Annotated in this window: 57 protein-coding genes and 1 pseudogene; 28 read left to right on the top strand and 30 right to left on the bottom strand. The window is 58.7% G+C overall.

Annotation, left to right across the window (positions count from 1 at the left end; all coding sequences use genetic code 11):
• Nucleotides 1-77 precede the first annotated feature (77 nt).
• Genes DU29_RS0118135 through DU29_RS0118120 form a run of 4 tightly spaced genes read left to right on the top strand, consistent with a single transcriptional unit; the run spans nt 78 to nt 5,346 of the window.
• A complete protein-coding gene (locus DU29_RS0118135) occupies nt 78-1,253 on the top strand; it encodes a glycosyltransferase family 1 protein (RefSeq protein WP_028622948.1) in 1,176 nt (391 codons plus the stop codon).
• Nucleotides 1,241-2,422, top strand: coding sequence for a UDP-galactopyranose mutase (glf, locus tag DU29_RS0118130; RefSeq protein WP_028622947.1), 1,182 nt, complete (start codon nt 1,241-1,243; stop codon nt 2,420-2,422). Before DU29_RS0118135 ends, glf begins: the two co-directional genes overlap by 13 nt.
• A 25-nt stretch (nt 2,423-2,447) precedes the next feature.
• The gene (locus DU29_RS0118125) at nt 2,448-3,587 is read left to right on the top strand and encodes a beta-glucosidase (protein WP_028622946.1); all 1,140 of its coding nucleotides are present in this window, start codon (nt 2,448-2,450) and stop codon (nt 3,585-3,587) included.
• Nucleotides 3,577-5,346, top strand: coding sequence for an ABC transporter ATP-binding protein (locus DU29_RS0118120; RefSeq protein WP_028622945.1), 1,770 nt, complete (start codon nt 3,577-3,579; stop codon nt 5,344-5,346). Before DU29_RS0118125 ends, DU29_RS0118120 begins: the two co-directional genes overlap by 11 nt.
• Before the next feature lie 6 nt (nt 5,347-5,352).
• On the opposite strand, the gene DU29_RS1000000132855 is transcribed toward DU29_RS0118120, so the two are convergent.
• A complete protein-coding gene (locus tag DU29_RS1000000132855) occupies nt 5,353-5,520 on the bottom strand; it encodes a hypothetical protein (RefSeq protein WP_161781298.1) in 168 nt (55 codons plus the stop codon).
• Between the two features lie 178 nt (nt 5,521-5,698).
• Nucleotides 5,699-5,974, bottom strand: a pseudogene (locus DU29_RS0118105) (hypothetical protein); the annotation flags it as partial.
• Nucleotides 5,975-6,189: 215 nt separating this feature from the next.
• On the opposite strand from DU29_RS0118105, the gene DU29_RS0118100 reads away from it, so the two are divergent.
• Nucleotides 6,190-7,734, top strand: a complete 1,545-nt coding sequence (locus DU29_RS0118100; RefSeq protein WP_028622943.1) for a phospholipase effector Tle1 domain-containing protein — start codon at nt 6,190-6,192, stop codon at nt 7,732-7,734.
• Entirely contained in the window at nt 7,734-8,393 is a 660-nt protein-coding gene (locus DU29_RS0118095) for a DUF2931 family protein (RefSeq protein ID WP_028622942.1), read from the top strand. The genes DU29_RS0118100 and DU29_RS0118095 overlap by 1 nt, the downstream gene beginning before the upstream one ends.
• Before the next feature lie 21 nt (nt 8,394-8,414).
• Here the strand turns inward: DU29_RS0118095 and DU29_RS0118090 are convergent, their stop codons facing one another.
• The gene (locus DU29_RS0118090) at nt 8,415-9,107 is read right to left on the bottom strand and encodes an RES family NAD+ phosphorylase (RefSeq protein WP_028622941.1); all 693 of its coding nucleotides are present in this window, start codon (nt 9,105-9,107) and stop codon (nt 8,415-8,417) included.
• Complete coding sequence (locus tag DU29_RS0118085; RefSeq protein ID WP_028622940.1) at nt 9,101-9,505, bottom strand: hypothetical protein; 405 nt, start codon at nt 9,503-9,505, stop codon at nt 9,101-9,103. The genes DU29_RS0118090 and DU29_RS0118085 overlap by 7 nt, the downstream gene beginning before the upstream one ends.
• Before the next feature lie 157 nt (nt 9,506-9,662).
• Here DU29_RS0118085 and DU29_RS0118080 point away from each other — a divergent pair, with 157 nt between their 5' ends.
• Entirely contained in the window at nt 9,663-10,055 is a 393-nt protein-coding gene (locus tag DU29_RS0118080) for a GFA family protein (protein WP_028622939.1), read from the top strand.
• 78 nt (nt 10,056-10,133) lie between these two features.
• A complete protein-coding gene (locus tag DU29_RS0118075; protein WP_028622938.1) occupies nt 10,134-10,613 on the top strand; it encodes a VOC family protein in 480 nt (159 codons plus the stop codon).
• A 58-nt stretch (nt 10,614-10,671) separates the two neighbouring features.
• Here the strand turns inward: DU29_RS0118075 and DU29_RS0118070 are convergent, their stop codons facing one another.
• Nucleotides 10,672-11,517: a hypothetical protein gene (locus tag DU29_RS0118070; protein WP_028622937.1), complete on the bottom strand. Its 846-nt coding sequence runs from the start codon at nt 11,515-11,517 to the stop codon at nt 10,672-10,674.
• Nucleotides 11,518-11,779: 262 nt separating this feature from the next.
• Here DU29_RS0118070 and DU29_RS0118065 point away from each other — a divergent pair, with 262 nt between their 5' ends.
• On the top strand, nt 11,780-12,241 hold the full coding sequence (locus DU29_RS0118065; protein WP_028622936.1) for a hypothetical protein: 462 nt from the start codon (nt 11,780-11,782) through the stop codon (nt 12,239-12,241).
• Nucleotides 12,242-12,247: 6 nt separating this feature from the next.
• On the opposite strand, the gene DU29_RS0118060 is transcribed toward DU29_RS0118065, so the two are convergent.
• Complete coding sequence (locus DU29_RS0118060; RefSeq protein ID WP_033050677.1) at nt 12,248-13,153, bottom strand: polyprenyl synthetase family protein; 906 nt, start codon at nt 13,151-13,153, stop codon at nt 12,248-12,250.
• A 206-nt stretch (nt 13,154-13,359) separates the two neighbouring features.
• Between DU29_RS0118060 and fni the strand changes: the two genes are divergently transcribed.
• Genes fni through DU29_RS0118035 form a run of 5 tightly spaced genes read left to right on the top strand, consistent with a single transcriptional unit; the run spans nt 13,360 to nt 19,322 of the window.
• On the top strand, nt 13,360-14,415 hold the full coding sequence (fni, locus tag DU29_RS0118055) for a type 2 isopentenyl-diphosphate Delta-isomerase (RefSeq protein WP_028622934.1): 1,056 nt from the start codon (nt 13,360-13,362) through the stop codon (nt 14,413-14,415).
• A complete protein-coding gene (locus tag DU29_RS0118050; RefSeq protein WP_028622933.1) occupies nt 14,412-15,686 on the top strand; it encodes a glycosyltransferase in 1,275 nt (424 codons plus the stop codon). The genes fni and DU29_RS0118050 overlap by 4 nt, the downstream gene beginning before the upstream one ends.
• Nucleotides 15,683-16,849, top strand: a complete 1,167-nt coding sequence (crtY, locus tag DU29_RS0118045) for a lycopene beta-cyclase CrtY (RefSeq protein ID WP_028622932.1) — start codon at nt 15,683-15,685, stop codon at nt 16,847-16,849. The genes DU29_RS0118050 and crtY overlap by 4 nt, the downstream gene beginning before the upstream one ends.
• A complete protein-coding gene (locus DU29_RS0118040; protein ID WP_028622931.1) occupies nt 16,846-18,336 on the top strand; it encodes a phytoene desaturase in 1,491 nt (496 codons plus the stop codon). Before crtY ends, DU29_RS0118040 begins: the two co-directional genes overlap by 4 nt.
• Nucleotides 18,333-19,322 (top strand): phytoene/squalene synthase family protein, encoded by a 990-nt coding sequence (locus DU29_RS0118035; protein ID WP_028622930.1) that lies wholly within the window; start codon nt 18,333-18,335, stop codon nt 19,320-19,322. The genes DU29_RS0118040 and DU29_RS0118035 overlap by 4 nt, the downstream gene beginning before the upstream one ends.
• On the opposite strand, the gene DU29_RS1000000131640 is transcribed toward DU29_RS0118035, so the two are convergent.
• On the bottom strand, nt 19,204-19,740 hold the full coding sequence (locus tag DU29_RS1000000131640) for a sterol desaturase family protein (RefSeq protein ID WP_028622929.1): 537 nt from the start codon (nt 19,738-19,740) through the stop codon (nt 19,204-19,206). The two genes, DU29_RS0118035 and DU29_RS1000000131640, sit on opposite strands and share 119 nt — an antisense overlap.
• Nucleotides 19,741-19,871: 131 nt before the next feature.
• On the opposite strand from DU29_RS1000000131640, the gene DU29_RS0118025 reads away from it, so the two are divergent.
• A complete protein-coding gene (locus DU29_RS0118025) occupies nt 19,872-20,138 on the top strand; it encodes a ParD-like family protein (RefSeq protein WP_028622928.1) in 267 nt (88 codons plus the stop codon).
• Nucleotides 20,135-20,941: a type I methionyl aminopeptidase gene (gene map / locus DU29_RS0118020; RefSeq protein WP_028622927.1), complete on the top strand. Its 807-nt coding sequence runs from the start codon at nt 20,135-20,137 to the stop codon at nt 20,939-20,941. Before DU29_RS0118025 ends, map begins: the two co-directional genes overlap by 4 nt.
• Before the next feature lie 66 nt (nt 20,942-21,007).
• Here map and DU29_RS0118015 read toward each other — a convergent pair whose 3' ends face one another.
• Nucleotides 21,008-22,345 carry an MFS transporter gene (locus tag DU29_RS0118015; RefSeq protein ID WP_028622926.1) on the bottom strand — a complete coding sequence of 446 codons (1,338 nt, stop codon included), beginning with the start codon at nt 22,343-22,345 and terminating at the stop codon, nt 21,008-21,010.
• Between the two features lie 258 nt (nt 22,346-22,603).
• On the opposite strand from DU29_RS0118015, the gene DU29_RS0118010 reads away from it, so the two are divergent.
• Nucleotides 22,604-23,905, top strand: coding sequence for an Nramp family divalent metal transporter (locus tag DU29_RS0118010; protein ID WP_028622925.1), 1,302 nt, complete (start codon nt 22,604-22,606; stop codon nt 23,903-23,905).
• A 174-nt stretch (nt 23,906-24,079) separates the two neighbouring features.
• Here DU29_RS0118010 and DU29_RS0118005 read toward each other — a convergent pair whose 3' ends face one another.
• From DU29_RS0118005 to DU29_RS0117975, 6 genes are all read right to left on the bottom strand, one after another.
• A complete protein-coding gene (locus DU29_RS0118005) occupies nt 24,080-26,530 on the bottom strand; it encodes a TonB-dependent siderophore receptor (RefSeq protein WP_028622924.1) in 2,451 nt (816 codons plus the stop codon).
• 90 nt (nt 26,531-26,620) lie between these two features.
• A complete protein-coding gene (locus DU29_RS0118000) occupies nt 26,621-27,544 on the bottom strand; it encodes a FecR family protein (RefSeq protein ID WP_028622923.1) in 924 nt (307 codons plus the stop codon).
• The gene (locus DU29_RS0117995; RefSeq protein ID WP_033050675.1) at nt 27,541-28,050 is read right to left on the bottom strand and encodes an RNA polymerase sigma factor; all 510 of its coding nucleotides are present in this window, start codon (nt 28,048-28,050) and stop codon (nt 27,541-27,543) included. The genes DU29_RS0118000 and DU29_RS0117995 overlap by 4 nt, the downstream gene beginning before the upstream one ends.
• Nucleotides 28,051-28,523: 473 nt before the next feature.
• Nucleotides 28,524-28,886 carry a hypothetical protein gene (locus tag DU29_RS01000000130175; RefSeq protein ID WP_050483134.1) on the bottom strand — a complete coding sequence of 121 codons (363 nt, stop codon included), beginning with the start codon at nt 28,884-28,886 and terminating at the stop codon, nt 28,524-28,526.
• 286 nt (nt 28,887-29,172) lie between these two features.
• Nucleotides 29,173-30,216: an LLM class flavin-dependent oxidoreductase gene (locus DU29_RS0117980; protein WP_028622921.1), complete on the bottom strand. Its 1,044-nt coding sequence runs from the start codon at nt 30,214-30,216 to the stop codon at nt 29,173-29,175.
• A gap of 105 nt (nt 30,217-30,321) precedes the next feature.
• Nucleotides 30,322-30,807, bottom strand: a complete 486-nt coding sequence (locus DU29_RS0117975; protein ID WP_028622920.1) for a flavin reductase family protein — start codon at nt 30,805-30,807, stop codon at nt 30,322-30,324.
• 318 nt (nt 30,808-31,125) lie between these two features.
• Here DU29_RS0117975 and DU29_RS0117970 point away from each other — a divergent pair, with 318 nt between their 5' ends.
• Nucleotides 31,126-32,532: a purine-cytosine permease family protein gene (locus DU29_RS0117970; protein ID WP_028622919.1), complete on the top strand. Its 1,407-nt coding sequence runs from the start codon at nt 31,126-31,128 to the stop codon at nt 32,530-32,532.
• A gap of 52 nt (nt 32,533-32,584) precedes the next feature.
• Here the strand turns inward: DU29_RS0117970 and srmL are convergent, their stop codons facing one another.
• Nucleotides 32,585-33,496, bottom strand: coding sequence for a PheS-related mystery ligase SrmL (srmL, locus tag DU29_RS1000000131635; RefSeq protein WP_236645626.1), 912 nt, complete (start codon nt 33,494-33,496; stop codon nt 32,585-32,587).
• A 516-nt stretch (nt 33,497-34,012) separates the two neighbouring features.
• Here srmL and DU29_RS1000000132470 point away from each other — a divergent pair.
• Nucleotides 34,013-34,282: a hypothetical protein gene (locus DU29_RS1000000132470; RefSeq protein WP_152635563.1), complete on the top strand. Its 270-nt coding sequence runs from the start codon at nt 34,013-34,015 to the stop codon at nt 34,280-34,282.
• Nucleotides 34,283-34,377: 95 nt separating this feature from the next.
• On the opposite strand, the gene DU29_RS0117955 is transcribed toward DU29_RS1000000132470, so the two are convergent.
• The 5 genes from DU29_RS0117955 to ribBA form a co-directional block, all read right to left on the bottom strand.
• Nucleotides 34,378-35,532, bottom strand: coding sequence for an ABC transporter ATP-binding protein (locus DU29_RS0117955; protein WP_028622916.1), 1,155 nt, complete (start codon nt 35,530-35,532; stop codon nt 34,378-34,380).
• Nucleotides 35,533-35,548: 16 nt separating this feature from the next.
• Nucleotides 35,549-36,358 carry an ABC transporter permease gene (locus DU29_RS0117950; protein WP_028622915.1) on the bottom strand — a complete coding sequence of 270 codons (810 nt, stop codon included), beginning with the start codon at nt 36,356-36,358 and terminating at the stop codon, nt 35,549-35,551.
• A 6-nt stretch (nt 36,359-36,364) separates the two neighbouring features.
• On the bottom strand, nt 36,365-37,309 hold the full coding sequence (locus DU29_RS0117945; RefSeq protein ID WP_028622914.1) for an ABC transporter permease: 945 nt from the start codon (nt 37,307-37,309) through the stop codon (nt 36,365-36,367).
• Complete coding sequence (locus DU29_RS0117940; RefSeq protein WP_028622913.1) at nt 37,306-38,331, bottom strand: ABC transporter substrate-binding protein; 1,026 nt, start codon at nt 38,329-38,331, stop codon at nt 37,306-37,308. The genes DU29_RS0117945 and DU29_RS0117940 overlap by 4 nt, the downstream gene beginning before the upstream one ends.
• A gap of 317 nt (nt 38,332-38,648) precedes the next feature.
• A complete protein-coding gene (gene ribBA / locus DU29_RS0117935) occupies nt 38,649-39,761 on the bottom strand; it encodes a bifunctional 3,4-dihydroxy-2-butanone-4-phosphate synthase/GTP cyclohydrolase II (protein ID WP_028622912.1) in 1,113 nt (370 codons plus the stop codon).
• A 71-nt stretch (nt 39,762-39,832) separates the two neighbouring features.
• Here ribBA and DU29_RS0117930 point away from each other — a divergent pair, with 71 nt between their 5' ends.
• Nucleotides 39,833-40,129: a DUF1330 domain-containing protein gene (locus DU29_RS0117930; protein ID WP_028622911.1), complete on the top strand. Its 297-nt coding sequence runs from the start codon at nt 39,833-39,835 to the stop codon at nt 40,127-40,129.
• A gap of 144 nt (nt 40,130-40,273) precedes the next feature.
• Here DU29_RS0117930 and DU29_RS0117925 read toward each other — a convergent pair whose 3' ends face one another.
• The 8 genes from DU29_RS0117925 to DU29_RS0117890 all read right to left on the bottom strand — a co-directional run bounded on the left by DU29_RS0117925 (nt 40,274) and on the right by DU29_RS0117890 (nt 47,114).
• Entirely contained in the window at nt 40,274-40,837 is a 564-nt protein-coding gene (locus DU29_RS0117925; RefSeq protein ID WP_028622910.1) for an NUDIX hydrolase, read from the bottom strand.
• Nucleotides 40,838-40,839: 2 nt separating this feature from the next.
• Nucleotides 40,840-41,592: a GntR family transcriptional regulator gene (locus tag DU29_RS0117920; RefSeq protein ID WP_028622909.1), complete on the bottom strand. Its 753-nt coding sequence runs from the start codon at nt 41,590-41,592 to the stop codon at nt 40,840-40,842.
• Nucleotides 41,593-41,677: 85 nt separating this feature from the next.
• Nucleotides 41,678-42,067: a carboxymuconolactone decarboxylase family protein gene (locus DU29_RS0117915; protein ID WP_028622908.1), complete on the bottom strand. Its 390-nt coding sequence runs from the start codon at nt 42,065-42,067 to the stop codon at nt 41,678-41,680.
• Nucleotides 42,064-43,539, bottom strand: coding sequence for an NAD-dependent succinate-semialdehyde dehydrogenase (locus tag DU29_RS0117910; protein WP_028622907.1), 1,476 nt, complete (start codon nt 43,537-43,539; stop codon nt 42,064-42,066). The genes DU29_RS0117915 and DU29_RS0117910 overlap by 4 nt, the downstream gene beginning before the upstream one ends.
• A gap of 132 nt (nt 43,540-43,671) precedes the next feature.
• Nucleotides 43,672-44,157, bottom strand: a complete 486-nt coding sequence (locus DU29_RS0117905; protein WP_028622906.1) for a flavin reductase family protein — start codon at nt 44,155-44,157, stop codon at nt 43,672-43,674.
• Between the two features lie 12 nt (nt 44,158-44,169).
• Nucleotides 44,170-45,651, bottom strand: a complete 1,482-nt coding sequence (locus tag DU29_RS0117900; protein WP_028622905.1) for an aldehyde dehydrogenase — start codon at nt 45,649-45,651, stop codon at nt 44,170-44,172.
• Nucleotides 45,648-46,481 (bottom strand): alpha/beta fold hydrolase, encoded by an 834-nt coding sequence (locus DU29_RS0117895; RefSeq protein ID WP_028622904.1) that lies wholly within the window; start codon nt 46,479-46,481, stop codon nt 45,648-45,650. The genes DU29_RS0117900 and DU29_RS0117895 overlap by 4 nt, the downstream gene beginning before the upstream one ends.
• A gap of 42 nt (nt 46,482-46,523) precedes the next feature.
• Complete coding sequence (locus tag DU29_RS0117890) at nt 46,524-47,114, bottom strand: amino acid synthesis family protein (protein WP_028622903.1); 591 nt, start codon at nt 47,112-47,114, stop codon at nt 46,524-46,526.
• Between the two features lie 245 nt (nt 47,115-47,359).
• On the opposite strand from DU29_RS0117890, the gene DU29_RS0117885 reads away from it, so the two are divergent.
• From DU29_RS0117885 to DU29_RS0117870, 4 genes are all read left to right on the top strand, one after another.
• Nucleotides 47,360-48,082: a haloacid dehalogenase type II gene (locus DU29_RS0117885; protein WP_028622902.1), complete on the top strand. Its 723-nt coding sequence runs from the start codon at nt 47,360-47,362 to the stop codon at nt 48,080-48,082.
• A gap of 90 nt (nt 48,083-48,172) precedes the next feature.
• Nucleotides 48,173-48,652, top strand: a complete 480-nt coding sequence (locus tag DU29_RS0117880; protein WP_028622901.1) for a DUF6130 family protein — start codon at nt 48,173-48,175, stop codon at nt 48,650-48,652.
• Nucleotides 48,653-48,887: 235 nt separating this feature from the next.
• Complete coding sequence (locus tag DU29_RS0117875; RefSeq protein WP_028622900.1) at nt 48,888-49,151, top strand: DUF2790 domain-containing protein; 264 nt, start codon at nt 48,888-48,890, stop codon at nt 49,149-49,151.
• A gap of 260 nt (nt 49,152-49,411) precedes the next feature.
• On the top strand, nt 49,412-50,188 hold the full coding sequence (locus DU29_RS0117870) for an OBAP family protein (protein WP_050483133.1): 777 nt from the start codon (nt 49,412-49,414) through the stop codon (nt 50,186-50,188).
• A gap of 219 nt (nt 50,189-50,407) precedes the next feature.
• On the opposite strand, the gene DU29_RS1000000133015 is transcribed toward DU29_RS0117870, so the two are convergent.
• Complete coding sequence (locus DU29_RS1000000133015) at nt 50,408-50,566, bottom strand: hypothetical protein (protein WP_152635561.1); 159 nt, start codon at nt 50,564-50,566, stop codon at nt 50,408-50,410.
• A gap of 299 nt (nt 50,567-50,865) precedes the next feature.
• Here DU29_RS1000000133015 and DU29_RS0117860 point away from each other — a divergent pair, with 299 nt between their 5' ends.
• The 4 genes from DU29_RS0117860 (at nt 50,866) to DU29_RS0117845 (ending at nt 54,925) form a co-directional block, all read left to right on the top strand.
• Nucleotides 50,866-51,915 (top strand): fumarylacetoacetate hydrolase family protein, encoded by a 1,050-nt coding sequence (locus tag DU29_RS0117860; RefSeq protein ID WP_161781297.1) that lies wholly within the window; start codon nt 50,866-50,868, stop codon nt 51,913-51,915.
• Between the two features lie 104 nt (nt 51,916-52,019).
• The gene (locus DU29_RS0117855; protein ID WP_081832509.1) at nt 52,020-52,832 is read left to right on the top strand and encodes a MipA/OmpV family protein; all 813 of its coding nucleotides are present in this window, start codon (nt 52,020-52,022) and stop codon (nt 52,830-52,832) included.
• Between the two features lie 93 nt (nt 52,833-52,925).
• Nucleotides 52,926-53,624 (top strand): response regulator transcription factor, encoded by a 699-nt coding sequence (locus DU29_RS0117850; RefSeq protein ID WP_028622895.1) that lies wholly within the window; start codon nt 52,926-52,928, stop codon nt 53,622-53,624.
• A 92-nt stretch (nt 53,625-53,716) separates the two neighbouring features.
• A complete protein-coding gene (locus tag DU29_RS0117845; protein ID WP_201770524.1) occupies nt 53,717-54,925 on the top strand; it encodes a sensor histidine kinase in 1,209 nt (402 codons plus the stop codon).
• A gap of 40 nt (nt 54,926-54,965) precedes the next feature.
• Here DU29_RS0117845 and DU29_RS01000000130170 read toward each other — a convergent pair.
• On the bottom strand, nt 54,966-55,815 hold an 850-nt coding region (locus tag DU29_RS01000000130170), incomplete at its 5' end, for an MFS transporter (RefSeq protein ID WP_050483132.1).

Genomic DNA, 55,815 nt, shown 5'->3' with positions numbered 1-55,815 from the left:
TCGCATGGGTTAGCGTCGAAGTCAGGTGGTTACTCTGCTTCGAATTTTGTTTTGGCAATGACCGAAAGGAAATTTTTATGAATCTTCTTGAGCAACCTGACTCGCAACTGACACCGACTTCCCTGTCCACCGATCCGCACCTCGCGCTGTCTTTGCGTCCTGTACTGTTGTGCCTGTCGCACTTGCGCTGGGGTTTTGTTTATCAGCGCCCGCAACATGTGATGTCGCGCCTGGCCAAAGACTACGATGTGCTGTTTTTTGAAGAGCCGATTCACGATGCCAACGACAGCGCCTGGCTTGAACAGTCGCAACCGGCCGAGGGTGTGACTGTCCTCGTGCCGCACATTCGCGGCGGCCTCGATCCGCAGCAAATCAACGCTACCCAGCGGCAATTGCTCGACGACTACCTGGCAGTCCAGGCGCCGTCGCAATTGTTGTTGTGGTACCTGACGCCGATGAGTCTGGATTTCACCTCGCACCTCGAAGGGCAGGTCACCATTTTCGACTGCATGGATGAACTGTCCGCCTTCAAAGGCGCGCCCCGGGAACTGGTGGAGAAAGAGCGGCAGTTGATGAATCGGGCCGACGTGGTATTCACCGGTGGTTACAGCCTTTGGGAAGCCAAGCGCAAACTTCACGCAAACGCGCATGCCGTGCCCAGCAGTGTTGACCTCAAGCATTTCAGTACGGCGCGTCAGTCCCTTTTAGAACCGGCCGATCAAGCCGATATTGCCCACCCACGGCTCGGCTTTTTTGGCGTCATCGACGAGCGCTTCGACGTCGCATTGGTGGACGAACTGGCCCGCCAGCGGCCGCAATGGCAAATCGTATTAATCGGTCCGGTGGTCAAGATCGACCCGGCGATGCTGCCGCGTTATCCCAATATTCATTATCTGGGCAGCAAGGATTATTCGCAGTTGCCGGCGTACCTGGCCGGTTGGGATGTTGCGCTGATGCCGTTCGCCCTGAACGAATCGACTCGCTTCATCAGCCCCACCAAAACACCGGAATACCTCGCAGGCGGATGCGCCGTGGTCTCCACACCCATCACTGATGTCGTGCGCACTTACGGCGACAGCGGCGTGGTAAAAATCGCCGCGTCGGCGACTGAATTCATCGCTGCCATCGAGAGCATTCTGACCGATGACAGCGACACCGCAGCGTTCACCCAACGCATCGACACCGTCCTCGACGGCATGTCATGGGACAAGACCTGCGCCGTGATGAAGGAGCAGATCGAATGCCTGAGATAACCCTGCAATCTGCCATCGACGGCTCCGCTGCGAAACGCTACGACTACCTGATCGTGGGTGCCGGATTTGCCGGCAGCGTTCTGGCTGAGCGTCTGGCGGGTGGCCTCGGTAAACGAGTCCTGCTGATTGATCGGCGCGAGCACATTGGTGGCAACGCCTATGACCATTTCGATGAGGCCGGCGTCATGGTTCATCGATACGGTCCGCACATCTTCCACACCAATGCCGAGCGGATCGTTCAGTACCTATCGAAATTTACCGAATGGCGCCCGTATGAACATCGTGTGCTGGCGCAGGTGTCTGAGCACCTGGTGCCCATCCCCATCAACCTGACAACACTCAACACGTTGTATGGCTTGAACATGACCGAGCCACAAGCCGCCGAATTTCTGGCCAGCCGTGCGCAACCGGTGGAGAGCATTCGTACCTCGGAAGATGTGGTGATCAACCAGGTCGGTCGGGAACTCTATGAAATGTTTTTCCGTGGTTACACGCGCAAACAATGGGGCCTCGATCCGTCGGACCTCGACAAATCGGTGACCTCGCGCGTGCCGACCCGCACTAACAGTGACGATCGCTATTTCGGTGACACCTTTCAAATGATGCCGCTGGACGGCTACACGCGCATGTTCGAACGCATGCTCGAACACCCGAACATCGACATCCTGCTGAGCACCGACTTCATCGGTGTGCGCGATCAGGTCAGCTACGACCACCTCGTCTACAGCGGTCCGGTCGATGAGTATTACGATTATTGCTTCGGCAAGCTGCCATACCGCTCGTTGAAATTTCAGCACGAAACGCTCAATCAGGCGCAGTTTCAGCCGGTGTCGGTGGTCAACTATCCCGACGAAGCGGTGCCCTATACGCGCATCACCGAATACAAACACCTGACCGGGCAAACCCACCCGCTGACCAGCATCAGTTACGAATATCCCTGTGCGGACGGCGATCCCTATTACCCAGTGCCGCGTCCGGAGAATGCCGAGTTGTACAAGCGCTACAAGGCGCTGGCCGACACCACGCCGAACGTGACTTTTCTCGGTCGGCTGGGGACCTACAAGTACTACAACATGGATCAGGTAGTCGGCCAGGCGTTGGCACTTTATCAACGCATCGCTGAAGCAGCCACCGAGGCGAATGTGCCGGCCGATGGAGTGGAGTCATGATCGCCGCCGAGCCGGCCCGGGCCTCATGACGGCGCCCGGGACGTTCAACAGTTTTCTGTTGGGCGGCTACGAATGCTCCTCCCATCGCCGCAACGACGGGCGGCGGCTGGACCTTTCAACGTCTACCGGCCATGCGCGGTGGGTGCAGAGTGACTATCGGCAACTGGCGGCGACCGGCATTCGCAGTGTCCGCGATGGTTTGCGCTGGCACTTGATCGAGACGCGTCCGGGGCATTACGACTGGAGCAGTTTCCTGCCGATGCTTCGAGCGGCGCAGGCGTGCGATCTGCAGGTGATCTGGGACCTGTGTCACTACGGTTACCCCGATGACCTGGACATCTGGCGCCCGGCGTTCGTCGAACGTTTTGCGAAGTTCTGTGGGGCGGTTGCGCGACTGGTCAGGGAGGAGGGTATTGAGGTGCCGTTCTATTCGCCGCTGAACGAAATTTCGTTCTGGAGTTGGGCGGGCGGGGCAGTCGGGTATTTCAATCCATCGGCACAAGGACGCGGCCTGGAGCTCAAGCATCAACTGGTGCGTGCGAGCATCGCCGCCATCGAAGCGATCCGCGAACAGGCGCCGACCGCACGGTTTGTGCAGTGTGAACCGTTGATCAACGTGATTGCCGGTTCGCACCGTATCGATCAGGTGAACGCTGCCGAGGATTATCGCCAGTCACAGTTCGATGCCTGGGAATTGCTCACCGGCAGGCAGTGGCCGGGTCTGGGCGGGCAGGAGTCTTATCTGGACATCATCGGGATCAATTACTACCCGCATAACCAGTGGATTCTCAACGGCCCGAAAATCCTCCGCGATGCGCCACAATATCGACCGCTGGCGGGCATGCTCAGCGAGGTGCATCAACGCTATCGACGGCCGATGTTCATCTCGGAAACCGGTGCAGAAGGCGAAGAGCGTGTGCCGTGGCTGGCGTATGTCAGCGAGCAGGTTGAACTGGCAATACGTCGCGGTGTGCCGATTGAAGGCATTTGCTGGTACCCGATTCTCGATTACCCCGGTTGGGACAACGACCGCTATTGCCCGGCCGGCCTGTTCGGTTACGCCGATGGCGAAGGCCAACGTGCGGCCTGCCATCCGCTTGCCCTGGCGCTGCAACAACTGACGCAACGTTTCACTCCCCCCGGTGCGGACGACCATGGACCGTGAAGAGGAAGTCGAAGAACAACAGTTGCCCGATCAACCGGTAGCGTTTTTATGGCGCTATGTGCTTCGACGTCCCTGGCATTTTGGCGGGATGCTCTTTCTGGTCGTGGGCGCCGCGAGCTGCGCAGTTGCCGTGCAATACGGCATGAAATTGCTGGTGGACGTCATGACCCTGGGAGATCGGGCCAGCGCGCACATCTGGTTTCCGTTCACACTGTTTATCGGTTTGATCGTGCTGGAGAATATTTTCTGGCGGCTGGGTGGATGGCTCGGCTGTCGCACCGTAGTCGCCAGTTGCGCAGACTTGCGGGTCGACCTGTTCAGTCACTTGACCGGCCACCCCATGCGCTATTTTTCCCAGCATTTCGCCGGGGCTCTGGCCAACCGGATTTCCTCGGCTGGCGCGGCCGCCGGGTCGATTTACGGGGGGTTGGCGTGGAAGATCATTCCGCCGTGCGTGGATTTTCTCGGCGCCGTGATTGTGCTCTCCACGGTGAGCATCGGCATGGCCGGCGCATTGATCGGCTGCGTTTTTGTCGTCGGCCTGCTGATCACGTTTTTCGGGATTCGCGGGCGTAAACGGCACATCGATTTTGCCTCGCAATCGGCGCGGGTCGGCGGCGAAATTGTTGACCTGGTTTCCAATGTCTGGACGATCAAAGCGTTCTCCGCGCGCAACCGCGAACGGCAGCGGCTGGAACGCGCCATCGGCGTCGAAGCCAAGGCCCAGCGACGCAGCTGGATCTATCTGGAAAAGGCCCGCGTGCTGCACGATATTTTTCTGTCGGTGATGGCGGGCGGCATGCTCATCTGGGCAATCAGCCTGTGGCGCGAGGCCGGCATTACCGCCGGCGACGTGGTGATGATCAGCGCGCTGACCTTTCGCATCCTCCACGGCTCCCGAGACTTGGCGCTGGCGTTGGTCGACACCTCGCAGCAGCTCGGCGATATCTCTGAAACCCTGCGCATCATCGTGCAACCGCATGCCTTGTCCGACGCGCCGGAGGAGATGCAGGCAACCCGCGGCAGCATAAAATTCATCGATGTGAGCTACAGCTATCCGGATGGTCGGGAGGTATTCAAACACCTGTTTCTGGACATTCCGGCGGGGCAGACAGTGGGGGTGGTCGGCACTTCCGGCGCGGGCAAATCCACCCTGATCAATTTGCTGCAACGCCTGGATGACGTACGCAGCGGCATCATCCTGATCGATGACCGCGACATCCGTACGGTGAGCCAGAACAGTTTGCGCCGGCAAATCGCCGTGGTGCCCCAGGAGGCGGCGCTGTTCAACCGCAGCATCTTCGAAAACATCGCCTACGGTCAGCCGAAAGCCACTGAAGAGCAAGTGATGGACGCCGCGAAACAAGCCTACTGCGACGTGTTCATCCGGGCCTTGCCGCATGGTTATTCGACGCTGATCGGTGAGCGCGGGGCGATGCTTTCCGGCGGCCAGCGCCAGCGTCTCGGGCTGGCGCGGGCGTTTCTCAAGAACGCACCGATTCTGGTGCTGGACGAGGCGACTTCCGCGCTGGACTCGCAGACCGAGTCGGTGATTCGCACCGCACTGACCGCGTTGATGCACGGGCGAACGGTGCTGGCAATCGCCCACCGGTTATCGACCATCGCCAATTTCGACCGGGTGATCGTGCTGCATGAGGGGGAAATTGTTGAAGACGGTATGCCGGAAGACCTGCTCAAGCGCGATGGACCGTTCAGAGCGCTGTGGCAGGCTCAGGCGATGACGTCGCATGAGCCTTGAACGATTTTAGCGACCCGCCAGTTCGTCTTCGACCGGGCTGTCGTCATTCGGGTCGAGCGGTACGTGATCGTCGACATTGGTACCTTCATCGTGATGCCCCGGATTCTCCGGATTGGACACGGGGACCGGTTCTTCGCTGCCCGTACCACCTTGCAGGTAATTGTCGTTATTCATGATCGCTCCTGTGCGCAGCGCGGGTGCTGTGCTTACTTCTTTGAAGGCGCGGTGACGATGACGTTCGAAGGTTTTTCTGACCGGTCGTCCAGTGAGCTTTTCACATGCACATAAAAAAAGCCCGACTGTTTAGCCGGGCTTCGTTCGGTGTTGCTGCGCACGTATTCACTCATACATTGCGGCTTTCGATCAGCCGGTCGGAACCACCTTCGGCAACGCGGCGTTCGATCAGGCGATCGGAGCCACCTTCAGCAACGCGGCGTTCGATCAGGCGATCGGAACCACCTTCGGCAACGCGGCGTTCGATAAGGCGATCCGAGCCACCTTCAGCAACGCGGCGTTCGATCAGACGATCGGAGCCACCTTCGGCGACAACCGGGTGAGCAGAGGTAGCGGCGAAAGCGTTAGCTGCAAGAACCGAGAAAGCAATACTGACGAAGAGTTGGCGTTTCATGATGGTGTGCTCCGGGGTGTTATTGGTTGGTATGGATGCGATGTTACGCCGCGCAATTTTTATGAGAACTTCATTGAGTTGATGGTGACTATCAACGCCAGCAATGTCTGGATGAACCTGGCCATCCACCGATGATGGCCTGTGGCTAGGCGTTGCCTGATCGCCTGAGCAATGACACTCTCTGCGCCCGTTACCAAGGAGCAGGTGATCAAGGAATGAGTGGATACGTCCCCAACCCCCCGAAAAACTACCGATACGACGAAGCCAAGCCCGTCGACATCCACGCCGAGCGCTGGGCCGAATATGAAAAACACGGCAAGGCACCCGCCGCCGCGAAAGAAAAAATCCGCGTCGCGTTACGCATCGGCGTGTTCTTCGACGGCACGCTAAACAACGCCAACAACTCGGCCTCAGGCCTGCTGTGCGGCGCCCACCACCCCATCCGCCCCGAAGATGTCGATGCGAGCTGCAAGCCGTATATGGCGGATCCGGAGGGGAGCTATGGGAATGATGTGAGTAATGTAGCTAAATTGTTTGACCTCTATCCAGCATCGAAAGAATTGCAAGGGGACGCTTCAAATAAATTAGTTTTGCGCAGCTTGTATATCGACGGTATCGGTTCGGAAACAGGAGAGATGGATAGCCTTTCGAATGCGGCTACGGGGAGAGGTAATACCGGCGTGACGGCTAAGGTTCAGCTAGCTTTCTCAAGAATGAAAATGCTCATCAATGAATTTGTTGGGCAAAATCCGGGCGTCGAATTGGGCTCGGTAATATTTGATACTTTTGGTTTTAGTCGCGGCGCGGCTGCGGCAAGGCACTTTGCAAACGAAATCATACGATGCATGCAAGGGCCGTTGGGCGAAATAATACGCTGCAACTCCAGCGGTTTTTGGCCTGGTTTTACTGGGCAGTACAACACGGAAGTCATGGTGGGTTTTATTGGGCTGTTTGACACCGTTCCCTCGATCGCGGGCATTACTAATCTGGGAAACATACAAAGTCCGGTAGCTCCGGGTGTGAAGTTGTATCTCGATCGGAGATACTTCAATGACGTCGTACAGTTAGTTGCTCGTGACGAGAAGCGCGCAAATTTCGCACTGAGTAAAGTATCTCCAACTCACCAGGAAATTATCTTGCCCGGTGTGCATTCCGATCTTGGTGGGGGATACAGGGATGAGGTTGAAGAATGTGTTCTTGTAAGTCCGATGCAAGCATTGACTATTGCAAAAGGTGAGGATATTCGCACAACCTCCATTTATCGACATGCCCAGCGGGAGAAGGCTCAATGGATAACGGCCGGCTGGCCGGAAGAAATGCTCGAGGTCGTAACTCCGACGCCTTCAGCCTTACCGGTTGAACTCGATCGTATGGAAGTCAGGAAACTGAGAAGCTATGCAGGCCTGCAGCTCAAGCGGCGGGTGCGGGGCGAATTGTCGAGGGTGTACCTGCACTTGATGCATAAACTGGCAAGGGAGAAGGGCGTACAGTTTGACGACATTCCTGCCAGCTCTGTATATGCCGTTCCCGAGGAGCTACAACCTTTTTGTGAAAAAGTGCTTTCCGGCCACTACGAACCGACGGCGGATGAGGATCGACTACTGAAGCTGAAGTACATCCACATGTCCGCTAACTGGAGTAATCCGATCGGCGGAAGTCGCGAACGAGGTTTGACTCTCCGATATACCAACGCACCGACTAATAACGGAGTCCGCGTCCGTCATCCCCATGTATCTGACTCAAACTGGAAATTATTTTGATGCGTGTAGTAGTTATCTTGCTGGCTGCGCTGATTGCCACGGGCTGCCAAGCGACAGTAGAGTCTGGCTCGCAGGTAAACCCGAGCACTGCGCAATGGAGCCTCAGCTTCAACGAGCCGTTCTTTATGAAAGCCTGGGTGGAAGACAGTGCTGTTGAAGATATCAATGGCAAGGTGTTCCATCGCACTGGTGGCGGAAGGGCGTCGGGAGGGGAGCCGGAGAACGGCACAGAGTCTGCGCGTGGATGGGGCGAGAACGTTACTGGCAGCATTCGTGAGGTAGTGGGGGCCGATCTACCCAAGCGTATTTATGTCCGCTGGCAGTCCATCGTGGAACCTCAGACTTACCGAGCATGGGTCGATATTCCGGAAGAAGCGCGACAAATCATGCAGGCCTCAGTGACCCAACTTTGTCCATCCAGCCCCCAAAACGGACTCAATTCGCTAGCTCTGGTCTACGTTGGTCTTGCCCCCGGTGGAATTGTGGAGGTACGCGTGGCGGACGCTTGTATGAAGTCGATCAAAGTTGCCCGCGCCCAAGCAGAAATTGAACCGCTCGGCCCGGACCAAGGGAAAAGTCAGGGACAGTACGCCTACCCAGTCAGTGAAAAAGCGAAGCGCTACATAGAAAAATACGGCATCCCATACGGCAGCTGGTAATCGCTACCCAAATCCGAACCTTCACGCCTCACTTATCTCACTCACGCTAGTCAACTGACCATTCCAGACCATCTCGTAGTGCGCTGTCTGAATCACCGATAACACCACTTTAGGTGTCATCAGCGCCCAGCAGTAACCGCCCGGCATTCGCACCGAGTGATAGCGAATGCCCGGGCAGCGTGCTTTTTTGATCAGCGTTCCCAGCAGGCGGGAATAGCTGTAATCGTCGGGGTCGTAAATCGGGTCTGTGATCGCAATCGTTGCGGCGTCTCTCATGCCTTTATCCGAGAAAGAGCATGACAGCCCACGAAACACAAAGCGTTCGTAGTTGAGGCTGGGGACGTTGGACCAATAGAGGCTTTGATGATGACGAACTTCGGCGAGCGCCGTTTCCAGGGTATCGGCCAGGTACAACACGCCGAAGCTGCCGTCGCTGAAGCGTGAGCCCCCCGGGTTGACGTGGGTGAAGGGCGCTATGGCGTAAGAGCAGCCGGGAATGCCGAATGGAATCTCGCGTCGAGGAATCAGCTCGAGGCGACCCAGTTCATTTTTCAGTCTGGGGTTGGTCAATTCCTGGATTTGATACAGCACTTCGAATTCATCCGCATCAGCGACGTCGTCAAAGAGCGCGATAGGCGGAAACTTCGAGTTGACCAGTCGATAAGCCTGTATGCGCTTGCCGGCAGACTCTGACAGATCATTCAGCGCTACCACTGCGCGCCACGCAACACGTCAATGCGCCGGAAGGTTTCGTACAGGGAGACCATATCGCCCTGCGCCATGATCTCCAGTGGGCTGCGGCCATTGAAAAATTCGTTGTTGTTGACCATCGAAGGGAAGCCGTACACGTTGTCCGGATTATCGAACACCAGGCGAAGGGCGGCATGGATGTTGAGGACAAAACTGATGCGCTGCATTTGATCAGCGTCCAGAGCAACTTCCCAGTCCGGGTCGCGTTGTCGGGCGCGGGTGTACGTGCTGCGGGAGATGCGCAGGATGCGGCAGGCTTGGTCACTGGAAGCGGTCCACTTTTCCAGAATACCCACGGCTGCGCGCAAGCCGGCCACACACTGGCTTTTGGAGAAGGCTTTTTCCTGAAGAGCAACGGCCATATCAAATCTCGCTTCTGAATCTATGGATTCAAATCTAGTTGTATTGCGTCTATAGAGCAAGTTTGCGCGACCAGTGGAGATTCACTCACTTCGATCCCGGCTACTGAACAGTCTATTTTTACCGAAGACCCGGAATACGATAGAGAGGAAGACAAGCATGCAAACCATCACCGGTGGCTGCCTCTGTGGCGATGTACGTATCGAAGCGTCTGCTCAGCCATACCGTGTAGGACTATGCCACTGCCTTGATTGCCGCAAATTCCACGGAGCGCTGTTCCATGCCTCGGCGATATTTCCTGAGAATGCAGTGACGATCACCGGTGACACCCGCGACTACGCGGGAAGGCATTTCTGTCCTCGCTGCGGCTCCTCGGTATTCAACCGCAGCGTCGATGAAATCGAAATCAACCTGGGCTGCCTGGATGCCCCTGACCAATTGACCCCCACGTACGAAAGCTGGACCGTGCGTCGCGAATCCTGGCTGCCTGCGTTTCCGCTCGCCCGCAGCTACCCAGGCGATCGCGAGGGCACCGGGCGCCGTGAGGTCTAGACCGTTCAACGGCCCGAAATTCTCACCCCGCAACCGCCACTAGACTGAACGCTTCAAGTTCAGTTCTGGAGCATCACGATGATCAGCAAAAACACGATTTGTCTCTGGTACAACGGCGACGCGCTGGATGCGGCGAAGTTTTACGCGCAGACGTTTGCGGACAGTGCAGTCGGCAGGATCATGCACGCGCCCAGTGATTATCCGGCGGGCAAGCAAGGCGATGTGTTGACGGTGGAATTCACGGTGATGGGCATCCCGTGTCTCGGGCTCAACGGTGGCCCTGCGTTCACCCACAGCGAGGCGTTTTCATTTCAGGTGGCAACCGACGACCAGGCGGAGACCGACCGTTTATGGAACGCGATTGTCGGCAACGGTGGCCAGGAAAGTGCCTGCGGCTGGTGCCGGGACAAGTGGGGGCTGTCGTGGCAGATCACACCGCGCGTGCTAACCACCGCGATCAACGACCCCGATCCGGCGGTGGCGAAACGCGCGTTCGAGGCCATGATGCAGATGGGCAAGATTGATGTCGCAGCGATTGAGGCGGCGGTGAAGGGCTAACCCTGAATGCAGACCGATGCACCGGTCTGCATTCAAATGTGATCAGCGGACAACAGGATTACGAAATCAGCGATTGCAGTTTTTTCATCACCTGAACACTCGGGTCTGCATTTTTGCCTGAACTGTTCTGCTCCTGCTCAGGTTGCGTCACGACACCGGCGAGGATTTCCGCCAGATTGGGGAAATGCCCGGACTTTTTCTCGGTAGGGGCCAGGCTGGTACTTTGGTTCAGTGCGGCCTCCAGCGTCTGATGCTGAGACAGCCACTCGGGGCTGGCTTTCTCTTCCGGACTCATGTTGTTCATGAAGTCCAGCGCGGCGCTGGCGCGTGCATATGGATCATCGGCAAACGGATCTTTCCAGTTTTTCTGCTGATCGACCGGTCCGCTGTAGTAGCCGGTGGCGAGCCGCGCCTGTTGGCGCATCAAGGCCTGGGCCGAGGCTTGTTCCTGCGCAGTGAAGGTGCCGCCCTGATTGGTAGCCACGGCGTTCAGCGAGCGTCGATCCAGATCGCCCATCAGCGCATTACGGTCTTCATCGCTGTCGGTGAACGGTTTGCCGCTGGCGTTCATCAGCGCGTATTTCTCATCCATACGTTTGCGCGCATCGGTGGCCACTTCGGCGAACGTCTTGTCCTTGGAGCTGGAAACGGCACCGGGTGCGGATACGCCCAACACCAGTGCGTCGGCGTTCATTCCGGGACGAACCGGGAAGAACGGCGCGTTACCGCCAATCGAGTTGCTGTAAGCGGTCGACGTAGTGGAAAGGCTCACCGAATCATTGTTTTGCGTTTGTGCCTGATCATCCTCGACAGCGGCCTGCCGCGCACGGGTCGCGGAACGGTTGTCGACCGCAGAGGTGTAAGCGGACATCGCGGCGTTTGTGGATGTTGAAGAGATAATCATGTGTCTTCCTTGGCAAGGGCGGTTCGCAAGTGGCCGCGTACAGATGCTAAATATCGCTGACCATACGCCGAATCTGTGAAGCCTTCATTCATACAAAAGGTTCGTCCGCAGAATTGGCTACCTCCAGGAAACGTGACAACGGTCACCACGGTGCAGTCCGATATGCGGATATATTGCACTTCCCGATCAGCGCGGCAACGCGTACGGTTAGCCGCATTATTGATATCGGCCAAAACCTTCTTCCCTTGAAAAGGATCTGTCTATGCGGTTCGCAGCACTTGTGTTCAGTTTGTTTGCCTTCTCTGCCGTGGCCGATGAGGCCGCAAAACCAGTGGTGAAATGGACGCTGCTCGACCAGCATGAACAGGCGTACACCCTCAGCGATGACGCGCAGGTGCTTTTGATCGCTCGTAGCATGGCGGCGGCAAAGTTGCTGGATGCAGCGTTGAAAGACCAGCCGGCCGGTTATCTGGAAGCGCGACATGTGGTGTACGTCGCCGACATCGAGAAAATGCCATCGCTGGTGAAACTGGTGGCGGTGCCGGCAATGCGTTCGGCCAAGTACCGGATCATGCTCGATCAGGATGGGCGGGTTGCGTCGCGTTATGACGGCGACCGCGAGAGCGTGCAATGGCTGGTGCTGAACAATGGCAAAGTGACCCGCGAACAGCGCTTTACCGACGCCGCGATATTGCGTCAGAACGTCGAAAAACTGGTGCAGTGAACGTCATCACCGGCTAACAGCGGCGTTCCAGAAAATCATCTTCATGTAACTGCCGATCATCGGCGAACCGCCATAAACCTGATACAGGTGCTGTTCGGCGTTCGCCAGATGAGCGCGCAAACGCTCGGTAACACGTTGCTCACCGTACAGCGAGACGAAGGTGGATTTGCCTTTGTCCTTGTCCTGATCCTTGTTGTTGTCGACGCATTTGTCCTGTAAGTCGTCGTACAGTTGAAACGCCTGGCCCAGTTCCATGGCGAAGCTTTGCAGCAGCGGACGGATTTGCTGATCGGCGCTGCCTACCAGCCACGCCATGTCCATGATGGCGCCGAACAGCACACCGGTTTTCAGGCTGTTGGTCAGGGCAATCTGTTCGGCGTCGCGGCTTTTCTGGCCGTCGCGCAGGTCTTGAAACTGGCCCAGTACCAGGCCCTGGGTGCCCACCGCGTTAGCCATGACCCCCACCAGTTGCGTCCTGATGTCCGGCGCCAGGCCTTCAATCGCGGCAACTACGCCGAACGCCCGGCTTAATAACGCTACGGCGGTGAGTATCGCCACGTCCTGACCGAATTGCAGGTGTACGGTAGGACGACCACGGCGCAATCGTGCATCGTCCATGCAGGGCATGTCATCGAGCACCAGCGAGGCGGCATGCACCATTTCCACGGCGCAACCCAGGTCAAGCGCCTGATTGCCCTTGTGCCCCAGGCCTTCAGCTGCGAGCAACAACAGGATCGGGCGCATGCGCTTGCCCGGCGCCAAGGTGCTTTCGCGCATGGCATGGGTGATCAGATTGCTCTCGTTGCCAGCATCTGGCAGCAATTGCTGCAAGCGGCAATCGATCGCTGCCCGCAATGCGGCGAGGTGCTCGACGAAGCCGTTATCAATGCCCGAGCCTGAATTCACTGTCATCACCGCTTCCACCTTGCTGAGTACGCTGAAAAGTCTATCTGCTTCACTGCTAATGTGCTGATTATCACGGAACGAGTTACGCCTCAGGATGCCTCAAGATTCAAGTTGCCTTGTACATAACCTGTACATTAGCAGGATCTTTGTACAACACTACTCAATCAGCAGACCGCGTCCGGACTAAATTGATCCGAGTAAATGGAGTAGCCATGAATAAAAGCGACCTGAGTCGGCGCAAGGACGATCATCTGGACATCGTGTTGGGCCGACAGGGCGGTGCCCATGCCGTCAGCAATGGCCTCGAGGCGGTCCGGTTCGAGCACTGCGCATTGCCGGATCTGGACATGGCTGCGATCGATTTGCGCAGCAATCTGCTCGGAATTGAATTGCGCGCGCCGCTGCTGATCAGCTCCATGACCGGCGGCGCAGAGCGCGCCACCGCGATCAACCGCCATCTGGCCGAAGCCGCGCAGGCGCTAGGGATTGCCATGGGAGTGGGCTCCCAGCGGGTCGGTCTGCGCAGCGGTAATGATCAGGGCCTGACCCGCGAACTGCGTCGACTGGCGCCGGACATCGCGTTGCTGAGCAACATCGGTGCCGCGCAATTGCTGGAAAAAGACGGAATGGATCTGGCTCGGCGTGCCGTCGACAATTTGCAAGCCAACGCGCTGATCATTCATCTGAACCCGCTGCAGGAAGCCGTCCAGACTGAAGGCGACAAGGATTGGCGCGGGGTGCTGGAGGCCATCCGCCGAACCGTCGACAGTGTTGGCGTACCGGTGATCGTCAAGGAAGTTGGGGCCGGGTTGTCCGCAGACGTGGCAGTGGCATTGGTCCAGGCCGGCGTGCGCGTGATAGACGTCGCCGGCTGCGGCGGCACGAGTTGGGCAGCTGTCGAGGCGGAACGGGCCGCGCTGCCGGCGGATCGGGAAGTGGCCATGGCCTTCGCCGATTGGGGCATTCCAACGGTGAACAGTCTGGCGATGGTTCGAAAAGTATTGCCGGATGTAACTTTAATTGCTTCGGGTGGCATTCGTAACGGTGTCGATGCGGCAAAAGCCATTCGCATGGGCGCGGATCTGGTGGGGCAGGCGGCGGGTGTTCTGCATGACGCGACACTGTCCACGGCGGCCGTCATCGAGCACTTCGACATTGTCATCCGTCAGCTGCGCATTGCCTGTTTCTGCACCGGCTCATCTGATCTCAAGGCGTTACGTCACGCCCGGTTGCTGGCGCCTTTGAACCTGGGTGATTTGCAGCCATGAGCCATTTTGCAGTGATCGCTCCCGGTTTTTATAGCCACTTCCAGGCCCTTCAGACGCTGAGCGGGGAGTTGCTGGATCGGGGGCACCGTGTCACTTTTTTCCAGCAGGCCGACACGCGCCACTGGCTTACCGATCCACGTATCGGCTTCCGCGCACTGGGCGCCGGCAGTCATCCGCCCGGCAGTCTCGAACGCCAATTGCGCCGCGCGGCGAATCCGGGCAGTCCGCTGGGTTTGCGCCGGGTAATCCGTGACCTGTGTGACAGCACGGCGATGCTGTGTGCCGAACTGCCCGCGGCATTGGCAGGCGAGGGCATCGACGCAATGCTCTGCGATCAGATGGAGGCGGCCGGTGGCCTGGTCGCCGAGGGGCTAGGGCTGCCCTTTATATCGGTGGCCTGTGCGTTGCCGATCAACCGCGAACCAAAGCTGCCGTTGCCGGTGATGCCGTTTGCCTACGCCACCGACGAACGCAGCCAGCGCATTTACGACGGCAGCCGCCAGGTGCATGACTGGTTCATGAGGCCGTTGCGCGACGTCCTGCATCAGGCCTCGAAACAACTGTCGATCCCGCCTCGCGATGGCGTGCATCATTACCTGTCGCCGCTGGCACAGATCAGCCAGACCACCGACAGCTTCGATTTCCCGCGCCAACACAGGCCGGCGCATTTTCATGCCGTTGGCCCGTTGCGGGCGCTGTCGTCCGAGACGTCTGGCGACTGGCCCATCGAAGCAGACCGGCCATTTGTCTTCGCTAGTCTGGGGACGATGCAAGGCGGGCGGCTGGGCATGTTCAAGCAAATTGCCAAGGCCTGCCGACGCATCGACGCACAGCTGTTGATCGCCCATTGCGGCAGATTGACCAGTGCTCAGGAGCAGACGTTGCAGCGCCAGGGCGCGACCTGGGTCACGGATTTCGCGCCCCAGCAATGGGCGCTGCAGCAGGCGGATGCGGTCGTGACCCATGGCGGTCTGAACACGGTGATGGATGCAATTTTGGCGCGCACGCCGATGCTGGTGATGCCCATCGCCTTCGATCAGCCTGGCGTTGCGGCGCGGGTCAACTACAGCGGCGCCGGTGTGAGCGTGAATCGTCGAGCGGGTGCTTCGACCATAAGCCGCCATTTGCAGGGCTTGCTCGCCCATCCGCCGGAGCCACTCAACTGGCTGGCGGCCGATATTCACACCGCTGGTGGCGTGACGCGCGCGGCCAGCATCGTCGAGGTGGCGATCCGCAGCGGCCAGCCCGTGTGGACCGGAGAAGTGATATGAGCCACGACCTGATTCTCGCCGGTGGCGGTCTGGCCAATGGACTGATTGCCTGGCGCCTCAAACAGACCCGGCCAGACCTGCGCGTGCTGTGCATTGAAGAACAACCGAAACTGGGCGGTAATCACACTTGGTCTTTCCATCACGGCGACCTCAGTGCCGCACAGCATCGATGGATCACGCCGCTGATTGTCAAAACCTGGCCCAGCTATTACGTGCATTTCCCTGCACGTTCCCGGCGCATGAACAGCGGCTACGCCAGCATCACCTCCGAACGTTTTGCCGCGGTGATCGAGCAGGCGCTGGGCGCGGACCTGCGGACCGGCCAGCGTATCGCCAAAATCAGCCCACGCAGCGTGGTGCTGGAAAACGGTGAAACCCTTGAGGCCGCTGCCGTTATTGACGGTCGCGGCGTACAGCCGAGTGCTCACATGGTGTTGGGCAAACAGGCCTTTCTCGGGCAATTACTGCGCTTGCACGCGCCCCACGGCTTGACGTCGCCGATCATCATGGACGCGCGTGTCGCGCAGGGCGACGGCTATCGATTTGTTTACGTGTTGCCGTTTTCCGCCGACACCGTGCTCGTCGAAGACACCCATTATGTTGACCGCCAATCGCTGTCCCATGAGCAGCTGCGCCAGCACATCGCCGACTATGTGCGTCAGCAGGGCTGGTCCGTCGCCGCCTGTTTGCGCGAAGAGCAGGGCGTTTTGCCGATCACGCTGGCGGGCGATTTCGAGGCGTTCTGGGATGAGGCTCAGGGCCAGCCGCGCTCCGGTCTGCGCGCCGGATTATTCCACTGCACCACGGGCTATTCGTTGCCACACGCGGTGCGCCTGGCGGACTGGGTCGCCACGCAGCGATCACTCGACGCCGACTCGCTCGCCAGTGGCATGCGTGAATGCGCCCGGCAGCAATGGCAGCGCCAGGGCTTCTATCGGTTGCTCAACCGCATGCTGTTTCTGGCCGGGCGCCCACAGGATCGCTGGCAAGTCATGCAGCGTTTCTACGGATTGTCTGAAGGGCTGATCGAGCGGTTTTATGCGGGCGACAGTTCACTGCGCGACAAACTTCGAGTGCTCACGGGCAAGCCACCGGTTCCGGTCGGTGAAGCCGTGCACGCCGCTTTCCGGCTTCGGCCCCGGCATTATGAGAACTTCCGATGACTGAGCAAAAGACTGCAATCGTGATTGGCGCGGGTTTTGGCGGGCTGGCGCTGGCGATCCGTCTGCAGGCAGCCGGTGTGCAGACCACGTTGCTGGAGAAGCGCGACAAACCCGGTGGCCGAGCTTACGTTTATCACGATCAGGGATTCACGTTCGATGCCGGGCCTACGGTGATCACCGATCCGAGCGCGATCGAAGAGTTGTTCAGCGCGGCGGGCAAATCGATCAAGGATTACGTCGAGCTGCTGCCGGTTTCGCCGTTTTATCGGCTGTGCTGGGAGGATGGCACGTCGTTCGATTACGGCAATGACCAGGCCTCGCTGGACCGCCAGATTCATGCGATGAACCCCAATGACGTCGCCGGCTATCAGCGTTTTCTGGCGTATTCGAAAGCGGTGTTTCAGGAAGGTTATCTGAAGCTCGGTGCCGTGCCGTTCCTGTCCTTTCGCGACATGGTCCAGGCCGGGCCGCAACTGGCCAGACTGCAAGCCTGGCGCAGCGTGTATTCGATGGTGTCGCAGTTCATCGAGGACGACAAATTGCGCCAGGCGTTTTCCTTTCACTCGTTGCTGGTGGGGGGCAATCCGTTCGCGACGTCGTCGATCTATACCCTCATCCACGCGCTGGAACGCGAGTGGGGTGTGTGGTTTCCCAAGGGCGGCACAGGCGCGCTGGTGCAGGGCATGGTCAAGCTGTTTGAGGACATCGGTGGGCGGGTCGAACTGAACGCCGACGTGGCCAAAATCGAAGTCAGCGGCGACCGCGCCACGGGTGTGCGTCTGCAGGACGGTCGGCAATTTCAAGCAGACAGCGTCGCCTCGAATGCCGATGTCATCCACACGTATGCGACGCTGTTGGGTGATCATCCGCGCGGGCAAAAGGAAAGTGCGCGGCTCAAGGGCAAACGCTTCAGCAACTCGCTGTTCGTCATCCATTTCGGGCTCAAGCGGCCGCAGCCGCAGTTGCAACATCACACCGTCTGCTTTGGCCCGCGCTATCGCGAGTTGATTAGCGAGATTTTCCAGGGCGAGGCACTGGCCGAGGACTTTTCACTGTACCTGCATGCGCCGTGCATCACCGATCCAAGCCTCGCGCCGCCGGGCTGCTCCAGCCATTACGTGCTGTCGCCGGTGCCGCATCTGGGTAACGCGCCGATCGACTGGGAAGTAGAAGGGCCGCGCTACCGCGACCGGATTTTTGCCTACCTGGAAAAGCATTACATGCCTGGCCTGCGTGAAGATCTGGTTACCAGCCGCATCTTCACGCCCAATGATTTCCGCGACGAGCTGAACGCGCATTTGGGTTCGGCGTTTTCGCTGGAACCGATCCTGCGGCAAAGCGCCTGGTTCCGCCCACACAACCGCGACGCGAGCCTGGGCAACGTCTACCTGGTGGGCGCGGGCACGCATCCTGGCGCCGGCGTGCCGGGGGTGATCGGCTCCGCCAAGGCAACCGCCGGGCTGATGCTGGGAGACTTGCAGCGATGAGCGATCAGCAGACGCTTCTGGACCACGCCACGCAAAGCATCACGGTCGGCTCGAAGAGCTTTGCAGCGGCGTCGCGTCTGTTTGATCCCGCGACCCGGCGAAGTGCGGTGATGCTGTACGCGTGGTGCCGACATTGTGATGACGTGATTGATGGTCAGGAGGCCGGCCACTCGGCGACAGTGCTGGATGCCGGGCTGGCGCAGCAGCGCCTGGACGATCTGGTTGCGCAAACTCAGGACGTGTATGCCGGTCGCCCGGTGTCGGCGCCGGCCTTTGCCGCGTTCAAAGAGGTGGTCGAGCGCCATGGCATTCGTCAGGTCTATGCGATGGACCATCTCGCCGGTTTTGCGATGGATGTGCATCTGCGCGAATACCTCAGGATCGAAGATACGCTGGAGTATTGCTACCACGTAGCCGGCGTGGTCGGGTTGATGATGGCGCAGGTGATGAACGTCCGCGACGAGCCCACTCTTGACCGCGCTTGCGACCTGGGCATGGCATTCCAGCTGACCAATATTGCCCGCGATATTATTGAAGACGCTGGCGTAGGGCGCTGCTACTTACCGGCCGATTGGCTGGCAGAGCTGGGGATACCGCGCGAGCGGCTTGCCGAGCCGCAATATCGTCAAAGCGTGGCCGTGCTGGCGCAACGTCTGGTGGTACTGGCCGAACCGTTTTACGCCAGCGCCGAGGCCGGCATGGCAGCGCTCAGCGGACGTTCGGCATGGGCGGTCGCCACGGCCGGCGGGGTATATCGCGAGATCGGCGTCAAGGTCGATGCCGCCGGCGCGCGGGCATGGGACGTGCGGGTCTCGACCTCGAAGCTGGATAAATTACGCCTGATCAGTCTGGGTGCCTGGCGGGCGTTCACTCGCCGCGCGAAGCCGTGGCCGCCGCGTCCGGCGACGCTGTGGCAACGTCCTCGTCACCCTTGTGAAGCGGCCCCGCGTGCAACTTGCGCAGCTGGGCCCGCAGGCGGGCGGTAGACGGCGCAAAGAGAAAGCCGAAGGACACGCAGCGGTCTTTTCCAGACACCGCGTGGTGCATCAGGTGAGCCTGATATAGGCGCTTGAGATAGCCGGAGCGAGGTACAAATTTCAACGGCCAGCGCTTGTGCACCAAGCCGTCGTGCGCCAGAAAATACAGAAAACCATAAGCCGTCATGCCTGCACCAATCCATTCCAGCGGGTGCATCCCTTGTGTGCCCAACGCAATCAACACAATGGCAAACGCCGCGAACACCACTGCGTACAGATCGTTTTTTTCAAACCAGCCGGTTCTGGGTTCGTGGTGGGAGCGGTGCCAGCCCCAACCGAAACCGTGCATCACGTATTTATGAGCAAAAAACGCGAACACTTCCATGCCGATCAGCGTGGTGAAGAAAACCAGTGCGTTGAATATCATTGCGGCCACTCGATCGAAGTCTCTCGCTTGGACTCTACAGCAAGCGCGATCGTTCTGAGCAATTGACCGTTGCGATCCTCAGGTTGTCTGTCTAATATACGTTTCATAGTCGTTTCGTATAGGTGTGAATGATGGGCATCGTCAAAATCTCCGAAGCAATGCATGACAATCTGCGCATCGCCGGCAACGCGTTAAGCCGCTCGATCAACGCCCAAGCGGAGCACTGGATGCGTATCGGCATGCTCGCCGAGCTGCATCCAGAACTCAATCACAACGAGATCAACCGATTGCTGATTCGCGCCGAGCTGGCGGGCGGCCTTGATGTTGCGCACTTGTGCGATGCCAGCGCGCTGCCGGCGAGCAGCGCCGCCCGCGCAACAACGGGGGCAGAAGCATGAAGGCGAATGTCATCATTCACAGCGCCGCAGACATCGCCCGATCCCGCGCCGCCGCCGCCCTGGCCGCTGAAGTGCTGGCGATGATCACACCTCATGTCAAACCGGGCATCAGCACCAATGAACTGGACGCCCTGTGCCGCCAGTACATCGTCGACGTGCAGAAAGCCATCCCGGGCAACATCGGTTACCACGGCTATCCAAAAACCATCTGCGCTTCGGTCAACGAAACCGTCTGCCACGGCATTCCCTCAGATGAGCCGCTGAAGGACGGCGACATCCTCAACATCGACATCGCTGTCCTCAAGGATGGCTGGTATGGCGACACGAGCCGGATGTACCGGGTGGGCGAAGTGAGTGCCGAGGCACAGCGGCTGATCGACACCACTTATGAAGCCATGTGGGCGGGCATCCGTGTCGTGCGTCCCGGCGCGACGCTGGGCGATATCGGCCATGCCATTCAGCAGGTCGCCGAGAACGCCGGTTTCAGCGTCGTGCGCGAATATTGCGGCCATGGCATCGGCAAGGTGTATCACGATGAACCGCAGATTCTCCATTACGGTTATCCGGGGCAGGGCCTGAAGCTGAAGAAGGGCATGATATTCACCATCGAGCCGATGCTGAACGCCGGTAAGCGTCACGTGAAAACCCTGGGCGATCGCTGGACAGTGGTCACCAAGGATCAATCCCTTTCCGCGCAGTGGGAGCACATGATCGCGGTGACGGACGATGGCTTCGACGTGCTGACGCAGTGGCCTGAAGTCGCCGTTCATGAGCAACCTGCCGTCGAGTCGGCATTGCCTTAGACCGAGTGCCGGCACCGCCAGTCCCGAGTGAAAAAAATCCCGCCAACACGGGATTTTTTTTGACCGTCAGACCACGACGGGTTTCGCCGTTGTGGCATCGCCTGCGGGAATATCGTGCAGGGAAATTCGCGAGGTTTCCGGCAGTGCCAGTCCACCGGCCAACGCCATCAACGCCACGGCCATCAAATAAAACGCCGGCGAGAGATTGCTGCCGGTGGCGCTGATCAACCACGTTGCCACAAGCGGCGCGGTGCCGCCAAACAGGGTGTACGCCATGTTGTAGGTGATCGCCGACGCGGTGTAACGGGTGCGCGTGGGAAAGGTCTCCGAGAGCAGGGCGGCGGTGACCACGCCACACAACACCGCGCCAATCGCCAGCAGCATGACGCCGGCAATGGACGCTGCGAACGAGCCGGAGCTGGCCATCAGGAATGATGGATACACCGCGACAATCAATAGCGCACACGCCGTCATCACAGTCATCCGCCGCCCGACCCGGTCGGAATACCACCCGGCGAGCGGGCAGATCGCCGCGGCAAAAATCAGCGCGATCAGCGACACCAGCAACGCCGCAGCACGGCTCAAACCGCCGGCCACTTGCAGGTAAGTCGCGAAGTAAGTGGTGAACATGTAAAACGACAGGGCCGTCAGCGAAACGAAAGCGCCCAGGCAGCAAATAGCGGCGCCATGGTTGCGCAGGGTGTCCTTGAGCGGCGAATGCGCCACCGCGTGTTCCTGAGTCACGGCCTGGAATGCCGGGGTTTCATCAAGCTTCCAGCGCAGATAAAGCCCCACCAGACCCAGCGGCGCAGCGATCAGAAACGGCAGGCGCCAGCCCCAACTGCCCATGGCTTCGGCCGACAACGAGGCTTCCAGCGCATACGCCACCACAGCCGCCGCCGCGAACGCAGAAAAGGTCGATACCGGAATGAAGCTGCCATACCAGGCCCGCTTGTGATTCGGCGCATGCTCCATCAGATAGGCGCACGCACCCGCGTATTCGCCCCCGGCAGAAAACCCTTGAGCGCAGCGGATCAGGGTGAGCAGGATCGGCGCGATCACGCCAATCGCGGCGTAGGTGGGCAGCAGACCGATCAGGGTCGTCGCACCCGCCATCAGCAAAATGGTCATGGCCAGCGTGCGCTTGCGACCAATCCGATCGCCGAGCATGCCGAAGAAAATCCCCCCGAGCGGCCGGAAGGCGAAGGCCACGGCAAACACCGCGAACGTTTTCAGCAGGGCGACGCTGGCATCGCCGCTGGGGAAAAACTGCTGGGCGATGGTCGTGGCGAGAAAGCCATAAACGGCAAAGTCGAACCACTCGACGAAGTTGCCGATGGCCGCGGCGACAATCACTTTTTTCAGCGTTTTCGGGCTGACTTGCTCGGTAGCGGCGCTGGTCATGCTGAACCTCGACGATTTCATCAATGATCTTGCGATTATTCAGGAAGCCGCTGAATCGTCTCAGCTCAAAAGTGTCGTCTGCGTAGTCAGGACCGACGCTGAGAGTGCTGGGCTGAAGCGGCGCGCTCGCTTTTCATGGGCTGCACTCAGCGCAGAAACATTTTCTTACACTCTCCGTGCAAGAAAGGTTGTACGACGACGTACCTCCATGTTCGACTGCGTCCGTTCTCACAAAAAAAATAATGGAGATACTCCTCTATGCCGAGCATTCCATCGGTCGAAGGCCAAGCCCTTGCGCCCACGCAAAATCGCTTCTCACGGATATTGAAGCTTCTAGGTCCAGGGATCATCGCCGTGTTGTCCTGGCTGGGGGCGGGCGACCTGATCACGTCTTCTGTCGCCGGAGCAAACTACGGCTACGCGATGATGTGGGTATTGGCAGTGTCGTTGCTGCTGCGCTACCTGATCGTCAACATCATTGCCCGCTTCCAGTTGTGCAATAACCAGGGTATGACCATCCTCCAGGGCTACGCCCAACTGAATCCCTTCTTCGCCTGGTTCATGCTCGTGTACGCCCTGTTGATGGGCCACTTGATGAACGCCTACATGATCAAGGGCGCCGGTGAATCCCTGGCGATGTTGCTGAAAATCGACCATCCGTTGTTGTGCTCCGTCGCGGTGGTCATTGCGGTGTGGCTGCTGGTTGGACGCAATATCTATTCGATGATCGAAGGCGTGATGAAAGTGCTGCTGGCGATCATGACGCTGGCGTTCATTGCTCTGGCGGTGATGTCCGGTCCGGACGTGGTCGGCATCGTCAAAGGCACCATCGGCTTCAGCATTCCACCCGATGAAGGTGTGCACGGCGCGTTGCTGGTGGCGGTATCGGTAATTGGCGCGGTGGCTGGCTCGATTGCCAACTTCGTTCACCCGTACGTAATGCGTCAGAAGGGTTGGGTCGGCCCCGAGCACAAACGCATTCAGCGTAATGATTTGCTGTTTGCCGTGTTCGTCGGGATCGTGATCAACCTGGCGATCTGGATCGTCGGCGCAGAAATCCTTCGGCCCAATGGCATCGAAGTTAAAACCTTGAGCGACCTGGGCAAGGCCCTTGAATTATTCTTCGGCCCAATCGGTTGGTACGTTTTCTTCATCGGCGTCTTCGCCACGCTGTTTGCCAGCATCTCGGGCAAAACCACCGCGTTCCCGATGCTCATCACCGATGCCTTCCAGCACGTGCAGCCCAAGCGTCGCGACAAGTACGGCAAAGAGTTTCACCATGACCCGATGCACAAGTGGTTCATGCTGTTCATCCTGGTCACGCCGCTGATCTGGTCGCTGCCGGGCATGCCCGACTTCGTCACCCTGACGATTGGCGTCAGCGCCCTGAACATCATTGGCTTGCCGGTGATTTCTCTGGGTCTGCTGATCATGTCCAACCAGAAGTCGTTGCTGGACAAGAAGTATCGCAACAACCTGTTCGAAAACATCGCACTGCTGTTCGCCACCGGCCTCGCGCTGTGGGTGGCCTTCCAGCTGGGTGTTGATCTGTTCAGCTGACAGGGGAAAGGCTCCTCATGGATGAGGAGCCTTTCAGAGCGCAGCCCACTTTATCGCAGGCAAAAAAAAGCCCGCGATGGGGGGTGCGGGCTGGTAATCACAAAGGAGCTCGGTACACCGTACGCTGGTGCATGTGAAAATAGTGTGATCGATGTGAAGCGGGTTTTCCGAAGATCACCAGAACGTGCCGCGCAACGTCAGCATGTGGTTGCGGGGTTCGCCATACCAGTTGGTGGCGGACGTTGAGCCCACCGTCGCGTAGTAGGTTTTGTCGAAAATGTTGTTGGCGTTGTAGGTAACCGTCCAGTGCTCGTCCACCCGGTATTCTGCCAAGGCGTTCCACACCGCGTAACCCGCCTGGCTGAAGTCGTAGGCATTACTGGCGCCGTTAGCCGTGACCGTGCCGCTGAAGTAGTTTGAGCTTTGCAGGTTGACGCCGCCGCCGACCTTGAAGTCTGACAACATGCCTGGCAGGCGATACGTCGAGAACATCTTGAACAGGTGTTTGGGCGTTTGCGTGCTGATCGGTGCCTTGGCATTTCGATTGCGATTGTTGTTGTAGGTGTAGCCGGCCATCAGCATCCAGTCGGGCATGACCTCGCCGGACATTTCCATGTCGACCCCTTTGCTGACCACTTCGCCCTGGTCCAGCCAGCAGCAACTGCCGGAGAAGGCAAAGTCGTTGGTCGGAAAGGCCGGATCGCGCACGCCCTGGTTCTCGCGCGTGGTGTAGTAGAGCGCGATGTTGGTGTTGACCGCGCCGCCGAACAGCTCGCCTTTCAAACCGGTTTCATAGGTCTTGCCTTCCATCGCGTCCATCGGCGAGCCGGGCAGGGGACCTTGCAGGAGGTTGACCTGAGGCTTGTAGATTTCCGAGTAGCTGCCGTAGACCGACCACTCATCGTTCAAGTCATAGACCAGGCCGCCATAAGGCGTGACTTTAGTCGGCTCGCGCATGTCGATGTTCGATTGCGTGGTCCAGGTCGTGCCGACACGGGTCTGGTAAGTCTGTTCGAATGTGTAGCGTTGAACCCGCGCGCCGAGGATCAAGTGCAACGGCTCGGCCAGTTGCAGACGCAAACTGCCGTACAGACCGTATTGCTTCTGGTCGTTGGGATTGTAGTCGCGGGTGTAATTGCGATCGTTGGCCGGTTCCGGGAATGGCGTGCTGTCCGGGTCAAACGGGCTCAAAGGACCACCCGCTGATGGATAGCGACCAGTGCCCAGCCAGCGGCTGGAGATTTCCTGGTAGTCCGCACCTACCACCAGATCGTGCTGCAAGCCGAACATCTGGAAGGTGCCGGACAGGTTGGTGTCGAGCATGCGCTGCTGGTTTTCCTGTTTGCTCGAACTGCCGAACCACGTCAGGCCAGTGCCGGTGGCGGGGTTTATGCCCACGCCATTGGCTGTGGTGGTTTTGAAATAGCCGACATCCCAGAGGTCGGTGTACGACACGTTGAGCTTCCAGTCATCGGACAGCTGATGGTCGATTTTGGCGAACACCTCGCGGCCGGTGGCATCGGTGTAGGCCCAGTTTTCACTCATGCCGGTGCGCCTTGGCAGGCCAATGTCGGAGCCGTCCAGGTAACGCGGCACTGAACTCTGGGTACCGTTTTCGTGGGATTTGTTGTAGCGGATGCCGGCGGTGAGCATCGTATCGTCGGTGATGTCGGCCTCCAGCACGCCATACACGAACGGTTTTTCGGTGCTGCGGTTATCCACGAAATACTGGCGATCGGTGTTGGCCACGACCATCCGCCCGCGCAGTTTGCCGTCGAAGGCAATCGGCCCGGTGACGTCCAGTTCCTGGCGGTAGTTGTCCCAACTGCCGGCCGAGGCGCTGAACTTCAGCTGAAACGTGTCCATCGGGCGCTTGCGCACCATGTTCACCAAGCCACCTGGGTCCCCCGTGCCACCGAATAACGCTGCGGTGCCGCGCAGCACTTCGATGTGATCGAATTCCGCCAGATCGTAGACGTTGGACGAATAGAAACTGCCCAGCGAACTGCCTTGGGCCATGGGCGCCGCGCCATCGAGCTGGAAGTTCTGAATGGTGAAGCCGCGCGAAAGAATGTCGAAGGTGCGGTAGGTGTTGTTCTGCACGGAAATGCCCGGCGTTGCACGCATCGCATCGTTGATGTCGGTCATTTGCTGATCGTCCATCAACTGCTCGCTGACGATGGAAATCGACTGTGGCGTCTGACGCAGACTCGTTGGAGTCTTCGAGCCGACGCTGGTCAGGCCGGTGGTGTAAGACCCCGAGTTTTCCGTCGCCTGGCCCATGCCTTGGCCTTCGATACGTGTGCTGCCGAGCTCGATTGCCGTGTCGTTGCGTTGCGAAATGACCAGCGTCGAGCCTTGCTGCTGGTAAGTCAGGCCGCTGCCGTCGAGCAAGCGTTGCAGCGCATCAAGGGGCTCTAGCGTGCCCCTGAGCGCCGGCGCGCTGCGCTGGTCAACGATACCGTCATCCACTGCAATCGTCAGCCCTGCGCGTTCGCCCAATTGTCGCAGCGACGTTGCCAACGACTGCGAGGGTAAATCAAAGGCAATGGGGGCCGCCAACGCGTGCCCGGTCAGCGCCAGTGACAGGGCAACCACCAGTGAATTCAAGGAATGACGATGCATGGGTTTTCTCGTTTTAGGGAGCAGATACCTAATGACGCGGTAGCTCGCAAAACCCTGATGTCGTCGTGCGAATTCTTTTCAGCGGCATCGTCAACGCGCCCGCAACTGAGTACTGCCATCAAGCTGTGTGACCTGAACCGGCGCCACGGCCGGCAACGCCGCCAGGAAGCTGTCGATGTCGGCAAGCTGTACGACGGCGGTAATCAACGGCGACTTCTTTCCGGGCAGCGTGATCACCGGACGTTCTCGATAGCGTGAAAGGCTGTCGGCGATTTCCGCGAGATCCGCCTGGGTAAAAACCAGTCGCCCGCGCTCGAAGGCGAAGGCGTTATCTGCCGGCAGGGGCAAGCGTTTGAGGGGCTCACCGCGAATGACCTGCGCCACATCGCCCGGGTGCATTTGCAAGCGGGTTGCCTCGCTGTCGACTTGCACCTGGCCGCGTTCGAGGCTGATCCGAAGCCTGTCTTGCAGACGATTGACCGCGAAACGCGTGCCCAGCACCGTCACGCGCGCCAATCCGGCGTCGATCACAAACGGTCGCTCGACGTCGCGGGCCACATCGAAAATTACTTCGCCCTGCAACAGCAAGAGCAGGCGTTGCTGGCCGTCAAACCGAACCAGCATGCGCGTGTCGGCGCCTAGCGAAAGTTGCGAACCATCGGGCAATCGATATGGCTGGCGTTGACCTTTGGTCGTTTGTAAATACTGTTCGTAAACGCCGCTTTTCGTCCAATGACGCCACGACAAACTGCCGACCAGCAGCCCGACCAGCCCCAACATGCCGTTGCGCAGGAATCGCCGCCGTCCGTTATTTTTCTCCATCTGCTGCGCCAGGGCTTCGGTCTTGCGGGTGGAGGAAAAGTCGCCCCACAGCTCGGAAAATGCCTGGTACTCGGCCCGATGCCGAGGGTCGGCACGCAACCATTGGTTGAACCGGGCACGGTCCTGATGATCGTCTTCCACCTCCAGCAAGCGGACGAACCAGACGGCAGCCTCTTCGCGCGGTGAACTCATGGGCAAAGCGCTTCCCGCGCCGCGCGCAAATCCAGCAACGCACGCATCAAATGGCGCTCCACCATGTTCAGGCTAATGCCCAGCATGGTCGCGATATGAGCCTGGCGATGGCCTTCGATGCGCGCCAGCCAGAACACTTCGCGGCAGCGCGCGGGCAGGCAATCGAGGATGCGCTGCAAAGCTTCAAGACGCTGCTGCATGTCGACCAGATGCTCGGCAGAGGGGGCAAAGTCGTCGGTCTGGTGTAGCTGAGGGCTGACGCCGCTCTCGTCTATCAACGCGACGTATCGCGCGGCGTGGCGGTAATGATCGATCAACACGGAATGCGCGACGCGGCGCAGGTAGGCGTTCGGTTGATCAATGGTGATTCGTTGGCTGGCCAGCATGTAGCGCACGAACGCATCGTGGAGGATATCGTAGGCGTCGTGCACGCAACGGGTCTGCCGACTCAGGCTGAGCAGCAGATCCGTGTAGGCCCACCTGAGATTGATACCGTTCCAGTTCATTGTGTCCACTCCTGCCGCCAGCAGCCTGCTGACCTGTTGGTAACAGGCGTCAGCCGGCAGCGCAGTTGTCGGAAGACCGCGCCGCTGGGTCGCAAGGATAAGGGCTTTGCGAAGTTAGTGCAAATGGGAAGAATTACTATTCGCGCTTGTTGTCCATGGTGTTTCGATCGTGCCAAGTGTCGATTTTCATTCTTTGCTTGCCGCTTGAACCGCCAAACGGGCACTGCCGTGTCTGGCAGAGACCGGGGCTGGGGCAATCACACCGGCACAAATGCTCAGCTGTTGCGTGCAAGTCATTCGCTACAACATGGCTTACATGCAATGCGGTTCGACCTGGTATCAACCGCAGTATCAGGGCAGTGATGTGACGTACATCGTGGTGGATGCGCCTTGAGGGGCGCTTCATCAAAATGAACACAGCAAAAAGCCCGGGATCACCGGGCTTTTGGGGTTTACCGATTCACTGCGGCGAATCAATAGCGCTGATACTTCGAACCGAACTCTGCGCGGACATCCGCAACCAGCACACCATCGATTGCTGCATTGGCCGGGCTCAGTGCAACCCGATTCTGCTGCAGACGATCAGAACCATCAGCGGCGATGCGGCTTTCGATCCGGCGATCTGAACCGTCAGCGGCGATGCGGCTTTCGATGAGGCGGTCAGAACCGTCGGCGGCGATGCGACTTTCGATCAGGCGATCAGAACCGTCAGCGGCGATGCGGCTTTCGATCAGGCGATCAGAACCACCTTCGGCGATAGCATTTGGGGAAGTAGCGGCGAAAGTGTTGGCGGCCAGTACCGAGAAAGCGATGCCGAAGAAGAGTTGGCTTTTCATGTCTGTGTACTCCGAAGCGTTGTAAGTGGGTATGGGTCTAGTGTTACGCCGCTCGGTTTTTTTGAGAACTTCATTGGGCTGATGGTGACTATCAACGTCAGCGATGTGAGGGGATAGCTAGCAGATCTCGCGGGACGCGAGCAGCAGATCGACAGGTTCGAGCTCCCGTGCCGATGGGGCGACCAGGTGCGCGTCAATGGGAAGAGGTAGAGAAGGGCTGAAGATTGCGCTATGACAAAGTAAACCCAGCCCTCCGGTTTAGCAGCCGGAAGGCCGGTTAGCTGGATTAACGAAAAGCCGGAACCACGTGTTTGATGAACAGCTCCAGGGATTTCTTCTTTTCCGCATGGGGCAAGCTGTTATCACACCAGAAGCTGAACTCGTCGACGCCCAATTCCTGGTAGTACTTGATGCGCGGAATGATTTCTTCCGGCGTGCCAATCATTGCGGTCTTGTGCAGGCTGTCGAGGGTGAACTCTGGACGCTCGGCGAATTTCTCTTCGGGGCTTGGCTCCAGGAAACCGTTGACTGGCGCTGTCTTGTTGCCGAACCAGGCATCAAAAGTGCGATAGAACCGGGAGATTGCCTTGGCCCCGACTTTCCAGCCTTCGGGATCGTCCACACCGTGTACGTGGGTGTGACGCAGCACCATCAGTTGCGGGCGCGGCACGTCCGGATTGTTGTCCAGGGCTGCTTGAAACTTGTTTTTCAGATCCAGCACTTCCTCATCGCCCTTCATCAGCGGCGTGACCATCACATTGCAGCCGTTGGCCACCGCGAAGTTGTGTGAATCAGGGTCGCGCGCGGCGATCCACATCGGCGGATTGGGTTGCTGGATCGGCTTGGGTACGCTGGTGGACGTCGGGAATTTCCAGATGTCGCCGTCGTGGGCGTAATCGCCTTTCCACAGGGCCCGCACTACCGGAACCATTTCCCGCAGTGCCTGGCCGCCGGAGGAGGCAGGCATGCCGCCGGCCATGCGGTCGAATTCCACTTGATAAGCGCCGCGCGCCAATCCAACTTCCATCCGGCCGTTACTGATTACGTCCAGCAACGCACATTCACCGGCCACCCGCAGCGGATGCCAGAACGGCGCGATGATCGTGCCGGCGCCCAGGTGAATGGTGGTGGTCTTGGCGGCCAGATAGGCAAGTAAAGGCATTGGGCTTGGCGAAATGGTGTATTCCATGGCGTGATGCTCGCCGATCCACACGGTGCTGAAACCGCCGGCCTCGGCCATCAGCGTCAGTTCGGTCAAGTCCTCGAACAACTGGCGATGGCTGACACTTTCGTCCCAACGTTCCATGTGCACGAACAGGGAAAATTTCATGACGCGTTACCTCTGAACTTTTGTTGACGGCCAATCGACTGAAGGCCTGTTAATTCTGGTATACCATAATACGAGAAAGGCTCAAAATTTTTGAGCGTCGATTTCTCAAGCCATTACGGGTAATTCGCCCATTTTGCCGTGGCAGTAGACCAGTGGTCCCGCTTTCTGCTGGGGCACGATCAGGTTTTTGACTGCACCCACCATAATCGCGTGATCTCCACCTTCGTATTCACGCCACAATTCGCATTCGATGACGGCGGTCGCGTTCGCCAGAATCGGATTGCCCAACTCGCTCAACGTCCACTCGATCCCCTGGGCTTTGTCCTTGCCCTTGCGTGCGAAGGCATAGGCCTCGCTCTGCTGACCGCCTGACAACACGTGGATGGCAAATCGCTTGTTTTTGATCAGCACTGGGTAGGAATCGGAACTGTAGTTAGGGCAGAAAAGCACCAGTGCCGGGTCGATTGAGAGCGAGCTGAAAGCGCTGGCAGTGAGCCCGACGATCTGACCGTCGTCATCCAGTGTGGTAATGACGGTTACACCGGACGGGAACGAGCCCATGACTTGTTTGTAGATGGCTGCATCGATCATTGGACTGTCCTCGGGTGTACACATTTTTTTGGGTTTGTAGGTCCGATGGTATACCGTAATACATGTTTTGCAAGGGCTTATTGTATCGTCCGATAAGCGTGACCTTTCCAGGTTTCGGCCAGTAAATACGGGGTTTTATCTGCAGGTGGCGCATGGTTTTACGTTGAAAAAGCGCATCAGATGGTCAGTAAAAACCGCATCAGTCTTGTGAAATGTTTGGAATACCATAATATGGCCTGCATCTGAGGGGCAGCCAAAAGAGCTCCCCCGGTTTGGCTTCATACAAATATAAGATCAGACAAACTCGAGTTCATTCCTATGTCCCAGATGACCCGGCAAGATCCGTTGATCGAGAATCATACAGTCGACTACGTCCCACTCGCTGAGCGCCACGGGAAGGCCCGCGATCTTTTCACCCTGTGGTTCAGCACCAACATTGCGCCACTGCCGATTGTCACCGGTGCCATGGTGGTTCAGGTATTCCACCTGGACCTGTTTTGGGGCCTGCTGGCGATTGCGCTTGGGCACATGATCGGCGGGTTGGTGATCGCACTTGCGTCGGCTCAAGGGCCGCGAATGGGCATTCCGCAAATGGTGCAGAGTCGAGGTCAGTTCGGACGCTACGGCGCACTGCTGATCGTGTTCTTCGCTGCGCTGATCTACGTCGGTTTCTTCATTTCCAACATTGTCCTGGCCGGCAAATCGATTGTCGGCCTGGCGCCTTCGGTGCCCGTCCCGGTTAGCATCATCATCGGCGCGCTCAGCGCCACCGCAATCGGGATCATCGGCTACCGCTTCATCCACACGCTCAACCGTATCGGGACCTGGGTCATGGGCAGCGCCTTGCTCGCTGGCTTCATCTACATTTTTGCCCATGAACTGCCCGTCGATTTTTTCACCCGTGGCGAATTCAATCTGTCCGGCTGGCTCGCCACTGTGTCGCTGGGGATCATCTGGCAGATCAGCTTCTCACCTTACGTGTCTGACTACTCGCGTTACCTGCCAGCGGACATCGGCATTGCCAAGCCGTTCTGGGCCACTTATCTGGGCGCTACGCTGGGCACGATCTTGTCGTTCACCTTCGGCGCGGTCGCGGTATTGGCCACCCCGGAAGGCACCGAGGCAATGGACGCTGTGAAGCAGTCTACCGGCTGGCTGGGACCGATTTTGATGGTGTTGTTCCTGCTTAATATCATCAGCCACAACGCGCTGAACCTGTACGGCGCGGTGCTCTCGATCATCACCTCGATCCAGACGTTCGCCAGTCAATGGACACCGAGCGTCAAGGTGCGCGTGGTGCTCTCGAGTGTGGTGTTGGCGGGTTGCTGCCTGGTCGCGCTGGGCGCCTCGGCGGATTTCATCTCGCAATTCATCGGGCTGATTCTGGCGCTGCTCCTGGTGCTGGTGCCGTGGGCGTCGATCAACCTGATCGATTTTTACCTGATCAAGCGCGGCAACTACGACATCGCCTCGATCTTCCGTGCCGATGGCGGCATTTACGGGCGCATTAATCTGCATGCGATTGTGGCGTATTTCATCGGGATCATTGTGCAGCTGCCGTTTGCCAACACCTCGTTGTATGTAGGGCCGTACGCCAATCTTGTTGAAGGGGCGGATTTGTCCTGGCTGGTGGGACTGGTGGTGACCTGTCCGTTGTATTACTGCCTGGCGACGCGGGGGCAGACGCAGGAGGGCAGGGCAGCGCGGTTGGGGTATAGCGATTGAGGACTCGCATTATTTCCCGTTGCCCGGCCGAAGCCTGGCAACGGGCGAGATTTCAAGCGTTAGCCGAGTCCATTCTGTAGCCGGCGCCCGGAGCACCCTCATGTAATGCCGACTGGATCCTGGCATAAAGGGTGTTCGCTTCAGCGGTGGTGATAGACCGCGAGCAGTCACGCAGTACTACGCGCAGAAGCACGTTTTCCTGGCCGGGTAAAAGGCCGAGGCGCTCGATTGCCTGCATGGGTAAGTCTGAAAGCTCCCAACGACCTTTGATTTGCATTTCTTCGATCCAGTCAGCGCAGTCGCCAGCAGCTTGCAGCATGCGCTCTGTCAGCACTTCCTCGCTCAGTCCGGGTGTGACCGCCAAGGAAATATCACGAGTGATCGAGGGCAGGCGCGACACCGCCTTCCAGGGGGCCAGGTCATGCAGTTGCGCTTGTACACGTGGGTTCTGATCCCGTAGCAGACGAATGTCGGGGATGCCTTTGCGCAACATGGTCAGGCGATCCAGCCCCATGCCGAGCGCCAGTCCCCCGTGTTGCAACGGATCTATTTGCAACCGGTTCAGTAGTGACGCTGCAATGCGTCCGCACTCCAGCACTTCGACGGGATGTCCCTCATTCAGCACGTTTACCTCGATGCCGCCTTCGGTGTAGTGGTGGGCATTAGGGCTGTGGACCCAAGACCTGCCCGGGACAGCGGATATCAAAATATCGCTGACCAAACGTAACAGGTGCGCGTGCGTCGACAATTCGGGATCACCGAGCACCCAAACATCCATTTGATGCGGTTCCGCGCAATGCCAGCGATCGCGACTATCGCGTCGGAAAGTGATCCCGGGTGCTGCCAGCACTATCATCTCGCCTGGGCGCCGGGTAAACGCAGCTTGCTGGATAGCTGTCGGAATCTGGCTGGTTGTCTGTGTGCGCAGCAACGAATCGTCGTCGACCCAACGGGGTGTGTTCACTGCCGAGGGTTATTTCGGCGGGGTCATATCCCAGCAATCCGTAGTTGTCCTGCGCCGAAACAATCCTCGGCCCGGTGTGGATTGTGGCCTGCGGCCAACCCTTATCGCAGAGCCCGGAGAGTATTTCATTTATGAGTAGACGGATTGCGTGATCCGGGGAGCTTTTCTCAGTGAGGTCCTGGAACTTTAGAGCCTGATCGGTGGCAGCCTCTGTGAGGTATTTTCTTTCCGATTGCATTGAAGAATCCTCGGTAAGTATCGATGAGCTTTGATTCAAGAAAAGCCACCGAATAACCTAGCGAGACTGAAAGGCTGAAAAAAGATAAAACTGAGAAACTCATAATTTTCGGAGTGTGGCTACAGACTCATCCTACATCTATAGCCAGAGGTTTCATTTATCTTAGCCTGAAAGGTTGTCGGCATAATGGCCGTGCTAGCCAGCGCGGATTTTTAATTTCAGACACTTGGGAGGATTCATTACAGCAGTTGCGCAAGTGCGTTTCCGAAGAGGGTGCATTGCTGACAGTTGATGATAATCGCATCACTTCATTCAAAACGGCGAAGGCAGAGCATGTTGGGCTTTTGGAACTGGCCGCTGGTTCCCGAGGGGTGATGCTTACAGAATTTGCAATTGGTGTTAACGCTGCAGTCGGTCCTCATATCGATTATGGAATTAACTCTCAGATGAATGAAGGAGTGAGTGGGGTGCACGTCGCTATTGGCGACGGCTCATCTGGATACCATATTGATTTTCTTTATCCGGACGTAAGAGTTGTTCCCCGATGAATATTCTCACGCCTGAAAACAGAAAAAAATGGGCCACCGCAACCCGACGTTGCGGCGACCCCGAGGGTGACACTTGGATCTCGCACACCAGACAATCAGTGCGCCCCTGCCGCCTTGTTCAGATCGCTCTCGGCCCACTCGGTATACACACACGCATCTGCCGTGGCCCAGCGGACGAGCACTGGGTCGCCGGTCTTCAACGGCATGCCGGCCGCGGACAGCGCCTTCACCGTCATCGAGGTGCCGCCCGAGGTCATCACGGTGCAGGTTTGGCTTTCACCGAGGAACAACACTTCCCCCACGATGGCCGAGACTTCGTTCCAGCCGGCTGCCAGCGGCTCTTGTGCGGCCTGGTCGACGCTTAATGCCAAGGCTTTTTCCGGCCGGACCATCAGCAAGACATCCTGATCTGTTTGGAGCCCGGAGGTCAGGCGAATCGACAGCGATTGGTTCTCGAATGTTGCGACGGCATTGCCCTGGGCCTTGAGCTTGAGGAAATTCGAGTTGCCGAGGAAGGACGCGACAAACGCATTCGGCGGATTCTGGTACAGGTCAAAGCCACTGCCCAGGCCGACGATTTTTCCATGGCTGAAAATCGCGATCCTTTGCGACAGGCGCATGGCTTCTTCCTGATCGTGGGTCACGTAAACAATGGTGATGCCCAGACGTCGATGCAGTTGGCGGAGTTCATCCTGCAAGTCTTCACGCAGCTTTTTATCCAGCGCGCCGAGCGGTTCATCCATCAGCAGAATGCGTGGTTCGTACACCAGCGCCCGCGCGATGGCGACGCGCTGTTGTTGGCCGCCGGACAGTTGCGAAGGGCGCCGATGAGCAAATTGCTCGAGCTGCACCAGCTTGAGCATCGCGTCGACCCGACGTTCACGCTCGGCGCTGGCCAGTTTGCGAATCGCCAGCGGGAACGCGATGTTGTCGCGCACTGACAGGTGAGGGAACAGCGAGTAACGCTGGAACACCATTCCGATGTCGCGCTTGTGCGGCGGCACGTTGACCAACGATTGGCCGTTGACCAGGATCTCGCCGCTGCTCGGGGTTTCGAACCCGGCGAGCATCGACAGCGTGGTACTCTTACCCGAACCGCTGGAGCCGAGGAAGGTCAGGAATTCACCATCCTTGATGTCCAGCGAAATGTCGTCCACGGCCGCGAAGTCGCCGTAGTACTTGTTCAGATTGCGCAGGCTCACCAAGGGTTGGTCGGTTTGCTGCGCGGGATCTTTGATGACGGCACTCATGTCGTTCTCCTGGCGCTCAAGCGCTGATTGGGTTGCGCCGGCGAACGGCGGCGGCGATGACCATGACCAATACCGAGAGGCCGATCAGCAGCGTCGACGCGACGGCGATCACGGGCGTCAGGTCCTGGCGCAGAGTGGTCCACATTTTCACGGGAAGGGTTTGCAGGGTCGGGCTGGCCATCATCACGCTCAGCACCACTTCGTCCCAGGAGACCAGAAACACAAACAGCGCACCGGCAACCATCCCCGGGCGAATCGCCGGAAACGTCACCTTGAATACCGCTTGCAGGCGCGAGGCACCGCAGATCACCGCAGCATCTTCGATCGACTGATCGAACAGCTTCAGCGAGTTGATGATCGAGATGATGGTGAACGGCAGCGCGACAATGACGTGGCTGACCACAAACGCAAACATCGTCCCGGTGTACCCCAGTTTGAGAAACAGCGCATACACGGCGACCGCGATAATCACCAGCGGCACGATCATCGGCAGGGTGAACAATCCGTAGAGCATTTCCCGCCCTGGGAAGCGTCCGCGGACCAACGCGAAAGCAGTAGGCAGGCCCAGCGCCACGGCGAAGAACGTGGTCAGTACGGCGACCTTGAGGCTGGCGATCGCGGCATTCATCCAGTCCGGATTGGAGAAGAACTGGCCATACCACTTCAGCGTCCAGCCCGGTGGCGGGAAGACCAGCCACTGCGAAGAACCGAATGAAAGCAGGACGATGAAAACGATCGGCAACAACAGGAACAGCGCGATCAGTCCCGTCGTGAAATACAGGCCGAAACGCATCCGGGGGCTCATGGCATTAGGGGTCAGGAGCATGACGGTTTACCTCGCGTTACTGGCGCCAACCGGGGATTCCGGCTGAAGCTTCAGGTAGAAGTAGAACAGCACCAGGGTGATCACGATCAGCAGCGCGGCACCGGCGCTCGCCAGTCCCCAGTTGAGGAACGACTGCACCTGCTGAATGATGAACTCGGGCAGCATCATGTTCTGCGCACCGCCGAGCAGCGCCGGGGTGACGTAGTAACCAAGCGACATCACGAACACCATCAAGCCACCGGAGAACAGTCCTGGCCGGCACAGCGGCAAAAACACCCGGAAGAAATTGGTCCACGGGCTGGCACCACAGATCGAGCCTGCTTGCAGGATCATCGGGTCAATGGCCTGCATGGTCGCCTGCAACGGCAACACGATGAACGGGATCATGATGTAGCTCATACCGATCACTACGCCGGTCAGGTTGTGCACCATTTCCAGCGGTTGATCGATGATGCCCATCGCCATCAGCGCCTTGTTGATCACCCCGGAGGCTTGCAGCAATACCAGCCAGGAATAGGTGCGGGCGAGGAGGCTGGTCCACATCGACAACAGCACGATACTGAGGATCCAGCGGCCCCAGCCGCGTGGTACCAGCGTGATCGCCCAGGCCAGCGGAAAGCCCAGCAGCAGACTGAACAGTGTTACCAGCCCGGCCACCGAAAAGGTGTTGAGCAATACCCGCGCGTACGCCGAGTTGGCGAACAGCTGCTCGTAATTGCCCAGCCCCGGAACGGGCTCGAGCACACCGCGCAGCAACAGGCCGATCAATGGCGCCAGAAAGAACAGGCCGAGGAACAGCAGGGCAGGAATCAGGTTACTTGCGCCACGCCAGCGCTGGGTCAATGAAGGCGCTTGCGAGGCGACTTTCACCAGGCCAGGAACCGCCCCGGCAGCGCTCGCGGCGCCCCCGGTCGGTGTGGATTGACGGGACGTGGTTGCCGTCACTTTCATTTGACCAGCCATTCGTTCCACCGTGTCGCGATGGCCGGACCGTTCTTGGCCCAGTACGCGAAGTCGAGAGTGATTTGATCCTTGGCATAAGCTGTCGGCAGGTTGGGCGCCAGCACCGAATCTAGGCGGGCGATACTGTCGACGTTAACCGGGGCGTAGGCGGTCAGGTTGGAGAAATCAGCTTGCCCTTTGGCGCTGCTCGCGTTGGCCAGAAACTTCATCGCGGCCGCTTTGTTTTTCGAGCCTTTGGGGATGACCAGAATGTCGGCCATGACCAGGTTCTGTTTCCAGCTCACGCCGACCGGGGCGCCATCCTCTTGCAGGGCGTGGATTCGACCGTTCCAGAACTGGCCCATGCTGACTTCGCCCGAGGCAAGCAACTGCTGCGACTGGGCACCGCCGCCCCACCAGACGATATTTTTCTTGATGGTGTCGAGTTTTTTGAAGGCGCGGTCCAGGTCCAGCGGGTAGAGCTTGTCGGCAGCTACACCATCAGCCAGCAGCGCCAGTTCGAGCACGCCTGGGCTTGGCCATTTGTAGAGTGCGCGTTTGCCGGGGTAGGTTTTGGTGTCGAACAGCGCGGACCAGTCTTCGGGCTTCTTGGCGCCGAGCTTGCCCTCGTTGAAGCCGAGGACAAAGGAGAAGAAGAACGAGCCGACGCCGTGATCCGTCACAAAACGCGGGTCGATCTTGTCACGCTGGATCACCGAGAAATCGAGCGGTTCGAGCAAGCCTTCAGCGGCGGCGCGCAAGGCGAAGTCGGCTTCGACATCGACCACGTCCCACTGCACGTTGCCGCTCTCGACCATGGCTTTGAGTTTGCCGTAGTCAGTAGGACCGTCCTGCACCACGGTGATGCCGCTGGCCTTGCTGAACGGGTCGGCCCAGGCCTGCTTCTGCGCGTCCTGGGTGCTGCCGCCCCAACTGACGAAGTTCACGCTTTCGGCAGCCATCAACGCCTGGCTGGTCACGCTGAGCAGTCCCGCAAAAAGAATCGCGGTAGCACGTTTGTTCAACACCATTTTCACGCCCTCATTGTTGTGTTTATGAGCGGGGCTTGGAGTGCCCGCCTATCGGGAGCAGTAGGTCCGTCTAGCCTGTTACGGTCGTCCGGTCTATGGAATATCATATTATGGTATTCCAAACTTTGTGCAAGCGTTTCGCCTTACCGGCTATCTGCCAAAAATCGCGTTTTGATGCTTCGCGGATGCCTTCTGTGGCGAGGGAGCTTGCTCCCGCTGGACGCGAAGCGGCCCTAGGTTCGCTCACGACGTCCCGGTCTCCGGTCCGGGATCCTGCGCGCCCCAGCGGGAGTAAGCTCCTGGCCACAAGCGCTTCGTCACTGTTGGCTGAACGGTATGCTCTCCACCACTTCCAGGTCGTAGCCGGTCAAGCCTGCATATTTCAGCGGAGGACCCAGATGACGTAGCTTGCGCACCCCCAGGTCTTGCAGGATTTGCGCGCCGGTGCCCACTTCAGAATAGATCCGTGACTGCGAACGGCTGAATTGACGCGGTGGTTGGGTCAGTTGCGGGATCCGTTCCAGCAAGGCCTGCGAGGATTCGTGATTGGCGAGCACCACCACCACGCCGCGGCCTTCTTCAGCTACCCGTTGAAGTGCGGCCCACAGCGTCCAGTTCGACGGCCCGCTGTATTCGGCACCGACCAGATCGCGCAGTGGGTCAATGACATGCACGCGCACCAGCGTCGGTTCATCGCGGCGCAGTTCACCCATTACCATTGCCATGTGTACGCCGCCTTCGATGCGATCCTCAAAGGTCACCAGACGAAAGGTGCCATGCACCGTGGGCAAGTCGCGCTCGCCGATGCGTGCCACGGTGTGTTCGGTGCTCAGGCGATAGTGGATCAGGTCGGCGATGGTGCCGATCTTGATGCCGTGCTTGCGCGCGAAGATTTCCAGGTCGGGGCGGCGGGCCATCGTGCCGTCGTCATTCATGACTTCGACGATTACCGACGCGGGGGTGAATCCGGCCAGACGGGCCAAATCGCTACCGGCCTCGGTGTGTCCGGCGCGGGTCAGCACGCCACCTTCCTTGGCCCGCAGAGGGAAGATGTGGCCCGGTTGCACGATGTCCGCGGGGCCGGCTCCGGTGGCAACAGCGGCAGCCACGGTGCGCGCGCGATCTGCAGCGGAAATGCCAGTGGTGACGCCGACCGCCGCTTCGATCGACACGGTGAAGGCGGTACTGAACACGCTGCCGTTGCTCGGCACCATCTGTTCCAGTCCCAGGCGTTGGCAATGTTCATCGGTCAGGGTCAGGCAGATGAGGCCGCGCGCCTCGCGGGCCATGAAACTGATCGCTTGCGCGGTGCAGCAGTCGGCAGCCAGCAGGAGGTCGCCTTCGTTTTCTCGATCTTCGTCATCGACCAGCAGGACCATTCTGCCTTGACGATAATCTTCGATTATTTGTTCGATACTGTTGAAGGCCATGTGCGGATTCTCAGTGTTTGATGGAGATATTATGTGGTATACCATAATACAGAAATCACTGAGAGGTCACTATGAAGGCGTACTGGATTGCTCATGTCGATGTCGCGGATGCCGATCAATACAGCCAATACACCCAGCGGGCGCCTGCGGCTTTCACGTTGTACGGCGGACGGATGTTGGCTCGGGGCGGGCGCAGCGAAGCGTTGGAGGGAGGGCCTGAGGCGCAACGTAATGTGGTGATCGAGTTTGATTCCTACGAGCAGGCGCTCGCGTGTTACCGGTCAAATGAGTACCAGGAGGCCAAGCGCCATCGCGAAGGTGTGGCACAGGCGCAGATCATTATCGTAGAGGGCGTGGCGCCGGTTTGAGCACGGCCGGGGGTGGCGCCCGAAGCAATTGTAGGAGCTGGCTTGCCAGCGATGGCTGCCTGACAGGCGACTCATCATTCGCAGATGGATCGCAGTCAACTGCAGGGCGCCATCGCTGGCAAGCCAGCTCCTACAAATACACGGCTAGCGGATAAAGTGAATCTTCCCGGTGTCATCATTGCCGATATAAATCCCGTAAACCCCCGCCTGCCGCTCCTCGATATACCGCTCCAGAATCTGCCGGATCGCCGGGTAGTAAATGCTCTCCCAAGGAATATCCTCAGGCGCGAAGAATTTGTAATCGAGCGTCTCCAGCCCGTATTGCCCGGTGATCTCCAGCGCGATGGCGCGGAAGATGATGTACACCTCGCTGATTTTCGGCACGCTGAAAATCGAGTAGGGCGAAAGAATTTCCGCACGGACACCGCTTTCTTCCCACACTTCGCGTAGCGCCGCCTGCTCGGTGGTCTCACCACCTTCCATGAAGCCTGCCGGCAGCGTCCAGGTGCCGGGACGCGGTGGGATTGCACGTTGGCAGAGCAGGTATTTGCCGTCCTGCTCAATGATGCAGCCGGCAATGATTTTCGGATTGATGTAATGGATGTAGCCACAACCTCGACACATCAGTCGCTCGTGCGTATCGCCCGGTGGCAGCTGCTGATTGAGGTCAGCGCCGCCACACTTTGGACAAAAGCTCGGGCTGAACATGATTAGCGACCTATGCGCGGTTCTTTGAGGGCGATGGGCAGGGTGATCAGCGGCAGTTCGCCGGTTTCTTCCTGCTTGCGCTTGAGGTAATCGAGGGCGACGGCGGCGGCAGCCCGAACGTGATCGACGCACGCCTGATGTGCGGCCAAAGCATCACCGCTCTTGATCGCTTCCACCATGCGTTCCATTTCCTGGTTACTGGCGCCACGGCGATTTTCCTGGGACACCGAAGTCGCTCGCAGGTAGCTGATGCGTGCCTGCAACTGACGCAGTTGGGTGGCCGCCACGTGGTTGCCCGAGCCTTCGAGCAAGACGTCGTAAAAGCCTTGTACCGAGTCGATGACCTGTTGCAGTTCCCCTTCTTTGAGCGCCTTGCGGTTCTCTGCAAGGGCTTTTTCCAAGGCCTTGATGTCCTTCGCCTTGGCGCGCAGGGTGAACAGCTGAACGATCAATCCTTCGAGGACACACCGCAGCTCGTAGATGTCGACGGCATCGGCGAGGGTTATGATCGCCACGCGCGGGCCCTTGGCATCGGCGAATTCCACCAGGCCTTCGGACTCCAGGTGACGCAATGCTTCGCGAACCGAGGTGCGGCTGACGCCAAGACGATCGCACAGATCGCGTTCGACCAAACGGTCTCCCGGCAACAGCTGGAAGTTCATGATGGCGGTGCGCAGCTTGTCCAGCACGATTTCGCGCAGGGTAACGGGATTGCGATTGACCTTGAAGCTGTCGTCGAGTGGCAGGCGTTTCATGGGGTCCGCTCTGAGTGTGGCTGTCCATGCAAAAAGAGCACTTCGATCCGTGGATCATCGTGCTCAGTCAATCAACAGCCAAAGGTTAACTGGAGGCCTCGGCATCGGCTTCGGCGAACGCTTCACGGGCGAGCCGGAAGCTGTCGACGGCCGCGGGAACGCCGCAATAAATACCGACCTGAAGCAGAATTTCGCGTATTTGTTCACGACTCAGCCCGTTACGCAAGGCACCACGTACATGCAGCTTGAGCTCGTGCGGCCGATTGAGGGCCGAAATCATGGCCAAGTTTATCATGCTGCGCTCTTTAAGCGACAAACCCTCCCGGCCCCAGACATGCCCCCAGCAGTATTCGGTGACCATTTCCTGAAGCGGGCGGGTGAAGTCGTCGGCGTTCTCGATCGAGCGTTTCACGTAGGCTTCGCCCAACACCTGAGTGCGGATCTGCAAGCCGTTTTCGTACTTGTCGGTACTCATCGCGGCGTGCTCCCGAAGTCGTCCAGCCCACCCATCAGGGTGTATTTGAGTTCCAGGTAATCTTCGATGCCGTACTTGGAGCCTTCACGGCCGAGACCCGAAGATTTGATCCCGCCAAAGGGGGCAACTTCCGTGGAGATCAACCCTTCGTTAATGCCGACCATGCCGTATTCGAGTGCTTCACTCATGCGCCATGCGCGACCCAGATCACGGGTGTAGCAATAGGCGGCGAGGCCGAATTCGGTGTCGTTGGCCATGTGAACGGCTTCGGCTTCGGTGTCGAAGCGGAACACGGCGGCCAGCGGACCGAAGGTTTCATCCCGGGCGACTTTCATCGCCAGGGTTACGCCGGCCAGGACGGTCGGCTGGAAGAACCCGTGGCCCAATGCATGACGCTCGCCGCCGCAGAGCAATTGCGCGCCCTGGCTCAAGGCGTCCTGCACGTGGTCTTCGACTTTGGCCACGGCGCGCTCATTGATCAAAGGGCCCTGATTGATGCCTTGCTCGAAGCCGCTGCCCACCTTGAGTTCGGCCACGCGTTCGGCCAGTCGCGCTACAAACGCGTCGTGGATGCCGGCCTGCACCAGAAAGCGATTGACGCACACGCACGTCTGCCCGGCGTTGCGAAACTTGGCGATCATCGCCCCTTCGACGGCGCGCTCCAGATTGGCGTCATCGAAAACGATAAAGGGCGCATTGCCGCCGAGCTCCAGCGAGACTTTTTTCAGCGTCGGTGCGCACTGCGCCATGAGCAATTTGCCGATCGCCGTGGAGCCGGTGAACGACAGCTTGCGCACCAAAGGACTTGACGTCAGCTCGGCGCCAATGGCGATGGCGTCGCCAGTGATGACATTGAAAATACCCGGCGGGATGCCGGCCTGCTCGGCCAGAGCGGCCATGGCCAGCGCCGAGAATGGCGTTTCGGGCGCGGGTTTGACAATGCAAGGGCAACCAGCGGCCAGCGCCGGGCCGGCCTTGCGGGTAATCATCGCTGCCGGAAAATTCCACGGTGTAATGGCCGCAACGACGCCGATGGGCTCTTTGCTGACCACAATGCGTGCATCGCTTTTGTGGCTCGGTATGGTGTCGCCGTAGATGCGCTTGGCCTCTTCGGCGAACCACTCGATGAAGCTCGCCGCGTAGAGAATTTCCCCCTTGGCTTCCGCCAGCGGCTTGCCTTGTTCGAGGGTGAGGATTTCTGCCAGCGCGTCGGAGTTCTCGAGCATCAGCGCATGCCAGCGCTTGAGAATCTGGCTGCGTTCCTTGGCGGTCAATGCGCGCCACGCTGGCCATGCTTTGTCAGCGGCCGCGATGGCTTGTTTTGCTTCCTTCGCGCCAAGGTTTGGCACCCGTCCGATGAATTCGCCGTTCGCCGGATTGAAGATTTCCTGACTGGCGCCATCGGCGGCATCGAGCCATTGGCCATCGATGTAGGCCTGCTGGCGGAACAGTAGTGAGGCTGCTGGACTCATGCTGGCTCCTGGAGTTTTAGGTAGATCACCTGTGGGAGCGAGCCTGCTCGCGATGGCTGGGGTACATTCAGCATCAATCATGACGGGTGCACCGCATCGCGAGCAGGCTCGCTCCTACAGTTTTTGGGTTGGTCAGGTCAGGACGGGCAGGGCGCCCAGCTTGCCTTTGTGGTAGATCATCGGCGTCACCGGCTGCTCGGGCAGGATCAGGTTTTTCACTGCGCCAACGATGATCGCGTGATCGCCGCCGTCGTATTCGCGCCACAGTTCGCACTCGATGATCGCCGTCGCCTTGGCCAGCAACGGGTTGCCCAACTCGCTCAGGTGCCACTCGATGGCCTTGGCTTTGTCCTTGCCTTTACTGGCGAAGGCATAGGCTTCGGCTGTCTGGTCAGCGGATAGCAGGTGAATCGCAAACCGCTTGCTGTCGCGCAGGATCGGGTACGTGTCCGAGGCGTAGTTGGGGCAGAACAACACCAGCGCGGGGTCAATCGACAGCGCACTGAAGGCGCTGGCAGTGATGCCGACGATGCCGCCTTCCGGGTCGAGTGTGGTGACTACCGTTACCCCTGATGGAAAGGAGCTCATGACGTCTTTGTAAATGCCGGGTTCGATCATTTCAAAATTCTCCTAACGCATCACAAACGGATCAGGCATGGGCGCCTGGGACAGATTGATCCACACCGTCTTCAACTCGGTGTAGGCCAGCACCGAATCGATGCCGCTCTCGCGTCCATAGCCGCTGTTCTTGAAGCCGCCGATCGGCGCCATGGCCGAGACCGCGCGGTAGGTGTTAACCCAGATGATCCCCGAACGCACGTCCCGGGCGAGGCGATGTGCACGCCCCAGGTCGCGGGTCCAGATGCCTGCAGCGAGGCCAAATTGCGAGTCATTGGCAATCGCCAGCGCCTCGGCTTCATCCTTGAAGCGGATGACCGAGGCGACCGGGCCAAACACTTCTTCCTGCATGATTTTCATCGAATTGCGGTCGCACTCGAACAGCGTGGGTTCGTAGAACCAGCCTTCGCCCAAACCCTGCGGGCGTTTGCCACCCAGTCGCAGGTGCGCCCCTTCGGCGATAGCATCAGCGACCAGACCTTCGACGACTGCCAGCTGTTGCGCAGTGGCCATGGGGCCCATTTCGCTGCTGTCTTCCTGCGGGTTGCCAATGCGGATGCGTTTGGCCCGTTCGATCAGCCGTTCGACAAACTCATCGTAAATTTCGTCCTGAACCAGCAGGCGCGAGCCCGACACGCAACTTTGGCCAGAGGCAGCGTAGATGCCGGCAATCGCGCCGTTGATTGCACTGTCGAGGTGGGCATCGGCGAAAATAATATTGGGTGACTTGCCACCCAGTTCCAGCGACAGCCTGGCGAAGTTTTCGGCGCTGCTGCGCACGACATGTCGCGCGGTCGCCGCGCCGCCGGTGAAGGCGATTTTGCGGACCAGCGGGTGGCGGGTGAGGGCGGCGCCGGTGCTCGGCCCATAACCCGTGACGACGTTGACCACGCCGGGCGGAATGCCGGCCTCAAGTGCCAGACGCGCCAGCTCGAGAATGGTCGCCGAAGCGTGCTCCGAAGGTTTGATCACGATGGTATTGCCAGCGGCCAGGGCCGGGGCCAGCTTGATCGCGGTCAGGTACAGAGGGCTGTTCCAGGGAATGATCGCGGCGACCACGCCCATGGCTTCGTGCACGGTGTAGGCGAACAGATCCGGCTTGTCCAGCGGCAGAGTGCCGCCTTCGAGCTTGTCGGCGAGGCCTGCGGTGTAGTGGAAGAACTCCGGGAGATAGCTGACCTGACCACGGGTTTCGCGAATGAGCTTGCCGTTGTCGCGGCTTTCCAGTTGCGCCAGTTGCTCCTTGTTTTCGGCAATCAGGTCGCCAAGTCGGCGCAGCAGCTTGCCGCGTGCGGTGGCCGTTAATCCGCGCCAGGCAGGGCTGTCGAAAGCCGTTTGCGCCGCCTGTACGGCGCGCTCCACATCGGCTTCGTCGGCATCGGGCAGTTGCGCCCACGGTTCGGCAAGCGCCGGGTTGAGGCTGTCGAAAGTCTTGCCGGAGAGGGCGTCAACCCATTCACCGCCAATGCACATCTGGAAGCGTGCGAGCGTCATGCAACGATCCCCTTTATCTGGGTGGGTCGGGAGTGCGCAGTGTCGAGGAATTCCAGCAGCAGCTGGTTGACCAGGCGCGGCGATTCTACGGGCATCATATGCCGTTGCTCGGCGAGCACGGCAACGGTGGCTCCGGGGATTTGCGCGGCCAGCTGTCTGGCCATTTGCGGTGTTGATCCGGGGTCCAGCTCGCCCGTGGCGACGAGGGTCGGCGCTTGAATACTGCCCAGGTCCTCGGCGCGGTACATGTCTTGTGTGGCGAACAGCTCGTAAGTGGTCAAATAGCCCTGCGGGTCGTTGTCCGCCAGCGTTTGGCGCAGCGCGGCAATCTGCGCCGGGTTGGCGGCCTGATACTCGCGGCTGAACCAGCGGGAGAGCGCCGCTTCCGCATTCGCATCCGGGCCGTGTTCGGCCGCTTGAGCGGTGCGGGCAATGACCCCGGCGCGCTGTTCGGGACTGCGGTTGAACACGCTGTTGAGTACCACCAGGCCTTGCAGGCGTTGCGGGTAGTGCAACGCAAATGCTCTGGCGACAAGGCCACCCATGGAGAAGCCGATCACCGTCGCTTGAGGCAATTGCAGGTGGTCGAGCAATTCCAGCAACTGGTCGGCGTAGCCCAGCAGCGGTGTACCGCTTTCAGGACGCGGGCTGGCACCGTGGCCGAGCATATCGTAGGCAACCACACGGTATTTGGTGGCCAGGCCAACGATTTGGCCGCCCCACATTTCTTTGTTCAGGCCCACGCCGTGGATCAAGACCACGGGCTGGCCTTGGCCGGTCGCCAGGTAACTGGTGCCAGCCGGGGTGCGTTCAGCGGTGAGCCGAATCATGGAGCGCTCCTGCATGCCTTTTTGTTTTGGTACTCGGCAGAATTACTGGGCTTTTTCAGCGGCCAGTTCTTCCAGATCGATGTAGCGGTTACCAATGCGAGGATGCAGGCGACCGCCATCGGCGCAGCCCAATACCACGACGATTTCGTCGGCGCGGGGCGCATCTTCGATCTTCATTTCCAGGGTGATGTAGTGCGAACGCAGACCTTCGTCGTCCTTATGCATCATCGGAATCTGAATCGAGCTGCCCGGCCCACCGCGCTTGTTGGTAAAGCTCAGATAGCTCTTGGCCTTGACCGCTTCACGGTAGTGATTGCCGAAACGCAAGGTGTGAATCACGGCGGAGGCATGTTCGATCTCGCCGTCTGCGCCAACGACGGCAGCTTTGCCATACGCTTCGATTTTTTCGGCGCCGCCAATGATGCTCACCAGACGCTCGACCATCATCGCGCCGAGATCGGAGCAGTTGGCTCTGATCTGTGGTTTCAGGTCTTCGACGAAGCCATTGCCTACCCAAGGATTTTTCATGACAACGGCCAGGCCGACCATAGTCACTGGCTTATCGGTGGCTTTGCCGCCTTCGATGAAGGTTTCTTCGACATAGCTGACGATCTTGCGAATTTCGAAACTCATGAGCTGCTCCGTATCGGGTGAAAGGTGTCTGTGCGTATGATGGTATACCATAATACGTGAAGCACAAGTCCCTTAAATGAGTTTCTAATCGGCTACCGATGAAATGAAATGGCGTGCCCCGAGGTCAGTACAAAATAGCGGTCGATGTGCCTTACTACGGATTCGATGCATTGCCCGCTTGGTGGGCGAGGATTCTCCAATTGAGTGGGTTGAAAAATCACACGTCTTATTTCAGGAGCAACCGCATGACCAACCTGCACGAGGTAAGTTTTCTCGGTTTCGACGTGTTCGGAACCGTCGTGGACTGGCGGAGCGGTGTCGCCCGAGCCGCGGCTCCATTTCTTCAGCGTCATGGTCTGAACGTTGACCCCCTCGACTTCGCCGATCAGTGGCGAGGGCTCTATCAACCCTCCATGCAACGCGTGCGCTCTGGAGAGCGGCCGTTCGTGACGCTCGATGTTCTGAACCGGGAAAATCTGGAATCCGTGCTGGCCAGGCACGACGCCGATTTTGGCGGAATTACAAACGCCGAACTGGTAGACCTCAACAAGGCATGGGAGAGGCTCGACCCTTGGCCTGACTCCGTCACTGCACTAACGCGACTGAAGGGCAAATTCTCGATCGGTGCGCTGTCGAACGGGCACATTGCCGGCATGCTCAATCTCGCGAAATTCGGCGGTTTGCCTTGGGATGTGATCCTCGGCGCGGAGATCGCCGGAACCTATAAACCTCAGCCGCAAACTTACTTGAAGTCTGCAAAGGCCGTGGGCCTGGCACCGGCGCAAATCGCGATGGTGGCTGCGCACAATTCCGATCTGGCCGCCGCCAGTGCTATTGGGCTCAAAACGGTGTTTGTTCGGCGCCCGACCGAACATGGGCCAGGCCAGACATCTGACCTGAAGGCTGAACAGGATTGGGATGTGATCGTAGACTCCCTCACGGAAGCGGCAGATGCCCTTGGTTGCTAGGCCGTTTCGAGTGGCCAAAACCCATTGGCAGGCGTAGACAACGGCCCGGTTTGATCTAGCCTTAAGAGGATCACTCGGGAGGAAAATTCCATGCGCCTTGCTCTCGGAAATCCATCAGTTCCAGCTTTGGGCTTCGTTCTGTTTATGGCGGCGTCCGGGCAGGGGTTCGCCGATAACAGCCCGCCGCCCATTCTCCCGCTGGAATCCGAAACAGCGCCCCGACTTATTGCCTATCCACCGCTGGCCGCGCCGCTCGCTCGTGGTGTTGTCATTATTCAGTATCGAGCCGAGCACGCCAGGATCATTCCGGTGTTTGGCAAAGAGGCGCAGGAGGTATCACCGCGTCTCGGCCACCTGCATGTGACCGTCGATGACTGGAAGGGAACATGGGCCCACACCAGTGAAGACCCGATTATTCTGGTCGGGCTGACGCCGGGCGCTCACAAAGTGTTGCTGGAGGTGGCTGACCCGACTCACAAGATCCTCACCAGTACAGTGGTGAGTTTTATTGTGCCGGAGACGAAGCCGATGGATGCGCATGTTGGCGAGGCGCATCAAGCCAAACCCTGACGACAAACCCCGCCTTTCTCCGTTTCTGCAGATAGGGGATCAGCCCTTTCAACTCACACTGAAAAAAAGCGCCCAGCTCGAAATGTATCGCTGTGTATCCAGGCTGCCTGTCGATACGTAATGTTTATTTCGAAGCCCTGAGTGACACATCCGGGATACCTGACGGCCGTTAAATGGGAACCAACGAGACAGCACATCCCGTCTCGCAAATGCCCTCAACGTTCGGAGATATGTCATGAACTGGAAGAACCTCAGCCTCGCTTCATTGTTTGCCCTGCTCAGCGTGAGCGCAGTCGCAGCGAACGCTCAGAACGAAGTCAAACCTGCCGCTTACATGTACGGCGATCATCTGGACATTGCCAAAGTACTGTCGATTAAAGAGGCATCGGCCTCCGGCTGCGGGATCGTCCAGACTCGGCTGACTTACCTTGATTCGGCTGGTGCAACTCAGGCGTTCGACTATGGCTCCTACTCCCAGAGCTGCGGCCAGGGCAATTGATGTTTACATGCATGGGCGTTCGCCTGGAAAACCGCGATACGCGGGGAGGCAGGGTTTCCCTCCTCGGGCGAACGCATTTGCGTGAATGACGGGTTCTTTCCTGAGCTTGCTCGGTCGGTACCGGTCATTCAACCTGGCTTTCCTTTATTCCGCGAGTCTGGGCTACGTGTGGATGAGCCTGCCCCGAGCGTTTTTTTGATCTCATCGGCGCTTCCACTGTCCAATGGTGACTGCATCGCCAATGGAAGGAAGTCAGGGCAATGAAAGAGATCAAGTTCAAAGCTGATTATCAGATCGCGTCCAGAACAGTGATAACGTTCGCCGTCATCGGGTTGCTGACTGCGTGCGCGGGCAACAATACGGCGTCGAAGGTGCTTGCACCGGGCGAGGCGAAGACTTCCAGCACCAAAACGCTGGAGGCGGGCGCAGCGCTGCTTCAATCGCGCCCGCCGATCGAAGCGCTCAACGCCTACCTCGATGGATTTCATTTCTACAACGGGCACCGCGACGTGCAGATGGAAGCTCACCACTATTGTTCGATCCTGAACGAAGAGGTCATCCAGTGCGTGATCTACGACGGCAATCGCAAGGACGCCAAGTTGATGGGAGTGGAATACATCATCAGCAAGCAACTGTTCGCCAGATTGCCCGGTGCGGAAAAGGCGCTGTGGCACAGCCATGTTCATGAGGTGAAGTCGGGTCAATTAATTGCGCCCGGGATTCCAGAAGTTGCCGAACATGCGCTCATGGAAAAGCTCGTTAATACCTATGGCAAGACATGGCATACGTGGCACACCGACCTGAATAAAGAGCTGCCTTTGGGTGTTCCTCAACTGATGATGGGATTCACTGCCGATGGCCAGGCCGACCCGAAAATGGTCAGGGAACGGGATAACAGATTTGGCATAAACAGCTCGGAGAAGAAGAAGGCGCGAGCTGACATCCCTGCACCTGATATCGACGCGGGGGCCGATGCCTGGAGTAAGGGAAACGTCATTCAACTGGACGACCCCACGGGCAGTGCGCATTTGCACTGACGGTTGCGCTGCCAGGTCTGGTCCGGGCTTCGGTAATGGGCACTGGCCGTTGGCCTCGGTAACAGGGGCGCGGCCCGACTGATGCTGTCCCGTCGTGTACTCAAATTCCTTCAACAGTTGCGTTGTATCGCAGCCAGCGACCCAGCTAATCAGTGGGAGAAATCGGTAAAAGCAGCCATTGTTGACTTCAGCCAGCACCGCCAGATGACAAATTCCAGTTCAGTCAGTGTATTGCTCGGCTTGTTTGTCATTTTCGTCTTCAAGCGCTGGCTTCATACCAGGCTGGGGCGTGTGCTCGGCATTCGGCGTAATTTCTTCGCCGTGATTCTTTTTCTCTTGCTGTATTTGTTCGTGGGCGACGTTACGAGGGGCGGTCATGGGAATGCATTGATAGGGCAGATGATTCGGGCGCCCATCGACGCAAGGCGTTGGGGTAAGACTTGGAGTCGGGGCTATCCTGGCGCTCAGTTCATTGGCGCGAGGTCGGTCGGGATGGCTCGACGACAATCCAACGACACAAGGCCACCAGAATAGGCACTCCCAAACCGCCATTCCGAGCCTCCCGCATGCCTCCAATCCGAACTGTCGTACCCGTTCTGGCACTGATATTAGCGACAGCCATTCCCGTCGCCGAAAGCACAGCTGCGCTTTCCATCAACGCGGCGGCGGCCAAACCGATGCTGGCGCCGGTGCAGACAGCCCACACCTTTGCACAAGTGCGCAGAGGCAACGCCGTCAGTACTCTGCTGGTCATCACGTTGTCCGAAACCAGCGTCACGGCAATCGACTTGAGCGAACTGTCCGGTCTTCATAGCGCTGATGCATTCGATGTCATCAACCGTTTCAGCACCACGCAACTCGACGCGCTGGCAGGCCAATCGTCACAGACGCAAGTGCACCCGCTGATACGGCTGATGGGTGTAGGCCCACGGGGTGTGGCGCATATCGCGGCAGGCACGAATTATCCAGAGCATGGCGAGGAAGTAGGCGTAGACGAGGCTTTTCTGTTCCCCAAGATTTCGCCTGCCGGCGGTCCCCGTTCAAAGATCACCGCCGCAGCCGGCGCCTTGATGGATTACGAGGTTGAAGTGTGCGCACGGTTCGACCGCGAGCTTAAATCCGCAGCGGACTTCGACGAAGCACGCAAGGGCTTCTTCATCTGCGGGGACTTCAGTGATCGCGCGACACTGGTCAGAAATATCAACTTGAAGGACGTCGCCTCCGGGGACGGTTTCCCCGATGCGAAAAGCGGAAGCGACCGTTTTCCCACGGGCCCGTTTCTGGTAGTTCCCAAAGACTGGAAAGCCTTTCTCGCCGATGTCGTCATTGAAACTTATGTTGATGGCGAACGACGTCAACACGCGAAAGCGGGCGATATGATCAAAGACCTTCGCACTATCGTGCAGGAAACACTTGATCAAGCGACGACCCGCACCTGGTCATATCAAGGCGGCCGTATCCCCATGGTCGATCGCCCGGCAATCGGCACAGGTAGCGCAGTGCTTACAGGTACGGGTGATGGCGTGGTGTTCAAAGAGCCCGGCCCGGACGTTATCAACCAACTCATGGGCGCCAGTAACCGGGATCAACAGCTCGGTGTCATCGAGGACTACCTGGCGCGCGAAGTGAAAAAAGGCCTCTATCTGCGACCGGGTAATACCGTGCGCTATTCAAGTAATTACCTTGGCTCGATCACCACCGACGTGGTTTGCAGTCAGCCCCGTTAAATAAGCGCTGAGAGACGCTCAGCGACATTTCGACGACAGCCGTGGTTCAGCGTTAGCACTGCGCACGGCGCACAACTCCACTCAAATGAATTCATGGTGCTGCAATGAAGCCTTCTCTGATCTTGTCCGTCATGCTGTGTGCCGTTTCCGGCATGGCCAAAGCCGAGATTTCCGGCAGTGACGCTACTTCGGTGTCTACCCGGCAAACGCAGGAATCGCGCTGGGGCCTCGGGCTTGGCGCAGCTGTATCAAGCGGCGTCTACGCTGGTGAGGGCACGCAAGTAACGCCTTTCCCTCTGATCAGCTATGACAGTGAGCGCTTTTTCTGGCGCGGAATAGCCGGGGGCGCGCATCTGTTCAAGCGTGACGACTTCGCCATCGATGCGACACTGTCTGCACGCATGGATGGCATCGATCGTTCAGATTTCGGCAGGCGCGAACTGGCAGAGCGTGGCATCGACCGCTCATTGCTCGAAGATCGCGACGATGCGATTGACCTCGGCATTGCGGCCACGTGGACAGGGGACCTGGGGCAGCTGGAACTCGACGTCAAAGGCGACATCAGTAACGCGACCGATGGCTATGAAGCAGGGTTGAAATATGGCTACCCCATGCAGTGGGGAAAAAACAGCATCACGCCTAACGTCGGTATTTCCTTCCTGTCGAAAAAACTGGCGAACTACTATTACGGTACGCTGCCTGTCGAAGTCGACCGAGGCGTAATCGATTACCGCCCAGGCAGTGCTACGGTGCAACACGTAGGTCTGGATTTCGTCCGACCCTTCGCGGACCGCTGGGCGTTCATCGCTAACGTTTCCTACGAACACCTGCCAGGGAAAATCACCGATAGCCCCTTGGTAGACGAGGACACAAACGGCTCGATGTCTGCGTTTTTCGGGATATCGCGAGGTTTTTGATCTGCAACTAGCCCGTACCAGATGCTCGCTGATGTGCGCTGCGATACGGGCTCTGACTTCCTGCAAATACGTCGAGTCGTGAGCATGGACACTATGGTCAAACAGGCGCTGAGCGTTCTCATCATTGAAGACAATGCTGCCTTGGCTGCCAACATTTATGATTACCTCCTGGCCTGTGGTCATAACCCCGATGCGGCCCCGGATGGTGAGACCGGCCTCAGTTTGCTGGCGAGCAACCGCTACGATGTCATCGTGCTGGACTGGATGATGCCGCGCATGGATGGCATCACCATGTTGGCGAAGCTTCGCAGTCAGTTGAAGTCTCGCATCCCGGTGATCGTCATCACCGCCAAAGATCAGGTTGAAGACAAAATTCAGGGTTTCTTGACGGGCGCGGACGATTACCTGGTTAAACCGGTTGCACTTGCAGAGCTCGAAATAAGATTAAGAGTTGTCACGCAACGCGTGAACGGCGCGCTGCTTGAGTCGCAGGTACTGGAAGTGGCTGACTTGCGGTTCGACCTGAACACCCTAAGAGTGACGAGGGCTGGTAAAACACTCGCAATGACTCCGGTTCGACGGTCCTTACTGGCTTTGCTGATGCGCAGGTCCCCGGGTTTAGTGCGTAGGGATGAACTGGAAACGCTTATCTGGGATGACCACGTTCCGGACAACGATGCCCTGCGTTCGCATATGTACATGCTGCGTAAGGCCGTGGACGGAGAGGCTTCACACAAGCTGATAAAAACCGTCGCGGGTAGCGGTTATCGTCTGCAAGCCTGCGACGAATGAGCACGCCCTCAGCGAGATTCTCGATGGCAGCCAGTAGCTTGACTCGCAAGATCAGTGCGATTTTCATTTTGTTCGGCCTCACGTTGGCGGCAGTGCTGACCATTCAGGGCAACTTGAGCCAGCAGATGGTCGTTCATCCCATCTGGCGTGAGCTTTTACAGTCGAGTACGGACCAATACTTGTCTGATGGACGACCTGTCCCGGAAAAACATCTTTCATCGACGGGTATTGTCCGGGGCTGGCATCTGCACGGGCATGTTTTGCCAGCGGACATGCCGCACTACTTCGCGCTGCTCGACCCCGGATACCACGATGAACATCAGATGGACGCCTACGATACCGACCGCAGTTATGCGGTACTGGTAACGCCGATCGGGGAGGGGCGCATTGTTATGTCGGTAGACATAACAGACCTGGAGAATTATCAAAACATGACCGCACTGCTGAGCGTGCTCATGGCGATATTAAGCAGCCTGATGATCGTGGGCGCGATTGTCTGGATCTACCGCACGTTGAGGCGACCGATCCAGTCACTGGCCCAACGGATGGACGATCTGGACCCGGCGCAGCCGTCCCAACGTCTCGCTACCGATTTCGCTTTAAGCGAATTGCACGACATTGCCGTCATCGTCAACCGTCACCTTGACCGCGTAGAGCGATTCATTGAACGCGAGCGCAGCCTTCTGGACCTCGCCAGCCATGAGTTCCGCACGCCCATCGCCGTGATTGCAGGCGCGGTCGACGTAATCAAACTGTATGAGCTGCCGGCAGAAGCCGATCGACCGTTGGCTCGCATCGAGTCGACAATAGGCAATCTGACGGAAATCATGTCGGCATTATTGTTTCTGTCCCGGGAGCCCGAGGCGAAGGTTTGCGCTGAAACCACCCGACTTGACAGGCTGACCGCGGCGCTGGTCGACGATCATGAGCATTTATTGCAGGGCACCGGCGCGGCATTCGAGATGGGTGAATTTCAGCCCGTGGTGCTTGATTGTCCCGAAGCCATGGTTCGTATTGTGGTCAGCAACTTGCTGCGTAATGCGGCTGAGCACAGCAGCGCAGGGCCTATCAAAATATCTCTGGCAGTCAACACGTTGAGGATCCTCAACAGCACGGGAGGCTTCGATGTTGCCGAGGCCGCCCGACGCTATAACCGAGCGTTGCGCGATTCGAGCAAACAGGGCGGAGGACAAGGTCTGGGTCTGTTTATCACTCGACGAATTTGCGAGCGGTTCGGCTGGACCTTGACGATTTCCTCCACGTTTGAAGGTGAGACTTTGGCAGAACTGCATTTCGGCTAGGTCGCCCAATCACTCCCTCGCAATTGTCAGCGAGCGGGCGTCAGCTGCCCGGATGACAACCCGCAGTCGCGGGGCAGGGCATGGCTGCTTTGTGTTTTGCAACATGAGAAACCGTGAGCCAGCCGGACGCGATGGCCAGCACCAGTGCGCACGTTGACAGAATGCCTCCAACCCAATTGGGTGCCGCGTAACCGAATCCCAACGCGATCACCCAACCGCCCAGCCAGGCTCCGATAGCGTTGCCGAGATTGAACAAGCCTATGTTGACGGACGCAGCAAGGTTCGGTGCCCCGGCTGCCCGAGCCTTGTCCATCACCAGGCGCTGAATGGGCGACACGCTGGCAAAGCCGAAGCCAGCCATCAGCAAGACGCAAAGCGCTGACGCCAAGCGACTTTCCACGACGAAGAAAAATACGAACAGCACCAGTGCCTGCCCCGCCAGAGTGACATACAACAAAGGCATCAGGGCGCGGTCCGCCAGCTTGCCGCCCAATAAATTGCCGATAAACAGTCCCAGCCCGAACAGAAAAAGAATGCCGGTCACGCCGTTGTTCGAGTACCCCGTCAACTCCGTCATCATTGGCGAGATATAGGTGATAGAGGTAAAGAACGCAGCGGGCCCGAGCACAGTAATGCCCATGGCCAGCAACACATGTACATCGACGAAAGCGGAGAACTCCCGGCGCAAACTGGGCACCTGATGCGGTTTACCCTTGGGTACCAGCAACGCTACAGCCACCATCGCCACCGCACCTATCACGGTGATCGCCATAAAAGTCGCGCGCCAGGAAATCATCTGTCCCAGCCAGGTACCCGCCGGTGTACCGATCAGGTTGGCAAGCGTCAGGCCGCTGAACATGAACGCAATGGCGCTGGTACGGCGGTTGGGG

It is taken from the genome of Pseudomonas sp. Ant30-3 (genome assembly GCF_000690905.1).
Taxonomy (GTDB): domain Bacteria; phylum Pseudomonadota; class Gammaproteobacteria; order Pseudomonadales; family Pseudomonadaceae; genus Aquipseudomonas.
Note: the sequence above shows the minus strand (reverse complement) of the source record. Positions and strands in the feature narration are given on the sequence as shown.

Bases quoted from the DNA above. Each gene is read 5' to 3' on its own strand.
- DU29_RS0117885 (WP_028622902.1), top strand. From the start codon at position 47,360: ATGACCAACCTGCACGAGGTAAGTTTTCTCGGTTTCGACGTGTTCGGA.
- DU29_RS0117915 (WP_028622908.1), bottom strand. From the start codon at position 42,067: ATGAGTACCGACAAGTACGAAAACGGCTTGCAGATCCGCACTCAGGTG.
- DU29_RS0118125 (WP_028622946.1), top strand. From the start codon at position 2,448: ATGACGGCGCCCGGGACGTTCAACAGTTTTCTGTTGGGCGGCTACGAA.
- DU29_RS0117975 (WP_028622920.1), bottom strand. From the start codon at position 30,807: ATGATCGATGCAGCCATCTACAAACAAGTCATGGGCTCGTTCCCGTCC.
- DU29_RS0117945 (WP_028622914.1), bottom strand. From the start codon at position 37,309: ATGAAAGTGACGGCAACCACGTCCCGTCAATCCACACCGACCGGGGGC.
- DU29_RS0118100 (WP_028622943.1), top strand. From the start codon at position 6,190: ATGAGTGGATACGTCCCCAACCCCCCGAAAAACTACCGATACGACGAA.
- DU29_RS0117855 (WP_081832509.1), top strand. From the start codon at position 52,020: ATGAAGCCTTCTCTGATCTTGTCCGTCATGCTGTGTGCCGTTTCCGGC.
- DU29_RS0118035 (WP_028622930.1), top strand. From the start codon at position 18,333: ATGAGCGATCAGCAGACGCTTCTGGACCACGCCACGCAAAGCATCACG.
- DU29_RS0118050 (WP_028622933.1), top strand. From the start codon at position 14,412: ATGAGCCATTTTGCAGTGATCGCTCCCGGTTTTTATAGCCACTTCCAG.
- DU29_RS0118005 (WP_028622924.1), bottom strand. From the start codon at position 26,530: ATGCATCGTCATTCCTTGAATTCACTGGTGGTTGCCCTGTCACTGGCG.
- DU29_RS0118040 (WP_028622931.1), top strand. From the start codon at position 16,846: ATGACTGAGCAAAAGACTGCAATCGTGATTGGCGCGGGTTTTGGCGGG.
- DU29_RS0117980 (WP_028622921.1), bottom strand. From the start codon at position 30,216: ATGAAATTTTCCCTGTTCGTGCACATGGAACGTTGGGACGAAAGTGTC.
- DU29_RS0117970 (WP_028622919.1), top strand. From the start codon at position 31,126: ATGTCCCAGATGACCCGGCAAGATCCGTTGATCGAGAATCATACAGTC.
- DU29_RS0117910 (WP_028622907.1), bottom strand. From the start codon at position 43,539: ATGAGTCCAGCAGCCTCACTACTGTTCCGCCAGCAGGCCTACATCGAT.
- DU29_RS0118095 (WP_028622942.1), top strand. From the start codon at position 7,734: ATGCGTGTAGTAGTTATCTTGCTGGCTGCGCTGATTGCCACGGGCTGC.
- DU29_RS0117930 (WP_028622911.1), top strand. From the start codon at position 39,833: ATGAAGGCGTACTGGATTGCTCATGTCGATGTCGCGGATGCCGATCAA.
- DU29_RS0118070 (WP_028622937.1), bottom strand. From the start codon at position 11,517: ATGATTATCTCTTCAACATCCACAAACGCCGCGATGTCCGCTTACACC.
- DU29_RS0117850 (WP_028622895.1), top strand. From the start codon at position 52,926: ATGGTCAAACAGGCGCTGAGCGTTCTCATCATTGAAGACAATGCTGCC.
- DU29_RS0117880 (WP_028622901.1), top strand. From the start codon at position 48,173: ATGCGCCTTGCTCTCGGAAATCCATCAGTTCCAGCTTTGGGCTTCGTT.
- DU29_RS0118075 (WP_028622938.1), top strand. From the start codon at position 10,134: ATGATCAGCAAAAACACGATTTGTCTCTGGTACAACGGCGACGCGCTG.
- DU29_RS0118025 (WP_028622928.1), top strand. From the start codon at position 19,872: ATGGGCATCGTCAAAATCTCCGAAGCAATGCATGACAATCTGCGCATC.
- DU29_RS0117890 (WP_028622903.1), bottom strand. From the start codon at position 47,114: ATGAGTTTCGAAATTCGCAAGATCGTCAGCTATGTCGAAGAAACCTTC.
- DU29_RS0118065 (WP_028622936.1), top strand. From the start codon at position 11,780: ATGCGGTTCGCAGCACTTGTGTTCAGTTTGTTTGCCTTCTCTGCCGTG.
- DU29_RS0117940 (WP_028622913.1), bottom strand. From the start codon at position 38,331: ATGGTGTTGAACAAACGTGCTACCGCGATTCTTTTTGCGGGACTGCTC.
- DU29_RS0117950 (WP_028622915.1), bottom strand. From the start codon at position 36,358: ATGCTCCTGACCCCTAATGCCATGAGCCCCCGGATGCGTTTCGGCCTG.
- DU29_RS0117875 (WP_028622900.1), top strand. From the start codon at position 48,888: ATGAACTGGAAGAACCTCAGCCTCGCTTCATTGTTTGCCCTGCTCAGC.
- DU29_RS0118015 (WP_028622926.1), bottom strand. From the start codon at position 22,345: ATGACCAGCGCCGCTACCGAGCAAGTCAGCCCGAAAACGCTGAAAAAA.
- DU29_RS0117995 (WP_033050675.1), bottom strand. From the start codon at position 28,050: ATGAACTGGAACGGTATCAATCTCAGGTGGGCCTACACGGATCTGCTG.
- DU29_RS0117860 (WP_161781297.1), top strand. From the start codon at position 50,866: ATGCTGGCGCCGGTGCAGACAGCCCACACCTTTGCACAAGTGCGCAGA.
- DU29_RS0118000 (WP_028622923.1), bottom strand. From the start codon at position 27,544: ATGAGTTCACCGCGCGAAGAGGCTGCCGTCTGGTTCGTCCGCTTGCTG.
- crtY (WP_028622932.1), top strand. From the start codon at position 15,683: ATGAGCCACGACCTGATTCTCGCCGGTGGCGGTCTGGCCAATGGACTG.
- DU29_RS1000000133015 (WP_152635561.1), bottom strand. From the start codon at position 50,566: ATGACCGCCCCTCGTAACGTCGCCCACGAACAAATACAGCAAGAGAAA.
- DU29_RS1000000132855 (WP_161781298.1), bottom strand. From the start codon at position 5,520: ATGAATAACGACAATTACCTGCAAGGTGGTACGGGCAGCGAAGAACCG.
- DU29_RS0117925 (WP_028622910.1), bottom strand. From the start codon at position 40,837: ATGTTCAGCCCGAGCTTTTGTCCAAAGTGTGGCGGCGCTGACCTCAAT.
- fni (WP_028622934.1), top strand. From the start codon at position 13,360: ATGAATAAAAGCGACCTGAGTCGGCGCAAGGACGATCATCTGGACATC.
- DU29_RS0118135 (WP_028622948.1), top strand. From the start codon at position 78: ATGAATCTTCTTGAGCAACCTGACTCGCAACTGACACCGACTTCCCTG.
- DU29_RS01000000130175 (WP_050483134.1), bottom strand. From the start codon at position 28,886: ATGAAAAGCCAACTCTTCTTCGGCATCGCTTTCTCGGTACTGGCCGCC.
- DU29_RS0118085 (WP_028622940.1), bottom strand. From the start codon at position 9,505: ATGGCCGTTGCTCTTCAGGAAAAAGCCTTCTCCAAAAGCCAGTGTGTG.
- map (WP_028622927.1), top strand. From the start codon at position 20,135: ATGAAGGCGAATGTCATCATTCACAGCGCCGCAGACATCGCCCGATCC.
- glf (WP_028622947.1), top strand. From the start codon at position 1,241: ATGCCTGAGATAACCCTGCAATCTGCCATCGACGGCTCCGCTGCGAAA.
- DU29_RS0118060 (WP_033050677.1), bottom strand. From the start codon at position 13,153: ATGACAGTGAATTCAGGCTCGGGCATTGATAACGGCTTCGTCGAGCAC.
- DU29_RS0118010 (WP_028622925.1), top strand. From the start codon at position 22,604: ATGCCGAGCATTCCATCGGTCGAAGGCCAAGCCCTTGCGCCCACGCAA.
- ribBA (WP_028622912.1), bottom strand. From the start codon at position 39,761: ATGGCCTTCAACAGTATCGAACAAATAATCGAAGATTATCGTCAAGGC.
- DU29_RS0117900 (WP_028622905.1), bottom strand. From the start codon at position 45,651: ATGACGCTCGCACGCTTCCAGATGTGCATTGGCGGTGAATGGGTTGAC.
- DU29_RS0118120 (WP_028622945.1), top strand. From the start codon at position 3,577: ATGGACCGTGAAGAGGAAGTCGAAGAACAACAGTTGCCCGATCAACCG.
- DU29_RS0117895 (WP_028622904.1), bottom strand. From the start codon at position 46,481: ATGATTCGGCTCACCGCTGAACGCACCCCGGCTGGCACCAGTTACCTG.
- DU29_RS0117920 (WP_028622909.1), bottom strand. From the start codon at position 41,592: ATGAAACGCCTGCCACTCGACGACAGCTTCAAGGTCAATCGCAATCCC.
- DU29_RS0118080 (WP_028622939.1), top strand. From the start codon at position 9,663: ATGCAAACCATCACCGGTGGCTGCCTCTGTGGCGATGTACGTATCGAA.
- DU29_RS0117905 (WP_028622906.1), bottom strand. From the start codon at position 44,157: ATGATCGAACCCGGCATTTACAAAGACGTCATGAGCTCCTTTCCATCA.
- DU29_RS1000000131640 (WP_028622929.1), bottom strand. From the start codon at position 19,740: ATGATATTCAACGCACTGGTTTTCTTCACCACGCTGATCGGCATGGAA.
- DU29_RS0117955 (WP_028622916.1), bottom strand. From the start codon at position 35,532: ATGAGTGCCGTCATCAAAGATCCCGCGCAGCAAACCGACCAACCCTTG.
- DU29_RS0117870 (WP_050483133.1), top strand. From the start codon at position 49,412: ATGAAAGAGATCAAGTTCAAAGCTGATTATCAGATCGCGTCCAGAACA.